This is a genomic window from Pseudomonas ovata, from assembly GCF_003131185.1.
Classification (GTDB): domain Bacteria; phylum Pseudomonadota; class Gammaproteobacteria; order Pseudomonadales; family Pseudomonadaceae; genus Aquipseudomonas; species Aquipseudomonas ovata.
The window spans coordinates 1-56,092 of sequence record NZ_QFFU01000019.1 but is presented as its reverse complement, the minus strand read 5'-3'; the positions used below and the strand labels follow the sequence as shown (position 1 = coordinate 56,092).

The following is a 56,092-nucleotide window of genomic DNA, read 5'->3' as shown; positions in this document are numbered from 1 at the left end:
GGTCACTGAGTTCCTGGTTGGTCAGCCGGCCATTGGCTTGCAACAGCGTCAGGATTTTCAGATCGAAGTCGTCGATTTCATTCATTTTCATTGAGACGTTCGCCCACGCTTGATAGGGATCCAGGCCGCGAAGCCTATCAGCTTAATTGATCTATCCGTGAGCCGGCGCAACGTGCAGAATCACGCCCCTGAAAACGGGCACCTGCCTTGCTATATCCACTTCATCAAAGAGCCCGGACCTTGATTACCGGGCCGATCCGTCTTTTACCTACGGGGACTCCAATGACCCAACTTGCAAAGCCTGAACCGCTCAAGCGCGGCTTGAAGAACAGGCACATCCAGTTGATCGCCCTGGGCGGCGCCATCGGCACCGGTCTGTTTCTGGGCGTCGCGCACACCGTCATGATGGCCGGTCCTTCGGTGATCCTGGGCTATGCGGTGGCCGGCCTGATCGCCTTTTTCATCATGCGCCAACTGGGCGAAATGGCGGTCGAGGAGCCGGTGGCCGGCACCTTCAGCCACTTCGCCAACCGCTACTGGGGCCCACAGGCCGGCTTCATGTCCGGCTGGAACTACTGGGTGCTGTACGTGCTGGTGGGCATGGCCGAACTGACCGCCGTGGGCCTGTACGTGCAGTACTGGTGGCCGGACGTACCGACCTGGGTGTCGGCGGCGGTGTTCTTCGTGATCATCAACCTGATCAACCTGACCAGCGTGAAGATCTTCGGCGAGATGGAGTTCTGGTTCTCGATCATCAAGGTGCTGGCGATCATCAGCATGATCGCCTTCGGTAGCTGGTTGCTGGCCAGCGGCACCGGCGGCCCGCAAGCCTCGGTGGCCAACCTCTGGCAGCATGGCGGCTTCTTCCCGAACGGCATCAAGGGCCTGCTGATGGCCATGGCCTTCATCATGTTCTCGTTCGGCGGCCTGGAGCTGATCGGCATCACCGCCGCCGAGGCCCAGGACCCCGAGCGCAGCATCCCCAAGGCCACCAACCAGGTGATCTACCGCATCCTGATCTTCTACGTGGGCGCCCTGGCCGTGCTGCTGAGCCTGTACCCGTGGCAGAACGTGGTCAGCGGCGGCAGCCCGTTCGTGCTGATCTTCCATGACCTGGACAGCAACATCGTCGCCACCCTGCTCAACGTCGTGGTGCTGACTGCCGCGCTGTCGGTCTACAACAGCTGCGTGTACAGCAACAGCCGCATGATGTTCGGCCTGGCCGCCCAGGGCAACGCGCCCAGGGCCATGCTCAAGGTCAACGCCCGCGGCGTGCCGATCAACGCCCTGCTGGTCTCGGCCACGGCCACCGGCCTGTGCGTGCTGGTCAACTACCTGATGCCAGGTGAAGCCTTCAAGCTGCTGATGGCGCTGGTGGTGGCCTCGCTGGTGATCAACTGGGTGCTGATCACCCTCACCCACCTGAAATTCCGCGCCATCAAGCGCCGGGACGGCCAGGTAACGCGTTTTCCGAGCTGGGGCTACCCGCTGACCAACTACCTCTGCCTGGCCTTTCTGCTGGGGATCCTGGTGATCATGTACCTGACGCCGGGCATCAGCAGCTCGGTGATCGCCATGCCGATCTGGCTGGTGGCACTGACCGTGGCTTACCGGATCAAGATCAATATCGACAGGATTCTCTGATTTTCTCCGCCCATGAAAAAAGCGCCTGCGAGGGCGCTTTTTTCATTGGGCTGTACCGCGATCCCATAGGGACCGCCATACGAACGTAGGGGCGACCAGCGGTCGCGAAGACTGTCGACAGGCCGGCATCAACGCTTCGTTCATGCCGGCCCTTTCGCGACCGATGGTCGCTCCTACGGTGATGCAGGGGCTGGCTCAGTTGAACAACACCGCCGTCTTCTGCAAGGTCACCCACACACCCCACGCCAGCGGGATACCCACTGCCAGCCAGGCGGCAATCACCAGCGGCGCGCTGCCCGGTGCGGCTTTCCACTCCAGCACGGCAGTGGTACCAGTGCTCTTGTCGTGGCTGATGGCGCGCTCGGCGGCCAGCTCCGCGTCGGTCATGAAGTACTTGTCGGCCACCGGGCGGATCAGCAGGTTGCAGATAAAGCCCAGCACCAGCAGGCCCGCCAGGATGTACAGGGTGATGTCATAGGCATCGGCCCGCGCCACGCCGTGGCTGAGCTGGTATTCGCGCAAATAGTTGACCAGCACCGGGCCCAGCACGCCAGCGGCAGCCCAGGCAGTCAGCAGGCGACCATGGATCGCACCGACCATCTGGGTGCCGAACAGGTCGGCCAGGTAGGCTGGCACGGTGGCAAAACCGCCGCCGTACATCGACAGCACCACGCAGAACGCCGCCACGAACAGGGCAATGCTGCCGATGTGGCTCAGGGTCGGCACCGAAGCGTAGAGCACAAAGCCCAGGGCAAAGAACACAAAGTACGTGGCCTTGCGCCCGATGTAGTCCGAGCACGACGCCCAGAAGAACCGCCCGCCGATGTTGAACAGGCTCAACAGGCCGGTAAAGCCGGCGGCAATGGCCGCGATGGCCTTGAGCTGGTCGGCGTTCAGCTCGCTGAACGTCAGGCCGTTGCCCAGCAGCTTGCCGGCGAACACTTCCTGCAGCAGTGGCGAGGCCATGCCGAGGATGCCGATACCGGCCGACACGTTCAGGCACAGCACCAGCCACACCAGGCGGAACTGCGGGGTTTTCCAGGCCACGCTGACGTGCACATGGCGGTCAGTGATCATCTGGTTGCCGGCTTTCTTGGCCGGCGCGGTCCAGCCTTCCGGCTTCCAGCCGGTCGGCGGCACGCGGTAGCCCAGGGCGCCGCCCATCATGAACACGAAGTAGATCGCCGCCATCACCGCGAAGCTCTGCCATACGCCGACGCTTTCGGCCGTGGCGAAGTGGTTCATCAGTGCCGTGGCCAGTGGCGCACCGACCATCGCACCGCCGCCAAAGCCCATGATCGCCATGCCGGTGGCCATGCCGCGCTTGTCCGGAAACCACTTGATCAGGGTCGACACCGGCGAGATATAACCCAGGCCCAGGCCGATACCGCCAATTACGCCGGAGCCCAGCCACATCAGCCAGATCTGGTGGGTATGGATGCCCAGCGCGGAGATCAGCAGGCCACCGCACCAGCACAGCGCCGAGACAACACCGGCCTTGCGCGGGCCGGCATGCTCCAGCCAGCCACCCCAGATGGCCGCCGAGCAGCCCAGGAAGATGAAGAACAGGGTGTAGATCCAGCCCAGCATCGAAATCTGCCAGTCGCAGGTCGAGGCAAACATCTGGGCGAAAAAGCCCATGTCGGGCGAACAGGCAACCGGTGAGGAGATGCCGATGGCCTTGGACAGCGGCAGCCAGAACACCGAAAAGCCATAGGCCATGCCGATGCACAGGTGAATGGCCAGGGCGGCCGGTGGAACCAGCCAGCGATTGAAGCCAGGCTTGGCAATGATGCGCTCTTTGGACAAGAACGCAGGTGGAGCGCTGTTGGCGCCCGACGCTGTGGGTGTACTCATTGTAATGACCCCAATGTAAGGAATGCTCGCAGGAGATAACGCCGAAAAACCCTTAGTTCTTCCCTGTGATGAAAACTTTTCTTGATATTCAGCGGGTTACAGCGATGTGGCAAAAAGCCGCACCTGATCGACGGGGCGCAAGATTAACACTTGCGAGCGCCATTAAATTGCCTTGTTACATATTTTTCAGACGCCAATCAATACAGATCATCTATCGCTTAATAGACAAGACCAATAACCATTAGTTGGCGAATGGCCATGCCGCTATTCAACTAACGGGCAACTAGCCAGCCGACCGTTATCGCGGCGCTCGTCGGCCTGGTTGCGCGCAGTGAGCCACCACGCCCGCCAGCACGGTGAGATCGGTATACTCACCCGTTACTTTCAACTGATCGACCACAAGGACCCCGCCCATGAAAGCGTTCGGCAAAATTCTGGGGCTGTTCGTCCTCGGGTTGTTGCTGATCATCGTGGCTCTCGGCTTTGCCTTGACCCATCTGTTTGATCCCAACGACTACAAAGACGAAATCCGCCAGTTGGCCCGCGACAAGGCCAATATCGAACTGACCCTCAACGGCGATATCGGCTGGAGTCTGTTTCCCTGGCTGGGCCTGGAACTGCATGACGCCCAGGTCGCGACCCTGGCCGCGCCGGACCAGCCATTCGCCGACCTGACCATGCTCGGCCTGTCGGTGCGCGTCTTGCCGCTGTTGCGCCGTGAAGTGCAGATGAGCGATGTCCGCGTCGAAGGCCTGAACCTGATCCTGCTGCGCGACAAGAGCGGCCACGGCAACTGGGAAGACATCGGCAAGCCGGCCAACGGCACCGCACAAGCCCCCGCCCGGCCCGCTGACGGCACGGCACCTGCGCCGACCGAGCCGGAAAAACCCTCGCGCCCGCTCAAGCTGGACATTGACAGCCTGACGGTGAACAACGCCCGGGTGCAGTACAGCGACGAAACCACCGGCAAGACCTACACCGCCGAGAGCATCCAGCTGAGCACCGGCCCGGTGCGCGAAGGCGCCGACATCGCCCTCAAGCTCACCGCCTTTCTCAACACCAACCAGCCTGTGGTGCGCGCCCGCACCGAACTGGTCGGCAACCTGCGCCTGGACCGGGTACTCAAGCGCTACCAGTTCGAAGACATGCGCCTGTCCGGCGAGCTGGCCGGCGAACCGCTGCAAGGCAAGAGCGTCACCTTCGTGGCCCAGGGCCAACTGCTGGCCGACCTGACCGCCAACATCGCCGAATGGAACAGCCTGAAGGTGTCGGTCAACCAGCTGCGTGCCCTGGGTGAACTGCGCGCCCGTGACCTGGACAAGACCGCGCAGATCAGCGGCGGCCTGTCGATCGCCCAGTTCGACCTGCGCACCTTCCTCGACGGTATCGGCCAGCCGCTGCCGGCCATGAGCGAAGGCGCCCTGAGCAAGATCGAGATGGCCACCCGCCTGAGCGGCACGCCCACCAGCCTGGTGCTCGATGAGCTCAACCTCAAGCTCGACGACAGCACCTTCACCGGGCGCATTGCCGTCGACGACTTCGCCCGCCAGGCCCTGCGCCTGCAACTGAAGGCCGACACCTTCAACGCCGATCGTTATCGCCCGGCCGAAAGCGAAACCACCAAGGGCACCAAGGCCGCGCGCCAGGCCGAAGTGCAAGGCAGCGAAGCCGCCGCCGTGGCCGGGGCCGGCACCACGCCACTGCCCGAGCAGCCGAGCAAAGCCGCCTGGAGCAGCGACAAACTGCTGCCGCTGGAGCGCCTGCGCAAGCTGGACGTGCAGGCCGACCTGAGCTTCGGCAAGCTGACCATCAACCAGTTGCCGATCAACAACGCCCTGCTCAAGACCCAGGCCGCCAATGGCGTGATCCGCCTCGACAGCCTGAGCGGCGACCTCTACAACGGCCACTTCGAAACCCAGGGCAACCTCGACGCCCGCCAGGACACCCCGGCACTGAGCGTGCAGACCCGCGTGATCAAGGTGCCGGTCGAGCGCGTGCTGGAAAGCCAGGGCCAGACCCCGCCGGTGCGTGGCCAATTGACCCTGACCGCCGACCTGGCCGGCCAGGGCAACAGCCAGAAAGCCCTGATCGACAGCCTCGACGGTACGGCCAGCTTCTCTCTGGCCAACGGCGTGCTGGTCAACGCCAACCTGGAACAGCAACTGTGCCAGGGCATCGCCTTTCTCAACCGCAAACCCCTGACCGGCGAGCCGCGCGGCAAGGACACCCCCTTCCAGCAACTGACCGGCAGCCTGGCGATCCGCAACGGCGTGGCCAGCAACCCGGACCTCAAGGCGCGCATTCCCGGCCTGACGGTCAACGGTCGCGGCGATGTCGACCTGCGCGTGCTGGGCATGGACTACCGCGTGGGCATCGTCATCGAAGGCGACAAGGGCGAGATGCCGGACCCGGCCTGCCAGGTCAACGAACGCTACGTGGGCCTGGAGTGGCCGATGCGCTGCCGTGGCCCGCTGGAACTGGGCGCCAAGGCCTGCCGCGTCGAAAAAGAAGGCCTGACGCAGATCGCCGCCAAGCTGCTGGGCGACGAAGCCCGCGACAAGATCGGTGAAAAGATCGACGAAAAACTGGGCGACAAGGTCAGCCCGGAACTCAAAGACGCACTCAAAGGGCTGTTCAATCGATGAATGCCGTACACGCACTGCCGCCTGAGCAGTTTTCCCAGGCGGTGCTGGACTGGTTCGACGTGCATGGCCGTCACGACCTGCCCTGGCAGCAAGGCATCAACCCGTACCGGGTCTGGGTCTCGGAAATCATGCTGCAGCAGACCCAGGTCAGCACAGTGCTCAACTATTTCGACCGCTTCATGGCCGCCCTGCCCGACGTGCAGGCGCTGGCCGAAGCCCCCGAAGATGAAGTGCTGCACCTGTGGACGGGCCTGGGCTACTACACCCGCGCCCGCAACCTGCAAAAGACCGCGAAGATCGTCATGGCCGAGCACGGCGGGGAATTTCCGCGCAGTGTCGAGCAACTGATCGAACTGCCCGGCATCGGCCTGTCCACCGCCGGCGCCATCGCCAGCATTAGCATGGGCATCCGGGCGCCGATCCTGGACGGCAACGTCAAGCGCGTGCTGGCCCGCTACGTGGCCCAGGAAGGCTACCCCGGCGAGCCGGCCGTGGCGCGCCAGCTGTGGGCTGTGGCCGAGCACTTCACCCCCCATGCACGGGCCAACCACTACACTCAGGCGATGATGGACCTGGGCGCCACCCTGTGCACCCGCAGCAAGCCCAGCTGCCTGCTGTGCCCGCTGGAGCGCAGCTGTGAAGCGCACCTGCTGGGCCTGGAGACGCGCTACCCGATCCCCAAGCCGCGCAAGACCATTCCGCAGAAACGCACGCTGATGCCACTGCTGGCCAACGCCCAGGGCGAAATTCTGCTGTACCGCCGCCCGTCCACCGGATTGTGGGGCGGCCTGTGGAGCCTGCCGGAGCTGGACGCCTTCGACGACCTGCAACACCTGGCCGACCAGCACGCGCTGGCGCTGGGCAGCCACCAGGCGCTGCCGGGCGTGCTGCACACCTTCAGCCACTTCCAGCTCAGCATCGAGCCCTGGCTGGTCCGGGTGCAGCCCCAGGCCGCCTGCGTGGCCGAGGCCGACTGGCTTTGGTATAACCTCGCCACCCCACCGCGCCTGGGCCTTGCCGCCCCGGTGAAGAAGCTGCTCAAACACGCAGCCGACGTATTGAACGCAGGAGAGTTGTCATGACCCGTACCGTTATGTGCCGCAAGTACAAAGAAGAACTCCCCGCCCTGGAGCGCCCGCCCTACCCCGGCGCCAAGGGCGAAGACATCTACCACCACGTTTCGCAGAAAGCCTGGGCCGACTGGCAGAAGCACCAGACCCTGCTGATCAACGAACGTCGCCTGAACATGATGAACGCCGAGGACCGCAAATTCCTCCAGGCCGAGATGGACAAGTACTTCTCCGGCGAGGAATACGCCCAAGCCGAAGGCTACGTCGCCCCCGAGAAATAAAGGGTTTTCGGGGTGCCGGACGTAAGCTGCGGTAAAGATTCAGATTTTTTTCAAAAAAAAGTTTGACGACCTGCCGAAAAAGACGTTTAATGCGCCCCGTTGCCCAGATAGCTCAGTCGGTAGAGCAGGGGATTGAAAATCCCCGTGTCGGCGGTTCGATTCCGTCTCTGGGCACCATCATTAAGATTCAGATGGTGCATGCAGCATCTGAACAAACAGAAAACCCGCCCAGTGCGGGTTTTTTGTTGCCTGGAATTTTTATCCAGCCGCTCCGGACCGCTGGAGCGCGCTTGCCGGGATGCCGGACCACCGCGACCGGCTGCGTTAGCAGTCGTAAATTTTCAGCGGCCACACAAATTTTGCGAGCGCTGCGCACTCGGTCGCGGGCAGAGCGCGCTCCTACCTGATATGCCCGCGCGTTTGCGGCTGCACACACCCGCTCGCCGCTATGGCTTGCCTGTCACTGCACATTCAGTGACCGGGCGGCGCGACCCGACCACTCCCCAGGCACACGTGTCCGCCTATGGTTATGCCTTATGGATCTTATGCAGACTTCAGGCGCTTCCTCTAAGCTGCCTGTTCTGGCCGTATAGACTCAGGCCGAACTTATAAGCCACCTCATAAACAATAAGCAGGAAATATGGCAAGGAATCTGGTCGAGGAAGCGGCTTTGCTGCCAGACGCATGGCGATCGCGCATTCTTGGCACGACCGGAGGCGCCAATCTTAAAGTTATCCGAATGGATGCGAATGGCATTCCCTATGAAACCCACAATGAATTTGATGAGGCGCTTCTACTCATCGACGGGCAAATGAGCCTTGAAGTCGAAGGAGAAGTGATAGTCATGCGCGCAGGGGATTTTCATGTCGTCCCCGCCGGAAAACAGCACAGAGTGCTCAAGGGAAGCTACGGGACGCTGTTTCTGGTCGACGCACAATGACAGCGTCATCCAGCCGCTCCGGACCGCTGCCGTAGGAGCGCGCTTGCCCGCGACCGGCTGCGTTAGCAGTCGTAAATTTTCAGCGGCCACACAAATTTTGCGAGCGCTACGCACTCGGTCGCGGGCAAGCGCGCTCCTACGGCGGTCCGATGCGTGCTGTACGAAAGCGCTGTATCAGCGCGCTTCCGGTTGCACACACGTCCTCTCGCAGCTATCGTTCGACTGTCGCTGTAAATCCAGTGACCGGGTTTGACGGCCCGACCAACGATAGGCGCACAGGCGCCCCCCATCACGATTGCAGGCGCTTTTTTTGTGCCCGCATATTCTGTTATGGCGGTTGTGCGCGGGAGACCTCACGGTCTGCCGGGTCCTATCGTCCTGGTCCGTCAACCCGCGCACAACTGCCACCCTTATTCGTTTGACGGCGAACCGTGGCAGTTCCTCAACGATAGGAGCCTTCCAATGACGTTCTTGCCTGCATCCAGACAAAGCCCCCTGAACCCACGCCTGGCCCATACCGCCCCGGCGTAGCCAGATCACCCCCTGACACAACGGGATCGCCTCACCCTCCTGGTGACCGCGATGATGTGCTGCATTCCAGGCCGCAGGGCCAGCGGAAAACCTCATGAACAATAAAAACGGCGCTTCAGCGCCAACGGGATCGGCTTGCCCGAAAAAAGCCACCGAGCTGTTCTTTGTCCATCATCCCAAGGTAACCGGGCCATTGCTCGGCCCCTTCCTGACGGCCGCCGAGGCCGAGCTTGCAAGCGCCTTGATCGCCAGCGCCGACGCCACGGTGCAGGCCCGCCCACTCGCCTCGGCCGACGACTTCGTGCATGGCCATACGATCAACAACGGCCAGATCGGTCGAGCGCTGATCGGCATTGCGCGCCAATGGAGGCGCGTATGAACCCTTCCAACGCGCACCCGGGTTTCGACACGCTGCCCAGCCTCTCACCGCGCCCGGCGCAGGCCACGGACTACACCGGCAGGCAACGCGGCAAGATGACGGCCATTGCCTGGTATCGCGCCAGCCGCTCGGGCAAAGGCACGCTGTGGCTGTGCCGCTGCGAGTGTGGCCGCTATGAATACCGGCGACCGGGCACTTGGGCCGCCAGGCCGCACCCGGGGGACAGGTGTGAGGCGTGTTTGCGGGCCAAGGGGCCCAACGCCCGGCAGACCGCGCCCAAGCGCTTTCAGCAATGGCTGGAGGGCTTGCGTGAGCTGGGGCTGACCGAGGAGGAAATTACCCGGTTGCAGGCACAAGGCTCGAAGGTAGAGACCCGAGGGCGGACGGCACAGGAGATACGTGAACAGATGCAGTGCTCTGCTGGCGAGGGCTGACTGACACGGCATAGGCGTCGCCCCTACCGGCCTCACCGTCGGATCGCCGCCCGCAGCCGAGCAGCCTCCCACAGGTGTGATGTCGCCCTGGATTTCGGGCCTGGCACGATACTGTGGGAGGCGGCTTGCCGGCGATCGAGTGCGAAGCGCTCGCAGAGATCTGCAATACGCCACACATTTACGACGGCCAACGCAGCCGGTCGCCGTGGTCCGGCATACCGGCAAGCGCGCTACCGGACCCATGTTTTGCTGCGCGACAGCGTGCCGCCTTGGCGTTTTGTCAGTGACACCGGGTGGGCGCGTCCGGCCATCTTCAGACTGCATTAAGAATTCCCTCGAATACTCCTCCCCACTTAACGCCCGGGAGGCGATGCCCCATGCCCGATTTCGACTGGAATATCCCGCTGCCCCTGCACTTCGGTGCGCTATCCGATACGCCTCTGACCCTGAGCCGTGTCCTGCCCGACGACATGCAGCGCAGTCTGTACGAAAGGTTTATCCAGACGCGCTTTGAAAAGGCCCATGGCGCCCGCATCCAGCACTTCATGCCCGAGCTGTTCGGCATAAGCGATACCGATGGCGCCCTCTGCGCAGTGGCCGGCGTGCGACTGGCCAGCCGCGGGCCGCTGTTTCTGGAGCACTACGTGGATGCGGCCCTGCAAACGCTGATCAGCCGTCCCGACCAGCAACCCGTCGAACGCCACACCCTGGTCGAGGTGGGCAACCTGGCTGCCGCCGACACCGGCAGCGCCCGGCTGAGCATCATTGCCATCACTTACCTGCTCGCCATGGGCGGCCTGGAGTGGGTCGCGTTCACGGGCAGCAGGGGACTGGTGAACAGCTTTCACCGCCTGGGGCTCAAGCCACAGAGTCTGGGCCCTGCCGACCCGCTTCGCCTCGGCGAGGAGCGACACGCCTGGGGCAGTTACTACCAGAGCCAGCCACAGGTGCATGTGGGCAATATTCGCGCAGGCTTCGATCATCTGCGCAACATCGGGCTGTTCAATCGCCTGGGCCTGCCGACCTGCAGGACGGAGTGCAGCCATGTCGCCTGAACTGGAACAGTTCCACCTGGCACTGCAAGCGCACGCTGAATGCACGCCCCATGCCCTCGCCCTCTGGGGCGATGACCTGAAACTGGACTATGCCGCCCTGTATGCCGAGGTGACGCACCGGCAGCAACGGCTGCGCGCCGAAGACGCCAGGGTGGTCGCCCTGGCGCTGGACAACGGCGTGGAGGCCATGCTGTGGGACCTGGCCCTGTTGCTGGAAGGCCTCACGTGTGTGCCATTGCCGGGCTTCTTCACCCCGGCCCAGCGCCAGCATTGCCTGGTCCGAAGCGCGGCCAGCCTGGTAATTGCCGAACCGGCCCTCGCCACCGAGCTGCAGGCGGCCGGCTACACACGGCGCGGCGACTTCTGGCACCGATCCTGTGCCACCGACAGCCTGATGCCCGCAGGCACCGCCAAACTGACTTTCACCTCGGGGACCACGGGCACGCCCAAAGGGGTGTGCCTGAGCGCCGCCAGTCTGCTGAGGGTGGCCAGCGCCCTGCACGAGGCCTGCGCCCTCACTGAGCCGCGCCATCACCTGGCGCTGTTGCCGCTGGCTGTGCTGCTGGAGAACCTGGGGTGCTACGCCGCCTTGCTGGCCGGGGCGACACTGAGCGTGCCCGGCCTGCAGACCCTCGGCATCCAGGGCGCCTCAAGCGTCGATGCGCCGCGCTTGTTGAAGGTGCTGGTCGAGCGCGCGCCAGAAAGTGTGATCCTGGTGCCGCAACTGCTGTTGCTGTTGGTCAGTGCCGCCGAACAACGGGCCTTCAACCCCACCACCTTGCGCTTTGCGGCGGTGGGCGGTGCACGGGTGTCCACGGCGTTGCTGATGCGCGCGCAGCGGCTCGGCATGCCGCTGTACGAAGGCTACGGGCTATCGGAATGCGCTTCGGTGGTGTGCCTGAACCAGCCGCAGGCCTGCCGCCCCGGCAGCGCAGGACGACCACTGCCGCACCTGCAGGTGCGCCTGGCCGACGATGGTGAAGTGCTGATCAAGGGTGCGCTCATGCTTGGCTACCTTGGCGAGCCGCCTCGCACGGACGAATGGTGGCCCAGCGGGGATCTGGGTGAGCTGGACAGCGACGGCTTCCTGTACCTGAAGGGGCGCAAGAAGTACCAGTTCATCACCAGTTTCGGTCGCAACGTGAACCCGGAATGGGTCGAGGCCGAATTGACCCAGCGCGGTGTAATCGCCCAGGCCTTTGTCCATGGTGAAGCCATGCCGCGCAACCATGCGCTGCTCTGGCCCTGCCTGCCGGACTGTTCGGACGAACAACTGGCTACCGCCGTGGCACACGCCAACCATGCACTGCCCGACTATGCCCGGATTCACCGCTGGAGCCGCCTGGACCAGCCCTTTACGCCCGGTAACGGCCTGCTGACCGCCAACGGTCGCCCACGCCGCGACGCCATCATCGAACGCTATCACCCGTTACTGACCGCTGAAGATCTGCCCGAGGAAATCGCACCATGAGCTTTTTCGATACGCTGCAACAAGCGACCCGGCATGAACGCCAGGCCCTGTTCGACCTGCCGGTCATCCGCGATGCCCTCGCGGGCAAGGTGAGCCTGATCAGTTACCGGGCCTTTCTGGTACAGGCCTATCACCATGTACGCCATACCGTGCCGCTGATGATGGCTTGCGGTGCACGCCTGCCGTCGCGCCTGGAATGGCTGCGCAAGGCGGTCTGCGACTATATCGAGGACGAGTACGGCCACGAGGCCTGGGTGCTCAACGATATCGCAGCCTGCGGGGGCGACAAGGTGGCCGTGCGCGAAGGCCAGCCAGACCTGCCTGTCGAGTTGATGGTCAGCTACCTCTACGACCTGATCGCCCGTGGCAATCCGGTGGGCCTGTTCGGCATGGTCAACGTGCTCGAAGGCACCAGCATTGCGCTGGCCACCCACGCCGCTGGCAGCATCCAGGCTCACCTTGACCTGCCGGACACGGCGTTCAGCTACCTCAACTCCCATGGCTCGCTGGATATCGAACACATGCAGACCTATCGCCAGTTGATGGACCGCCTGGAAGATCCACACGACCAGGCCGCCGTGATCCATGCCTCCAGAGTGGTCTATCGGTTGTATGCCGACATGTTCCGCAGTCTTCCACAGGATGGAGGGCCAACCCATGCGCCTGAGTGATACCCGCGTGGTACTGACCGGTGCCAGTGGCGGCATCGGCCTGGCCATTGCGACCGCCCTGTGCGCCAAGGGCGCCAGGGTGATGGCCGTGTCGCGCCGGCGCGAAAGCCTGGAGCCGCTGTTGCAGTGTTACCCACAGCACCTGGCCTGGATCGAAGCGGACCTGACCCAGGCAGCCGACCGGCAGCGGATCCTGCTGGCAGCGCAGGCCAGCGGTGGCATCAACCTGCTGATCAACGCAGCCGGGGTCAATCGCTTTGCGATGCTCGAACACCTGGACGACGACGAGATCCACGCCATGCTGGCGCTCAATATCAGCGCGCCCATCTGCCTGACGCGCACCTTGTTGCCGCTGCTACGCCAGGCCGAGCACGCCCGGGTGGTGAACGTTGGGTCGACCTACGGCTCCATCGCCTACCCCGGCTATGCCACCTACAGCGCCAGTAAATTCGCCCTGCGCGGCTTCTCCGAAGCCTTGCGCCGAGAGCTGGCCGACACCCACGTCAAGGTGCTGTACGTCGCCCCGCGCGCAACCCGCACCAGCATGAACAGTCCGGCCGCCGAGGCACTCAATGACGCCCTCAAGTCGGGTGTCGATGAGCCGCAGCATGTGGCCTCGGCCGTGCTCCACGCCATTGACAGCGACTACCGCGACCTTTACCTGGGCTGGCCCGAGCGGTTCTTCGTGCGCCTGAACGCCTTGCTTCCACACCTGGTGGATCGTGGTCTGCGCAAGCACTTGCCGCTGATTCGTCACCTGAGCCAGAAACCTGCCAAGGAGCGCCTTGAATCATGAAAAGACTCGCCATCTGCACCCTGATCGGCCTGCTGAGCCAGAGCGCCTGGGCCGCGCTGGACACCGGTGACCAGCAACGCCTGGCCGATATCCAGCAACGCTGGGCGGTCATCCAGTACAGCACTGGCGCCGGGCAGAAAGCCGACGCGTTCGAACAACTCGCCAGCCAGACCGCCGCCTTTACCCATGACCGTCCCACTGCAGCAGAAGCCTGGATCTGGTCCGGTATCGTCACCAGCAGCTGGGCAGGCGCACAGGGCGGCTTGGGTGCCTTGAGCAAGGTCAAGACCGCCAAGGCCGACCTGGAAAAAGCCCTGAGCCTGGACCCGACAGCCCTGCAAGGCTCGGCCTACACCAGCCTGGCGGCCCTTTATGACCGCGTGCCTGGCTGGCCGGTCGGCTTCGGCGATGCCGACAAGGCCGGGCAACTGCTGCAGCAAGCCCTGAAACTCAACCCCAATGGCATCGACAGCCTGTACTTCTGGGGTGATCACCTCTACCGTCAGAAACACTACGATCAGGCCCGTGCCGCCTTGCAGAAAGCTTTGCAGGCGCCGCCACGACCAGGGCGTGAAAATGCCGATGCCGGCCGGCGCCAGGACATCGAGGCGTTGCTGGCAGAGCTGAACAAGAACACATGACAGGAGCTGCAGTGCGGCTATTACTGATCGAAGACGACGTGGCACTGGGGCAAGGCATTCATCAGGCGCTGGGCCGTGAAGGCTATACGGTGGACTGGATTGAGGACGGCAGCCTGGCCCTGCATGCCCTGCTCAGCGAGACGTTCGACCTTGCCGTGCTGGACCTGGGCCTGCCACGCCTGGATGGCCTGGAAGTGCTACGCCGGCTGCGCCACAGCGGCTCGGCGTTGCCGGTGCTGATTCTGACCGCCCGGGACGCCACCGAAGACCGGATCGCAGGGCTGGATGCCGGCGCCGACGACTACCTGATCAAACCCTTCGACCTGGCCGAACTCAAGGCCAGGCTGCGCGCCTTGTTGCGCCGCAGTGCCGGGCGGGCCAGCGCGCTGATCCAGCACGCGGGCATCAGCCTGGACCCCGGCACCCAGCAGGTCACCTACCAGGGCAGCGCGGTGGCACTGACGCCCAAGGAATACCAACTGCTGCACGAACTGCTTTCACCGCCCGGCCGGGTCATGACCCGTGAACGCCTGACCCAGTTGCTGTATGGCTGGAACGATGAAGCCGAGAGCAACACCCTGGAAGTGCATATTCATCATCTGCGCAAGAAGTTCTCCAGCGGGCTGATCCGCACGATTCGCGGTGTCGGCTACCGCGTGGAACAGCATCCATGACCTCGATCCGGCGGCGCACCCTTACCTTGATCATCGGCCTGCTGCTCAGCGGCCTGCTGGTGATCAGCCTGCTCAACGTGCACGACAGCAACCATGAAATCGCCGAGGTGTACGACGCCCAGCTGGCGCAAAGTGCACGGCTGCTGCAGGGCATCATGCGCATGCCGCTGGCGGCGCAGGAACATGCCGACCTGTATCAGGCCTTCAACAAGGCCCTGGGTGAAGCCATGCCACGGGTCGATGGGCATCCCTATGAAGCCAAGATCGCGTTTCAGGTGTGGAGCCCCCAGGGCGAAGTGCTGGTGAGGACCGCCAGCGCCCCGGCCTTCGAGCCGGCACCGACCACGCCCGGCTTCAGCGACGTGGTCGACCTCAACCATCGCACCTGGCGGGCCTTTCTGTTGCAAGACAAGGAAAACCAGCTGCGCATCTGGGTGGGTGAGCGTGATGATGTGCGCTCGGACCTGGTGTCGCGCATCCTGCGCCATACGTTGTGGCCCAATGTCCTGGGCAGCCTGATCCTCGCCATGCTGGTCTGGCTGGCGATCGGCTGGGGACTCAAGCCTCTGGCAGACATGGCCGCTACCCTGCGGGCCCGTCACGCCGGCGCCCTGGAGCCGTTGCAACTGATGCCGCTGCCCACAGAGCTGGAACCGATGCAGTCGGCCCTGAACCGCATGCTGGCCCAGATCCAGGCCGCCCTGGGTCGCGAGCGGCGCTTCATCGCCGATGCCGCGCATGAAATGCGCACGCCGCTGGCGGTGCTGCGCGTGCATGCGCAGAACCTGCTGGAAGCAGGCACCGAGGAACAACGCCGCGAGTCGCTCTATCACCTGATCAGCGGCGTGGACCGCACCGACCGGCTGGTCAACCAGTTGCTGACCATGGCCCGTCTCGAACCACAGGCCGGGGGGCCCACAGGCCCGAAGGTCGACCTGGAAGACACGGTGCGCGACAGCCTGGTGCAATTGAGCGCCTGGCTGCTCGACAAGGGCCTGGAGCTTGAATTACATGTCGAGCCAGGCAACTATCAGGTGCGCCTCGACACATCGGCCATCACCATCGCCTTGCACAACCTGCTCACCAACGCCGCGAACTTTTCCCCGCCGCAAGGCTTGATCGCCGTACGGCTGGCAAGCCTGGACACCCATCTGGTTCTGAGCGTCGAAGACGAAGGCCCCGGCATCGACGAAGCAGAGCGGGACAGGCTGTTCGAACGCTTCTACAGCCGTGGCAACGCGCAGGGCGCAGGGCTGGGCCTGACCATCGTGCAGACCATCGCCAAACGCCTGGGCGGCCAGGTCAGGCTTGAAAACCGCCCCGGCGGCGGCCTGAAGGCAACCCTGGAGCTGCTCAGGCGCTAGCGCTGTCATGCAGCAAACCTGTAACCCGGTAAGCCCGCTTGCCGGTGACCGGCTGCGCAGCAGTCGTAGATTTGCAGCGTTTCGCAGATGTCTGTGAGCGCTTCGCGCTCAATCGCCGGCAAGCCGCCTCCCACAGGTGTTTTTTAAACTCAATAAAATCAGCAACTTAATCTTTGCCTGAGAGAGGCAGCCTTGCGGCAGCAGCGGACTTACAGACGCTGCGTGCCGGCCTGGCCTTTTTAAAACAAGGCAAAGGTAAAAGCCGCATTGAATATCAGTGCCGCCGCAAACCCCAGCGGTGCGGCGCGCAAGAGCAACTGCGGGAACAACGAGGCACGGCTCTGATCGGTCGGGCAGCAGCCCAGTATCAGGCTGCCACCCGATGAGAATGGCGAGATGGACGTCGCCTGCGCGCCGACCACGATGGCCACGAACAGCACCATGGGGTCCAGCCCGATGGCGGCGGCAATCGGCGGCACCATCGGGAACAGTGCCGGCGTGACCACGCCCAGAGTGCTGGAGAACAGCGACATGCACGCCGCCACGATGCCAAAGACAATCGGCACCATGACCGGCGAGATGCTGCTGCCCATCCACGAGGCCAGCAGAGTGATGGTCCCGGCCTTGATGGCCACCGAGATGAGCATGCCGACACCACAGATCATGATCAACGTCGCCCAGGGCACCGAGGCCATGACCTTGCGTTCGTCACCCAGCTTGAGCAGCAGCGCAATGACGGAAAACACGCTGGCGATCAGGCCGATGTCCATTTTGGAATTGAGAAAGCGCACCGTCGTGTTATCCGGGAAAGCGATCTGGGCGATAGGTGCCGCCAGGACAATGACCATCATCGTCAGCGTCAGCCACAGCGTGATTTTCTGTTCGCGGTTCAGCGGTGTCGCCTCGGTGGCTACGTAGGCAGACGCCTTCAGCGCCTTGCCCTGCCCGGTCAGAAACACCAGCACGGAAATCACCAGCAGTGGAATCACCAGGGTACTGAGGAAGATGGCGGTCGCATTGATGAAGGCGTCGTTCTCGGGGATGCCGGCGTTGACCATCAGGCCTCGAAAGATAATGCCGCTCTGGCTGGAGACGAAGTTGGCGCCGCTCAAGGCGCCATAGTTCACCGCCATGCTGCCGGTGATCAGGCTCATGCCCGTGCGCTGGCACAGCAACAGGGTGATCGGCGCCATGAAGGCCAGCACTGTGTAGTAGCCAGCGCCCATTGCCGCAATCAGCGTGGCGGTAAAGAACACCGCGAAGGGAAGCAACTGGGGCATGCTTCGGCAGCGGTAGATCAAATGCTCGGCCAGCTTTTCCAGGGTGCCATTGACCGTGGCGAAGCTATAGAAAAGGCACACCGCAAAGATGATGAAAAAGATCTTCAGCGGCCACATGCCGATGATTTCGGAAGGGCTCAGCCCCATTCCGAAACAGCCGATCAGGTAAGCGAAGGCGATGGCGAAAAGACCGATGTTGATCCTGGTCTTGTAGCCAAGGGCGACGGCAACCACGATTGCCGCCACGACGAGCAGGCTCATCATAAGGAATGTCCTATTGTTGTTATGGGTCGTTTAGCGCGAAACGTCGAAGCCGAACAGCTTCGCCGGGTTAGTCAGCAGTATCCGGGTGCGTTCGTTCGGGTCCGGTAGCAGCGCTTCGATGAAAGCGACCTGACGCTCGTAGTCGGTCTGGTCTTCGAACTGGGTGTTGGGCCAGTCGCTGCCCCAGAGCAATCGCGCGATGCCGCCGCTCGACTCGCGCACCTGCGCCAGAACCTGCCGGGCCTGCTCAAGGTTCGACTGGCTGCGGTAAGGCGCCGAGAGCTTGAGCCAGACGCGCTCGTGGGCCAGTAACCCGAGAAAGGCCTTGTGGTTGGGCTTTTCAGGCTCGATGCCACCGGTGGGCAGGCCAAAATGATCGATCACCACATCGACACCGCACGCGAGGATGTCCGGCACGATCAGTGCCACGTCGTCGATGCCGCGCTGAATCTCGACCTGCCAGCCGCGCCGGGCCAGGCGCTCGAACAGGCCGGTCCAGGCAGGGCCCGTGTAGTCGGCCAGGGCCTTGCCGATCAGGTTGAGCCGAATGCCCACCACGCCGGCCTCGGCCAACTCGTCCAGTTGCGCCTCGCTGACGTCGGCCTCGACCACGGCCACGGCTCGCAGCCGCTGTGGATAACGCCTTAGCGCCGCAAGCAGGTAGTGGTTATCGGTGCCGAGGAAACTCGGCTGGATCAGCACGCCGTACGCCAGGCCATGGCGATCAAGGTGCTTGAGGTAGTCCTCGACCAACGCATCGTAGTGAGGGCTGTAGCGGCGGCCAGGCACCATCGGCAAATCCTGGCGGAAGATGTGCGCGTGCGTGTCCACGCCTTGCAGGCAGGGCGACAGGGAAAGCGTCATAAGCAGAAACCGTGATTTGTTGTGGTCGTGACGAGGCTTGCCAACAGCGAGCAGGCCGGGAAACGAACTAAATTATAGGGTTGCGCAGATTCATATAGATGAATGTATGACCATATCTTTAGTGCTCGATATCTGTCAATCAATGCCGCAGTGATAAAGTGCATCGGCATCGGATAAGGACTGATCAAGAAATGAACACATCAACCTTGGGATACGACGAGCGGCTGCCGCTGTATCAGCGCCTCAGAGAAGAAATGCTGGCCAAGATCGCGGCCCGCGAATGGACCCCTGACGCCCCTATTCCCACGGAGGCGGAGCTGACCCGGCATTACGGCGTGGCCATCGGCACGGTGCGCAAGGCCGTGGATACGCTGGTCAACGAAGGGCTGCTGTTGCGCAGCCAGGGCCGTGGCACCTTTGTGCGCCGTCCGAACTTCGAGACTTCGCTGGCGCGTTTCTTTCGCCAGGTGAATGCCGGCGGCGGGCGTGAAATCCCCACCAGCCGTATCCTCAGCAAAGCCTTGCAGGCCCCGTCGAAGGCGGTGGCCGATGCGTTGGCGCTGAGCGAGGGTGAGCAGGTCGTGTACATGGAACGCCTGCGCATGGTCGAAGGCCGCGTGTTGTTTCACGAGCAAATCTGGCTCTGCGCCAGCCGCTTCGGGGCCTTGATGGAAATCGACTCGGCGAGCTTCGGTGAATTGCTCTATCCGCTCTATGAAAAGCAGTGCGGGCAATGCATCGCCTCAGCCAAAGAAACCCTTACCGTCGGCGCGGCCGACAAGGCCATGGCCGAGACCCTGTCGATCGAGGTCGGTGCACCGGTGGTCACCATCGAGCGCACGGCGCTGGGCTATGACCGATCCCCCCTGGAATACCGCCTGTCCCGCGCCGCGGCCGGCGGGTTCCGTTACCAGATCGAGATTTCCTGAGGTTCAAAAAGAGTCATGCCAGGCTGCAACCAGACCTGTAGGAGCCCGCTTGCCGGCGACCGAGTGCGCTAGCGCTCGAAAAATTTCGGAAACGCTGAAAATTTACGACTGCTGACGCAGCCGGTCGCCGGCAAGACAGATGGCCGCCCCCGCGCGCCTACAGGCTTGATGCCGTACCGGGTTTCAATCGAACACAGGCCGCATGAAGCTGCGTTCGTAACTCACAATGAACTTCAGCTCGTTGGCCTCGTCCATCAGCCGCATGCATTCAGGGTCTTGCGCCGCGTCCTGCCGATAGCGTTCGTAATCGGCCAGGCTGGCAAAGCTGAACGAGCAATAGGAAATGTTGTTGGCGCCTTCCGAGGGCATGAGGTAGCCGTGGTGCTGGCCGCCAAAGCGCCTCACCAGGCCGATCCATTGACGCGCGTAGCGTTCGAAGGCCGGCAACTGGTAGGGGTCGATGACGTATTTGAGGTGGCAGGTAATCACGGGGTCCGTCCTTTGGGTTGGGGCACAGTAAAAATGTGCCGCCTTGTATACGCCAGCCGGCTGTTGCGAGACAAGGGCCGGCCTGAAGCGCTGCAAAGTCAGTGAACCCTGTGGCACGGTTCAGTAACATGCCCACCCTCTCCATCGTTCAAGGAAACAGGGCGTGAAGAACCAAGCACCTGGCGGGCAATCCGCCGCCTGCACAGACGCCTACTCCTGGCGGCGTCGTCTTGCGATGCTCTTGCTGGCAATCGCTTCAGGCCTGGCGACTCAAGCGGTGCTGATGACGATCGTGGGCGCCAGTGGCTGGACCGGGCTGCAGCTCTTGATGATCGGCAGTGTCCAGGCCACCGTGCTCTTGGCCGTGGCAGTGTTCGAGCGCAGGCACTCCGGTGGCATACGGGCTGTCATGGGCCATGACGTGGGCGCAACGTTCAAGCGGTGTTTTCCCTGGCTGGTGGTCAGTCTGTTGCTGTGCACGGGCCTGGACTTTGCGCTTGGGTATAAGTCTGAGCCCTTGGTGGCGACGCATGGATTGAAGGCTTCGATGGCGCAAAGGGTGCTGATCCTTACCCTGTTGCTCACCGTTCTCCCTCTGATCGAGGAGTTGCTGTACCGGCACTTTCTGATCCGCCTGTTCCCCGTTGAGCAACGCGTCTGGCGGTATGTGGCGATCCTGGCGACCAGCGCCCTTTACCTTTTCGCGTACCAGCATCAGCCGCATTGGACAGGCTTACTGCTGTTCAGCCTGATCGCGGTCATCCTGGCGCACGCCCGGATACGCAGCGCAGGCCTGCTGGCGCCCTTGCTGCTGCACAGTTCGGTGCTCGCCCTGGGCATGGTGCGGGGGCTGCTGTTGTATTAGGGTCTGTTGCCGTTTCAGCACGGCCGCGCCGGCGCCCGTTTTGCCGCGAGGCAAGGCAGGCGCCGCGAAGTCTGGTCATTCCAGATGAGTGGCGAGTAACGCAGTCTCGCGGCAAAACAGGCCCGGCCCTTCGGGTTGCGTGCCCAACACCGCCTGGCGAGATTGGGCCCGGCAACGCGGCTCGTGCTGAAACGGCAACAGACCCTAGGAACCTGAAAAGAGAGTGATCCTTTTCTACGTCTTGCGAAACATTGAATGCGCTGAACAAACCGGCGCGCGCACCCATCGGTTGCGCTGGGTTAAGCTGGTTTTTTCTCCATCCCTGGAAACGCCTCATGCTTCACAAACAGCTTATCCGGCGCCTGGATCTGGTCACTCTGCAGTTGTTCGTGGCGGTCCATGAAGAAGGCACATTGACGCGTGCGGCGTTAAGGGAGGCCATCGCGGTTTCAGCTGCCAGTAAGCGGTTAGTGGAGCTTGAGGCTGTTTTGGGCATTCCCTTGTTTTCGCGCACGGCGAAGGGAATGACGCTGACAGCCGCGGGCGAAACCCTCCTGCATCATGCCCGTCGCATGCTGACAGAGGTCGAAAAGGTGGGCATCGAGGTTGGCGAGCATTTGCAGGGCCTGCGCGGCTACGTTCGCATGCTTGCCAACCTCTCGGCGATCATCCAGTTTTTACCGGAAGACCTGCACGATTTCGTCTTGAATCATTCACACGTGAAGGTTGATCTGGAAGAGCGACCCAGTGACGGCGTGGTCCAGGGCATCATCGACGGTGTGGCCGACGTCGGTATCTGTTCGATGGATAGCGATGCGCATGGCCTCTTGTCTGTGCCCTATCGCTGCGACCGGCTGATCGTTGCCATGCGCAATGATCATCCGCTGGCACACTGCGGTGAAGTCGCTTTCCTCGAGACATTGCCATACGACCAGATAGGCCTGCACGCTGCCAGCTCCATCAATAACCGTATCCATACAGCGGCCAAGGCCTTGGGCGAACCCCTGCGGCTGCGTATTCATGTCCCGGGGTTCGATGCCGTGTGCCGTATGGTTCAAGCCAACATGGGCATCGGTATTCTGCCGCTCAAGGCATTCGAGTTGTTTGGGCGAGGTCTGGGGCTGACGGCCGTACACCTCAGCGATGAATGGTCTGAGCGGACCCTGATGTTATTGGTGCGCGAGCGCGAGTCCTTGTCGCCGGTGAGCCGGTTATTATTTGACCATCTGCAGCAACCCCGGCCTTGAATCACTCGTTCGCGAAACGCGAACGCCCCTTTCCAAATCACCGTTGGATTGCACAAGCATCCGTCCTCTAGTCTTGGCTCAAATTCCAAGAAACAAGAGGACGTGCCATGACGGCTCTGAGCGGTATTCGCGTAATCGAAATCGGCACCCTTATCGCGGCCCCGTTTGCGGCTCGCATACTGGCGGAGTTTGGTGCCGAGGTGATCAAGATCGAAACGCTGGGGCAGGGAGATCCTCTTCGTAAATGGCGAAAGTTGCACGAAGGCACTTCTCTTTGGTGGTACCTGCAATCGCGCAACAAAAAATCCCTGGCCTTGAACCTCAAGTCGCCTGAAGGCATCGCCATCGTCAAGCAACTGGCGCAGAGCGCTGATGTGCTGATTGAAAACCTGCGGCCGGGTGCACTCGAGAAACTGGGTATTGGCTGGGATGTTCTTCACGCGCTGAACCCAAAGCTGACATTGGTGCGGATCTCGGGTTATGGCCAGTCGGGCCCTTATCGTGACCGCCCTGGTTTCGGCGCCATTGGCGAGGCGATGGGCGGTATCCGGTACACGACGGGGACGCCTGGCACGCCACCGGCACGCGTGGGAGTAAGCCTCGGAGACTCCCTGGCGTCCATGCATGCGGTCATCGGCGCACTGATGTCGCTCTTGCGGGTCAAGACGGGACAAGGTGAAGGACAGGTTGTAGATGTATCGCTGGCAGAAAGCGTCTTCAACGTGATGGAAAGCCTCGTGCCGGAGTACGACATGCTTGGCCATGTGCGTGAGCGTAGCGGCGGCGCGCTACCGGGCATCGCGCCCTCCAATACCTACCCCACCTCCGATGGCGGTTACGTTGTGATTGCTGGCAACAGCGATCCTATTTTCAAACGTCTCATGGCTGCAATTGGCCGGGAGGACTTGGGGGAGGATCCTGCTTTTGCGCACAATGATGGTCGGGCCCTGCAATGCAACGTACTCGATGAAGCGATCAGCCACTGGAGCGCAAGGCATCCGATCGATGTCGTCCTCGACACCCTGGAAAAGGCCGAAGTGCCTGCCGGGCGCATCTATTCCGTAGCCGATATCGTTGCCGACCCACACTATCTTGCCCGGGACATGATTCTGGATGCCGATCTGCCAGGCGGTGCCCGCGTCAAGATGCCAGGCATTGTTCCCAAAATGTCAGAAACACCAGGCAGCGTGAACTGGCAAGGGCCAGGCCTGGGGCAACATACCCAGGCGGTTCTGGCCGATCTGGGCCTGACTGAAGATGCCATTGCGCGCTTGAAAGACGAGGGCGTGGTGCAATGATTACCGACTATTCGCAGCGCCTCATCGTTCAAGAAGTCTCTCCTCGCGACGGTCTGCAAATTGAGCCTGTCTGGGTTGAAACAGCCGATAAGATCAACCTGATCAATCAGTTGTCGTCATGCGGTTTCAGCCGCATTGAAGCCGGGTCATTTGTGTCGCCCAAGGCCATTCCAGCCTTGCGCGACGGCGAAGAGGTCTTCCAGGGAATCCAGCGCCATGCCGGAGTGATTTACGTTGCGCTCATACCCAACCTGAAAGGTGCCCAGCGCGCGATACAGGCCAATGCGGACGAGCTGAATCTGGTGTTGTCGGCCAGCCAGAGTCACAACCAGGCCAATATGCGCATGACGCGAGAGCAATCGCTGACCGCCTTTGGTGAAGTGGTATCGCTGGTTCGCGGTAGCACCGTTCTTCTGAACGGCGCTGTAGCCACAACATTCGGCTGCCCATTCGAAGGCCGCATCGAAGAAGACGTCGTCATGCGATTGGTCGACGCTTACCTGGAACTCGGTGTGCAGGGCGTTACGTTGGCGGATACAACCGGCATGGCAAATCCACGTCAGGTCTATGACCTGGTGCAGCGCATTCTGGATCGGGTACCGACGACAGCGCTTACGCTGCACTTTCACAACACCCGTGGCTTGGGCCTGAGCAATGTATTGGCGGCCTATGAAGCCGGGGCTCGACGTTTCGACGCGTCGCTCGGCGGCCTGGGCGGGTGCCCTTTTGCGCCGGGCGCATCCGGAAACATATGCACGGAAGACCTGGTAAATCTGTGCACCGAGATGGGAATCCCTACAGGCATCGACCTCCCGCATTTATTGGCCCTGTCGCGCACCTTGCCGCTATTGCTGGGGCATGACATGCCCGGGCAAGTTGTAAAAGCAGGACGAAACTGCGACCTGCATCCACGACCGTCGCACTGAATCCAGTGTTCTATCCGGCGATTTCTGTCGCCAACCAGACAACAAAAACAAAAGCGGCTCCTGAAGGGGCTCAGTTGGAGAACGACCATGTCTGTTTCTGTTTCTACTGCGGATGACGGCATCGCTGCCACATCAATCGATGAGAAAAAACTGATCTCGAAAGTGGCATGGCGCCTCATGCCATTGATCATGATCTGTTATCTCTTCGCATTTTTTGACCGCATCAATATCAGCTTCGCCAAATTTCAACTTCAGGCTGACCTGGGGTTAAGCAATACCGCCTATGGATTGGGGGCGGGCTTGTTTGTGGTGGGCTATGTGCTGTTCGAAGTCCCAAGCAACATGATGCTTTACAAAGTGGGCGCACGTCGCTGGATTGCCCGCATCATGATGTCGTGGGGGGTCGCGACGGCGTTGATGGTGTTCGTTACGGCAGACTGGCAGTTCTATGTCCTGCGCTTTCTCATCGGTGCAATGGAAGCCGGCTTTGCGCCTGGGGTGCTGTACTACCTGACGTTATGGTTCCCGCAGAATTACCGTGGTCGAATTACCTCAACGTTGTTTCTGGCCTCAGCGTTCGCGGGGCTGATAGGGGCACCCGTCTCTGGTTTAGTGCTGGGGCATATGGATGGCCTGCTCGAGATGCGGGGTTGGCACTGGCTATTTCTGCTGGGCGGTATTCCTTGTGTTGGCTTGGGCCTGGTCGTCTTTTTCACCCTGAAAGATCAGATTAAAGATGCTCATTGGCTCAGCCCGGATGAGCGAACCTACCTGGCCTCTCGCATTGCCAGCCATGAGCCTAACCAGCCACACGGCTCGTTACTGTCGGCCTTGAAGTTACCCGGCTTCGCGATGTTGGCGCTTATCTATTTCCTTATCCAGGTGGCGTCCTATGGGCTCAATTTCTGGGCGCCACAACTGATCCGAAGCGCAGGTACTGAAAGCCCGACGCTCATTGGCCTGCTGACCGCCGTACCCTATGTCTGCGGGGCCATAAGCATGCTTGTCATTGGGCGTTTGTCGGATGCAACAGGCGAGCGGCGCAAGTTTGTATGTGGGCTGGTCATTGTAGGTGCCATCGGATTTGTCAGTGCCGGCATCTTCGCCAATCACACAGTCTTTCTGATCGTCTCGCTGGCGCTCATGGGCACAGGCATCATCGCCTCGATACCGGCATTCTGGGCGCTGCCCCCCAAGCTGCTGGCGGGCGCGGGGGCAGGGGCTGCCGGCGGCATCGCGTTAATCAATACGATTGGACAAATGGGCGGCATTGTCAGCCCCGTCATGGTGGGGTTTATAAAAGACATCACGGGCAGCACAACGCCGGCGCTTTACCTTATTGGCTTTACCAGCCTGCTTGCCGCGGCACTTTTGATGTGGGGCCTGCCTGAACGCCTGAGGACACGCGATAAAAAATGACCTTCACGGCTGTCACGACTTCTGCCACTCGCGCCCCCCACCCTGCTGGCGAGTAGGCGCAAGCGCTGAAGCCATGTGCTGACCTGCATCGCCACTCATGGAGCACACGCTGTATCAGACAACACTGGCGCGATGCAGGCTGCTCCTGTGCCCGATGCCCGCCGCCGTCAGACGGCTCACCAGGTCCTCACGCGCCGCTCGCCCACCTGAGCGCACGTATTCAAGCTCCGACGCGGTGATCAGTACCACTGGCACCAGCCTGACCGGGGATAAGGGCATGTCATCAAGGCGCGTGGGGAAATCCGGTTCAGGCGCGCCCAGCAAGACGCCGATGGCGTCGTCATCGGTCACGAAATGTGCAGGCAGTTGATCACTCAGGTGGTGCGACTGGCTGAAGCCTGGAATTTCCAGCGATAGCACACCGTGCTGGTCAAGCTGGGAGGTGATGCCGCCAGCACCGGCCACGGTCCCGGCCACGTTCTCCACCAGTTCAAAGACCCAACTGCGCTTCAAGGGATCGACTTCGCCCACGGCGCCACGGGCATGTTCGGGGATATCGGCGGTTTCCACGAACAACTCCATCTCGAAACCATTGCCCATGCCTTCGGTATCGTCGAAGGGGTCTGACAAGCCGTCGGTGGCCATGATGACGCTATTGCCACGGCGAATCACGCGGTAGGCCTGGCGGGTCGAAGGCCAGTAAGGGCCACCCGAAAGGCTCGGGCTGATGAGGTAGGAAAGAACATCCTGCTCGACGCTGCCGACCGCGTTCCAGTGGCGGTCCAGACACGCGGCGCTGGCGTGGCGGGCGGCCTGGTTGGCCGCTTCAGCCTCATCCGCCGGATTGCCAGGCGTCACCGGCTCGTGGTGTTCGGGGGGTGGCGCTGTGGGCTGGGCGTCCTGCTGGCTGGAAGGGCTTTTGAATGAACCGAAAAGCTTCTTGAGGAAATTCACAGGCGTTCCTTGCTGAATTGGCTATGGTATGCGGGTCTGGGTTATGAAACGCTAAAGCCTGTTTTGTTCCGAGCCACCCGTGGCTGACAGGCACGCCACGGCCGGCAGCCGCGGGCGATGACGGCCTCTGCACCTGTATCCGAATTTCCACAACCGGCAACGGTCTACCACTCGCCGCGCCCACCGCAGACAGGCAGCCTATCCAAAGCCCGGGCCCGGCCGATAAGGCGACAGCGAATTGCCGCTCACCCCCTCGCCGTGAAGTACGACCATGAACACTCGATCCGATGCTGTAGATCTGCAGTCCCTGTTGGACTCGATCCAGGAATTCATCGTCGTCAAGGACGGTGAGGGGCGCTGGCTCTTTTGCAACGAGACGGCGCTCAAAGCCTATGGGATCGATGGCTTCGACTACATTGGCGTCACCGATGAAGAGTTGATCGCCATCCGGCCGGTGTACGCCGACGGTTTTCGCTACAACATCGAAACCGATACGCTGGCCTGGCAGAACGGGTACGCGACAATGGTCGAGAAATCGTTCATGGGCCTGGACGGGCGCATCAACACCTGGGAAGTGATCAAGACGCCGAGTTTCGACAGCGAGGGCAAGCGCCACCGGCTGGTCATCGTCAGCCGCAATATCACCGAGCGCAAACTGGCCGAAGAGGCGCTCAAGGTCAGCGAAAACCGCCTGCGGCACCTCGCCTTCGTGGATGCGCTGACCGGCATCCCCAACCGGCGCGGCATCATGGACATGATTTCGCAACGCCTGGCGGCGCTCAACGCGTCCGCCCATCGCGATGCCGGCGCGGCGCTGCTGTATCTCGACCTGGACAATTTCAAGCGCATCAATGACCAGTTGGGCCACGCCGTGGGTGACGAGCTGCTGGTCGCGTTCGCCCGCCGGACACGGCATGCCTTGCGCGACGCGGACTTGTTCGGACGTATCGGCGGCGACGAATTCATCATCTTCCTGGCCTGTGCCAGACGCGATCAGGCCACGGATATTGCCCAGCGCCTTTGTGAAGCGTTGCAGCACCCCTGGGCCATCAAGGGCCTGCAGATCAAGACCTCGTCGTCCATCGGCGTGGCGTTTTATCCCGAAGCCGGACAGGACGTGCACACCCTCAAGCGCCGGGCGGATGAAGCGCTGTACCAGGCCAAGGCGGCGGGGCGTGCGCAGGTCAATGTCTACATGCCAGAGGGGCTGGCAGCGCTGCGTTAAAGCACATGAATCAGGACGGCGGCCGCTTGCCGAAGCGGTCCCGGTAGAGGGAAGGCGCGAGCCCGACGCCCTTGCGAAAGGCCACCCGAAAGCTCTCCACGGACGTAAAGCCGCAGCGCTGGGCCACTTGCTCGGTGTTCAGCCGGGTACTTTCCAGCAGTAAACGCGCCTGCGCCAGGCGCGCATGTTGTAGCCACCCTTTCGGGGTCATGCCGGTGGCCTCGCTGAAACGCCGCAGGAAGGTGCGCTCGCTCATCAGTGCCCTGGCCGCCAGTTGCGGGACCGTCAGTGGCTCGGCCAGGTGCTCGCGTGCCCAGTCCAGGATAGCCGCAAGGTCATGGCGCGGCGTCCGGGCCACCGGTGCCGGAATGAATTGTGCCTGGCCACCGGAACGCAGCGGTGCCATCACCAGGCGCCGGGCGACGTTGTTGGAGATATGTGCGCCAAAGTCGCGCTCGATCAGGTGCAGGCAGGCATCGATGCCGGCCGCACTCCCCGCCGACGTGATCAACTGGCCGCTGTCGACATACAGCACGGCCGCATCGACCTCGATCGCCGCAAAGCGCAGTGCCAGTTCATCGGCATGGCGCCAATGGGTCGTGGCGCGCTGGCCATCCAGCAGCCCGGTGGCCGCCAGCACAAAGGCCCCCGAGCAGATCGACAGCAACCGCGCTCCGCGGGCGTGTGCATGGCACAGCGCGTCCAGCAGCGCCTGGGGTGGCGCTTCATCGCGGTTTCGCCAGCCTGGAATGATGATCGTCTGCGCCTGGTCGAGCGCCTCGTAACCGGCGTCGGCGGTCACGGTAAAGCCACCGACCGCCCGCATCACGCCGGGATCAACGGCGACGATGCAGTGCCGGTACCAGGCAAAATCGAACTCCGGCCTTGGCAGCGCGAACATCTCGATGGCGATGCCGAACTCGAACGTACATAAACCATCGTAGGCCAGGATGGCCACCAGACCGGGGGCGTCGCTCATTGGCGGAAAACTACCAGTTGATGTCGAATCCGCCACTGTAGCGCAGTGCGCACCCTGCTTACAGTAGGGCCACCCCATCCCCAGCCAGGAATGCCCACATGCCCAGCCTGATCAGCCAGACCCCCGCCGCCCCCGCCGCACAAGCCCTGGCGCATTTCAGTGACCGTCTACGCTTTGAAACCGATTGTTCCGATGTGCATTACAGCCAGCAGGCCGGCCAGGTCGACTATGTGCTGGTGGATGTGCGCAGCCCCGAGGCCTTTGCCGCCGGGCACGTGCCTGGCGCCATCAACCTGCCGACCCGCACCCTCACGCCTGAACGCCTGGCGGTGTTTCCGGCCGACAGCCTGTTTGTCGTCTACTGCGCCGGCCCCCACTGCAATGGCGTGCACCGGGCGGCTGCACGCCTGGCGCACCTCGGCTATGCGGTCAAGGAGATGATCGGCGGCGTGACCGGCTGGCTCGATGAGGGCCTGGCCCTGACGAGCGAGACCGGTGCCCAGGCCGCTTCGCACACCGCGATCGCTTGCGCCTGTTGAACACTGCGCAGCGCCCGTTGCCGGGCGCTGGCTGACCGGCTACAAGGCTCAGAACTGGTAACTGAGGGTCGCACTCACGTTGCGCTCTTCGCCCACGTAGCAGTAGCTCAGGCTGGCGCACGAGGCCACGTAGGATTCGTTCGTGAGGTTGTTGGCGTTAACCCGTACGTCCACGCCCTTGAGCCCCACCTTGCCCAGGTCGTAACCGACCGAGGCGTCATACAGCGTGTAGGACGGCACTTTCAGGGTGTTCTCGGCATCGGCCCAGCTGGACCCTACGTAGCGCACCCCCGCACCCAGGCGCAGGCCGTCGAGCGCGCCGCTGTTGAAGGCGTAGTCACCCCAGAGCGAGGCCATGTGCCTGGGGGCCTGGGTCGGCGAATGGCCTTTGTTCTCGATGATATTGCCGGGGGTGCTGAGGGTGCTGGGCATGGACTTCGAATACTCGATGTCGGTCAGGGTGTAGCTGCCCAAAAGCTTGAAGTTGTCGTTCAACTGCAGGTGCGCTTCAAGTTCCAGCCCTTGCGAACGCACAGCACCAATGGGGCGGTAGAAGTTCTCCTGAGGCAGCTTGGACGCCAGGTTTTCCTGATCGATACGAAACACCGAGGCGGTGAACAGGTCGTCCGTGCCGGGCGGCTGGTATTTGAGGCCGGCTTCCCACTGCTTGCCGTCGGTAGGCGCCAGCGGATTGCCCGCGCTGTCGGAATACGAGTTCGGATTGAAGGACTCCGAATAGCTCAGGTAAGGCGCAAGGCCGTTATCGAACAGGTACAGCACACCGGCGCGGCCGGTGGTCTTGGTGCGTTTGTCCTGGCGTTCGGTGCCTTCGGGTCTGCCGGCCTCGGCCAGGCGGTTTTCATCCGAGGTCTCGACCCAGTCGTGGCGCACACCCAGCGAGAAGCGCCACTGGTTCCACTCGATCAGGTCCTGAGCATAGACGCCTGTCTGCTCCAGGCGGCGCAGGTAACGGGTGGGGTCGTAGTAACTGATCGCTGCACTGCCATACACCGGGTCGAAGCCGTTCAATGGCGTCACTGCACCGCTGGTCCAGTCCACGACGGTCTTGCGCCGCTGATAGTCCGCGCCGAACAGCAACGTATGCCTGGCAGTGCCGGTGAAGAAGTCGGCCTGCAGCATGTTGTCGATAATGAACGCATGCAGACGCTCATCGCCGTGGGAGTAATAACGGTTCAACTCATTACTGGTGGGCGTCGTCCAGCCATAGCCGTAGACCTGATCAAGCTCGACGCTCGATTCCTGATAACGGAAATTCTGCCGGGCCGTGAAGACATCGTTGAAGCGATGTTCAAACTGATAGCTGAAAGCCTGCTGGTCACGACTGAAACTGTCGACACCGGGCTCGCCATCGAAAAAGTGCTCGGAAATACGCCGGCCGTTGCGCTTGTGCAGGCTGCCATCCGCTGGCACGCCGCTGTGATAGCCGCCTTCGGGGTCGCGCTGCAGATAAGCCTGTAACGTCAGCGAGGTGTCTTCGGTGAAGTCGATGCTGACGGTCGGCGCCAGCGCGTAGCGTTTTTCTTCGACATGATCGAACTGCGTGTCGGACCGGTCGACCAGGCCGGTCAGGCGATAAGCCACGCGCTTGTCGTCATCGACCGGCCCGCTGAAATCAAAGCCCAGGCCGCGCTGGCCCTGGGTGCCGACGGTGGCCTGGATCTGGTGATAGGGCGTGAACAGCGGTTTCTTGCTGGTCAACGCCACCAGGCCGCCGGGCGAGCTGCGCCCGTAAAGGACTGACGAGGGGCCTTTGAGGATATCGACCCGCTCAAGAAAGTAGGGGTCCACCTGCATCGTACTGTAGGTGCCGCTGTCGCCCATGGACTTGAGGCCATCGAGGTAAATGTTATCCACAGAGCCGTCGTTGAAACCGCGCAGGGCCACATAGTCGTAACGGTGGGTGGCGCCATAGGGGTTGGTCAGCACGCCCGGGGTATAGCGCATGGCCTGGGCGACGGTCTGGGCGCCTTGATCGTCCATTTGCTGGCGCGTCACCACGGACACTGACTGGGAGGTTTCCAGCACGGCGGTGCTGGTCTTGGTCGCGATCTGGCTATGGGTGGCGTTGTAGCCTTCGACGCTGCCCAGTGCATTGCCCAGTGCAAAGCCGCGGATGTCCGTCGTCGGCAAGGCCAGGGCCTCGCTTTGCATACGGGTGAGCACGTAACTGTTGCCATCCGGCGAGACCGCCTGCAACGCGCTGCCGCCCAGCAGGATTGCCAGGGCCTGCTCGACTGAATAGCTGCCCTGCAACCCCGGCGACTGCAGGCCGGTCGTCTGCGCCGGGGTGGCGGACAAGGTGATGCCTGCTTGTCGTGCAAATTGATTCAACGCCTCGCCCAGCGGCGCCGGCGCGATCGAGTAACTGCGCGCGCTGGCAGTTACCGCCGATGGATCCTGGGCCTGGACCTGTACAGGCATGAAAGCCACGCCCAGGGCAGTCGTCAGCGTGGCGAGGCGAATCGGGGTAGACATCAATTGCCGGATCATTGGAGGTTCCGTGAGGCGGTTGATCAAGAAGGTGGTCTCTCCTAGCCGGCCGAACCTGAAAAACCCGCCAAAAAACAGGATCAGGCCTGGCACCTATTGCAGCAACGCACCGATCTGATGGCACCTCTGAATGCCAGACCTGACACCAATGACCCTACTGGCCTCATCGTCGGATCGCCGCCCGCAGCAAGCCGCCTCTCACCGGATTGATTCGCCCAGAATATCGGGCCTGGCACCGGGACTGTGGGAGGCAGCTCTGCTGGCGATGGCTATGTGTCAGGCGCAGCAGGTGTGTTGGGCTTGCTGGCCTCATCGCCGGCAAGCCGCCTCCCACAGGTTCGATGAAATCCCGGATCTTGTGCCAGGTACCGGACTGTGGGAGGCAGCTCTGCTGGCGATGACTGTGTGACAGGCGCAGCCGGTGTGTTGGGCTTGCTGGCCTCATCGCCGGCAAGCCCCCCCCCACAGGTTCGATGAAATCCCGGATCTTGTGCCAGGCACCGGACTGTGGGAGGCAGCTCTGCTGGCGATGGCTATGTGACAGGCGCAGCAGGTGTATAGGCCTTGCTGGCCTCATCGCCGGCAAGCCGCCTCCCACAGGTTCGATGAGCACCCCGGATCTTGTGCCAGGCACCGGATTGTGGGAGGCAGCTCTGCTGGCGATGACTGTGTGACAGGCGCAGCCGGTGTGTTGGGCTTGCTGGCCTCATCGCCTGCAGAGCAGCCTCCCACAGGATTGATGTTGCCCATGATCTCGGGCCTGGCACCAGACTGTGGGAGGCGGCTTGCCGGCGATGGCGATGGGACAGGCGCAGCAGGTGTATGGGCCTTGCTGGTCTCGTCGCCGGACCGCCCGGGGCAGCGCGTCCTCCAAATCACACCTGGCCTCTCAGCGTCACCCACCAGGGCGTGCGGTAGTTCACCTGCACCGGCAGCGTTTGCGCCAGTACCGCCAGCAGTCTGTCCGTGTCTTCGAGGCGAAAGACCCCGGACAACCGCAAATCGGCGATGTCGTCCGTGCAACCCAGGAAGCCTCGCCGGTAGCGCCCCACCTCCGCCAGAAACGTCCTGAGGCGCATGTCACGCGTCACGATCAATCTCTCCAGCCAGGCCTCGGCGTCCATTTCAGGCTGCGGCACCAGGGTCGCCCGGGTGGCGCTGACCACATACTGTTGGTCGGCGCGAACCTCGACCGGGCTGGCACCGGGCAACCGGATCAGCACCTGGCCTGTGCTGACACTGAGCCGGGTCATGTCGTCGTCCTGGCGCACGACAAAACCGCCGCCCAGGGTTTCAAACAGCGCGTGGCGGCTGCGCACCTGCAGCGGTCGCTGCCCGGCAGGCGGCGAAGGCGTGGTCACCAGCATCTCGCCGCGCACAAGGCGGATCAGCGCCTGCCCGGCGCTGAAATCCTGATCCACCGCGCTGTCGGTATTGAGCCGCAACTGCGTACCATCGGCCAGTTGAAAGCGGCCCAGTTGCCCGAACCCGGTGGCGTAATCGGCGCGCCACTGCTGCACCGGTCTCAGGTCGCGAGCGAGCCACGCCCCGGCCCCGAGCACCGCCGTACCGGACAACAGCGTCAAGGCGCGTCGGCGACTGAGCCGTTGTGTGCCCTGCTCCAGCGCCTCGAAGGCCGCCGTCGAAACAGGCAGCGCCTTGAACTGGGTGCTCAGTTCGCTGTTGAGCGCCTGGATGCGCTGCCATGCACACTCATGCTCGGGGTTCTGCGCGCGCCAGCGTGCGCACTGCTCATGCACAGAGGCATCGGACGAATGCGCTTGCAAACGCAATGACCACTCGATGGCCTGCCTGACGATCTGCCGGGAAGGCTGATCCGGGGAGCAAACCGGGTTCAAGCGCCGTATCGCAACTGGTAACAGTGATAAAGCCCATCGGCGACGTAACGCTCTACGGAGCGCAGCGAAATGCCCATCTGCGCGGCGATCTGCTGATGAGGCATGCCTTCGCACTGAGCCAATAGAAACGCGCGCCTGACCCTGGGTTTCAAGCCATCGAGCATGCGCGCAATGCTTTCGAGCAGTTCGAACACCAGTTCGCGTGACTCCGGAGACGGCGACTCAAGCTCCGGGCGCAGCGCCAGGGCTTCCAGATACGCGCGCTCGATTTCCTCACGGCGCCAATGGTCGATCACCAGGCCCTTGGCGACCGTTCGCAGAAAGGCCCGCGGGGCTTTCAATTCCAGCCGTTCGTGCCGGCTGAGCAGGCGCATGAAGGTGTCTTGCACCAGGTCCGCCGCGTCGGCGGCATTGCCCAACCGGCTGCGCAGCCAGGCATGCAGCCAGCGGTGATGATCGGTGTAGAGCGTTTGCAGGCCCTGATGATGAGAAGGCATGAGGCGCGCCCCGGCGGTACGCAAATGATAATAAGTCGCATTGTGTTCAAGCGATGGATCAATTGCAACCGGGGCGTGTGACTAATCCGGTGGTCATGGACGGTCAAGGACGTTTATCTTGGGAAGGTCATGAAGACTGCGACACGCCAGGTGCAGGGTTTACCTGAAAGAAAAGCCGCCCTGATTTTCACACCCGAAACACTGTCTGATCATGCCACTGACCGGCACCTCAAGGATTTGCCAATGGACCCCTACGATATAGCGCGCTACGACAAGGTCCATCTCTGGATCGGCACAAACCTGGCCCCTGAACCGGAGTACCAGCGTTACTTTGAACTGGACTACAACGCCGAACTGGATGAGCCGGCCTACCGGGTGTGTGGGTTCTGCAAGGACATCGGCATAAGGTGGTACGACGAAGATTTCATCGGCATCGTGCCCCGAGCTGAAACGTTGATGACGCTGGACGACCTGCTCCGGCAGGCGCCTGTCGACTCCCGCGAGCAGGATCGTGTCAAAGCGAAATGTACGGAGCTGGGCATCGACAAGGCCAACGCCCTGTTCTGGTATTGCGATGGCGCCACCGTTATCTCGCGCCCCCTCAAGACCCGCTATAACGGCCTGGCTTATATCGGTCTGTTTGAAGGTAACTAGATCTCGTCCCCCCATGAGCCCGACAGGAAAACATCATGTTGCCCTACTTGATCGAGTCTGCACCCAGCCTGTCAGCGGCGGATATCAACCGTTTTGAGCAGGCCCTCGATGTTGGTTTTCCACAGGCCTTCCGTGATTTCTATCTGGCCACCAATGGCGGCTATATCGACGACGCCCTGAACGGCAACGATCTGTTGCTGGCCGGTTTCGTCCCCATCAAGCATGGACGGGTGCCGATGGAGCAGGCCTACAGAGAACTTGTGGAAGACGTCCCGGCGCTGGCCGGAAAAATGCCTTTTGCCTTTGACGAAGGCGGCAATTATTTCCTGTTATCGCTGGACGGTCCTGATCACGGCAAGATCGGCTTATGGATCATGGACACCGAGCACTACCATGAGGTCGCCCATGACTTCTCAGCGTTTCTCGACCGGCTCGCGGGGTGATTCGACCTCCACAGCGCACAAATTCAGCCGTGCAGCGTCACAAAAACGAGGCGCTGGCAGCAAGCCGGCAAACGTTGATCCGAATGCCATCATTTTGCTCTAGCCACCCGGCCTTGCCTGTGTAAAATGCGGCCTTGGGTGTCACCGCATGATGCGGCAGGGCAGGTTAAATTCAGCACGGGTCGGGCCGCTTGTGCGGAGCCCTCGTGCCTATGAGTCTGGACCCTGTACGCCTCGACAAAACCTCAAGCACCACCCCCTCGCCTTCTGCCATGGCTTTTCTTTCACGGTTTTTCGCAGCCGAGTCGGCTGGCGGCCTGATTCTGATGGCGGCCGCCCTGGCGGCGCTGATCGTGGCCAACTCGCCGTTATCGGCTGCCTACTTCTCGACCCTGCATACCTACGTGGCGGGGCTGTCGATCTCGCACTGGATCAATGACGGCCTGATGGCAATCTTTTTCCTATTGGTGGGCCTGGAGATCAAGCGTGAAATGCTGGTCGGCCAACTGGCCAGCTGGGGCGACCGGGCCCTGCCGGGCCTGGCGGCGCTGGGCGGCATGATCATGCCGGCGCTGATCTACATCGCCGTCAACTGGGGCAATGCACAAACGCTGGGCGGCTGGGCCATTCCGGCAGCCACCGACATCGCCTTTGCGCTGGGCGTGCTGTCGCTGCTGGGCAAGCGCGTGCCTGTGTCGTTGAAGGTCTTTCTGTCGGCCCTGGCCATTCTCGATGACCTGGGCGCGGTCATCATCATTGCCCTGTTCTACACCAGCGACTTGTCGATCAACATGCTGCTGGCCTCGCTGGGCGTGATCGTGGCCCTGGTGGCGCTGAACCGCTTTGGCGTCAAAAGCCTGATTCCCTACCTGCTGGCCGGTGCGCTGTTGTGGTTCCTGATGCTGCAATCGGGCATCCATGCCACGCTGGCCGGTGTGATCCTGGCCCTGTGCATTCCGATGGGCAACCCGGAAAACGAGCGTCAGTCGCCGCTGCTCAAGATGGAAGGCAAGCTGCATCCCTGGGTCGCGTTTGCCATCGTGCCGATCTTCGGTTTTGCCAACGCCGGCGTCTCGCTGGCAGGCATCACGCCTGACAACCTGGTCGACCCGGTACCGCTGGGCGTCGCGCTGGGGCTGGTGCTGGGCAAACAGCTGGGCGTATTCGGCTTTTCGGCGCTGGCCATCCGCATCGGCATGGCCAGGCTGCCTGAAGGCGCCAACTGGAGCCAGTTGTATGGCGTGGCGCTGTTGTGCGGCATCGGCTTTACCATGAGCCTGTTCATCGGTGCCCTGGCCTTCGTGAACTCGGCGCACCTGGTCGATGAAGTGAAAGTCGGCGTGCTGCTGGGCTCTGTGATTTCGGCCATTCTCGGCGTGCTGATCCTGCTCAAGGCCGCTCGTCAGAAATAACCAGGCTGATCGGCCCGCCCGATCCGTTCAAGGTGCGACCCGCCCAGGGTCGCACTGTCTTTTGCCCAATACCGACCTCTATAACGCAGCGCCCCTACACCACCGCGCACTAAATCAAACGTTTCAATAAACCTTTATTGGTCAATCCAGAGGGGCAATGAGGCGTATATCATGACGCTTGCATAAAACTGATATGAATCAACAGTTTGTTTTTCACGTTTTCATAGTATTGCAACACGCTACGATCACGACACCAAACAGTCGCCCCTGCCCCCGCCCCACAACGCTCGGCGGCAAGCGCAGCAAGCCCTGACACGGCAACCGCCAACGATCGGAAAACCCTTTAAAAGTTCATCGCCGGGTTCCGAACGGTTTGATGGCATAGTACTATCGCATTAATACTTTTGTTCATTGCGGTTTTCGATATGTGTGCTACGCGCAGCAGCCAAACTCGTGGTTTTACCCTTGTCGAATTGCTGGTCACCATTGCGATTGTTGGCATCCTGGCCGGGATCGCCTTCCCCTCCTACGAAAGCTACGTGACCAAGAGCAAGCTCAAGGGCGCGCAGTCCGACCTGGTCGCGCTGAGCCTGGTCATGGAAAACTTCTACCAGAAGCAACTGAAGTACCCGACCACGACCACCACGACCACCGCCGAAACCCGCTGCGTGGCCGCCACCGGCACCACCACCTGCACCGCTGCCGGCTGGCAACCCAGCCAGGGCGATTCGTTCGTGTACAAGATCGTGACCGCGAGTGCCACCACCTACAAGGTCGAGGCACTGGGCACCAGCGGCAAGGTCAATGGCTGCAGCATCACGCTGACCCAGGACAACGTGCGGGCGCTGGGCAGTTGCACCGGCTACGGATCGAGCTGGCTGTGATGAAGCGCAACCGTGGTTTTACCCTGATCGAACTGATGATCACCCTTGCCATCTTCAGCTTCCTGGTGACGATGGGCGCGCAACTGACCACGTCGTGGGTCGACAGCGCCCAGCAACGTGACGCCGCCGGCCTGCTCAAGCAAGGCATCAGCCGCGCCAAGGCCACGGCCCTGCGCAATCCGGGCGGCGCGCTGAACAGCTGGCCGGCGGCGGCACTGTGCCGTTCAGGGCAGGTGCTCAAGCTGTACAGCGTGGCGGACCAGGCCAGTATCAACTGCGCCTCGACCAGCAATATCCTGTGGCAGACCACCCTGCCCGGCGCAGCCACGTTTCAGGCAGGCGGTACGGACATCTCTTGCGTTGCCTTCAATAGCCGGGGCCTGCCAGTGAACGGCAGCGCCTCCTGTACCACGAGCACTATCAGTGTGACGGTCGGCAGTGAGAGCGCAGTCGATGTCGAGATCATTTAAGCCAGGCCCACGGCGTCAACGTGGCGATATCCTCCTTGAGTCCCTGATCGGCATCGTGCTGATGTCGATCATCGGCCTGGGCATGACCTACGCCTCGTCGCGCGCAGCAGTCAGCCAGCGCGACATGAAGGTGCAGAACCTGGCGGTCAGCCAGATGCGTGATCTGATTGCGCGGTATGGCAAGGCGTTGTGCACCAACAGTTCGCTGGCCAGGATCACCCTGCCCACCCAGACCACCGCGATCAATCTGACCGCCACCTGCGCGGCAGCCACTCCCATTACCGTTGACGGAATCACCATTACGCCGTCAGACAACCTGGGGACCGTGGTACTGACTACCCGCAGCAGCGAGAGCACCTTGTTCGGAGGCATCATCCGGGTGGGTGACGAGACGTGAAAGACACCCAGCGCGGCTTCAACCTGATCAGCCTGATGGTCGGCATGGCGCTGTCACTGATCAGCATCCTGGCCATGCTGACGCTGTACAGGAACATGGTCAGCGTTTCGGTCGATTCGATGCAAAGCGCCCGGCAGGATGGCCAGATCGCCGCTGCACTCTTGACCGTTCAGGACGAGTTGAGCAATGCCGGGTTCCGGGTGCCTCCGGCAACCAGCGCGATCAAGTTGCTGAAAAGCGCAGCGCTCACCAACGGCACATTATCAGGCACCGGAGTCACGTCATTCAGCACAGAACAGACCGGCAATGCTCTAGTGTGGATGTACCGCACTGCGACGTCGGCCAGCTACCAATGTGCGGGTCTGCTGGCTGAGGAGGACCGCCGCTACGACCCTCCTCCCATACGCCTTGTACGTCTGCAAACCAGCACCTGCACTTCGCTCAACCAGAGCACCGGCTGGACAGCCACGCCATTGATAGAGCGTGGCCAGACCATGGATTTCTTCAAAGTCGTCAAGGCCGCATGCTGGCCCTATGGCAAAGTTGTCGCCCCCCAACGGCTGCAGGTATCCATCATGGCCCAGACCAGCACGGTGGACACCAGCAACACAGCGCCCTACGCCACTGTCTGCCTGCCCAACATAGCCTCTTAAGCAGAGATCCGGACCATGCCTGCCCCTCGCCCCTTGCCTTTACTTGCAGCCTCCCAAAGGCAGCGCGGCATGGCCACGATCATGGTCATGTTACTCACAGGCACAGCCCTGACTGCGACCACCATGGGCATGATGTATGGCATCCACAGCGCACAAGAACAACAAATGGCCAGCCATGCCAGCGTCCCAGCGGAGTCGCGCGCCTGGGAAGGTGTGGAATTGGTGCGGCAATATCTGGATGGAAAGAAAACGCTCACCCTTGCGACATGTGGAACTGCCGGAACGCCCTCCGCTGCACTGAGGTTCAGCGACAAAATTTCGGCAACGCTTGTTTGCCAGGAAACGGTGAGCACTGACACACAGGTTACCGTCAATATCACAGGCTCAAGCAATGCCGGTGATGCCCGGGCCAAAGCCACCTCCACCCTGCAAGCGGTGTATACCCTGAGCACCGCCACCAATTCGGGCTCGGGCTCCAACGAGGTGGCCACCACCCTGAGCACTGCCCTGAGCTTCAATGGCAGTCTCAATTATAGCGGCGGCTCGCTGTCGATCGTCAGCGGCTCGAACCTTGCGTATATCGCTGTGGCCGGTGTCCTGAAAATCACCAGCGGCGCCAGGGCGAGCGTATCCGGCTGCGCCAAGGAAGGCATTGACCTGTCGGGCGGCGGCATTGCGGATAACGCCATTCTGCGCACCGAGGGCACCTTCAAGATGGGCTCCAGCTCGCCACCCAATAACCTGACGGTCGGTGCCAAGACGGTGGAGATCTCCCAGGGGGGCGGCAGCTATGCCTCGATCAAGGCCGGTGCCTTTACCGCCAACGTGCTGTCGGGCGGCAGCAAGATCGGCACGGCGCTGATCGGTGGGGTGCTCAATACCGATACGGCCAAAACCATCACGCCGGTCGCCGAAGGCACCGCGCTGATCACCTTGACCGATGGCACGGTCTACACCCTGGACCTGACCAAGGTCACCGTCAGCAATAACGTGATCACCACCACGGCTACCGGTGCTGCCAAGCGCATCTCTGGCACCGGCACCCTGCCGGCCACGATCAGCACGACCTTCAGCGCGGTGTATGGCGGCGACGTTAAATTCAGCACGGCAACGGTCACCACCTTCTGGGCCAACAACATCACCTTCGACGGCTGGAGTGCGACCTACTCGCTGCTCAAGGCGCATGGCAACGTCTCGATCCTGACTGCCAACATTGGTCAGTTCCAGGGCGGCGGCAACCTCTCGGTGACGCAATGGAACACGCCGACCTTCAGCAGCGCCAGCCGCATCAGCGGCGTGCTGCTCAACAACAGCGGCGGCGTTTATACCGGCAATGCTATCAACAACCTGACCTTTGGCGTACCTAACGCGTCACCCGGCCTGCCTGGCGTGCCCTATTGCGACGTGACCATCAGCCCGGTGAATGTCACCAGCCTGCAAGACCAGGCTAACTATGTGTTCTATTTCAACGGCACGACGCCCATGCTGAGGATCCAGAACGTCAAGAAAGCCAACGGCACCGCCGTGCCGCCCGGGCCGTACAACCTGAAAACCACGGACATGAGAACCCTCGACGCGCTCCCGTTCATGGCTTGTAACTATGGCAACAACAGCTGTGGCGCCAGTGCCACGCCCACTACCGGCTGGGTGCTTACCGGGATCAATGCCTTTCCGCGCGGCATCCTCTGGTTTGAGGGCAATATGAGCTTCGACGGCTCGCCCCTCGCTCGACTCACCAATACGGTTCTGAGCACTGGCAATGTAACCCTGACCAGCTCCGGCCACCCGCCGCTGTACGCCCCCAACTTCTCCGGTGCAAGCGAGACCTGTGGCGGCGCGTTCTACCCCGGCAACCTGTGCAAGAGCACCACGGCACTGGCCACCTGGACCGACGCCAGCGGTGCCCTGCGCACCGGCCTGCCGATCGGCAATATTGCCATTACCGCCGACGGTGCGCTCTCCACCAGCGGCTGGGATATCTACGGCAACGTGATACTCGGCGGTCTGGTCAACACCTCGGGAGCGACCACCACGATCAGGGGCGGACTGTCGACGGGTAATAACGGGATCAGCGGCACAACCATCAGCGCGGGCGGTATCGTGGTCGATGTCTCGGCCATGACATCTGATCAAGGTATTGTCGGCACTACACCTGCAACCGGGACAGACTCCGGCTCCGGTTCGGGTTCTGGCTCCAGTTCATCCACCACTACGGTCAGCTGGGTCCGCGCCCTCTGATCTGCGCTTGGGTTTTTCCGCACTCTGCGTTTCAATACCCGCCCCAACCCACCGCCGCCCAAGGACAGCCCTCATGGCCTCGCAAGACAAGCAGCAAAAGCGTGCCCAGCGCGCAAAAATCAAGGCCAAGCAGAACCGCTCCGGTCGCAAGCCCCAGACACTGGTGCACTCGCTGTTCGCCTCGCCGCTGGTGGACAACCCGTTCGATGACGTGAAGATCGACCTCAGCACCTTCGACTTCAAGGACCTGGTCGAGAACGGCTTTGATCCAGCCGACTTCGAGGACCTGTTCGAAGCCATGCACGCCGCCGAAGCCATCAGCCAGCTGGCGCTGTGCGCGGTGTTCATCCAGTACCCGGTACTGGAAATGGTGCTGTCCGAGGAAGATGGCGAGCAGGCCACCGACTTCATGATGGGCCTGCTGATTACCTACCGCGCCCTGTTCCACAACGAAGACGAAGACACCGCGCTGGAATGGATCGAGACCGATGCCTTCCAGAACGACTATCAGAAAGCGACGGACCTGTTGGTGATGCGCAACGAAAGCCAGCGCCGCGGGCGCTGAGTTCGTCTTTTTAGGGGGCTTCGCGGCTGAAGCGGTTCGCCGCCCGGCCGCGAATGCAGCGACTCAATTGAGAACCGGTGCCCCGGCCTTGCCGGCCGCCTTGCGACGACGGGCAATCAGCAGGCCGGCGGCGACCACGCCCAGGCTCAGCAGCGCGGTGGCGACGATTTCCATGCGGTGTTTTTCCATGAACAGCATGGTGGTCAGCACACCGACGATGAAGATGATCACCGCCCAGGTCAGGTACGGGAACAGCCACATGCGGAAGGTCAGCGGGTTGCCGCTGGCCACCAGTTGGCGACGCATGCGCAGTTGCGATACAGCGATCACCAGGTACACCAGCAGGGCGATGGCGCCGGAGCTGGCCAGCAGGAACTCGAACACCGCCTCAGGGGCAATGTAGTTGGCGATCACGGTCAGAAAGGCAGCAGCGGTCGACAGCATCACCGCCCAGTACGGCGTACCAGCCTGGGTGGTGCGCTTGGCCACGCCCGGTGCGTCACCGCGCTTGCCCAGCGAATAAAGCATGCGCGAGGCGGTGTACAGCGCCGAGTTCAGGCAGCTGGTCACGGCGATCAGCACGATGACATCGACGATCATCTTGGCGTTGGGGATGCCCATGCGCTCCAGCACGGTCTGGTAGGAGCCCACGGCCGCCAGGGTCGGGTCGTTCCACGGCACCAGCGCCACGACGATGAAGATCGACACCAGGTAGAACAGGCAGATGCGCCAGATCACCGAGTTGGTGGCCTTGGTGATCTGCTTGGCCGGGTCTTTCGATTCGGCCGCCGCAATGGTGACGATCTCGGTGCCCATGAACGAGAACATGGTGGTCAGAATGGCCGCCAGCACCGCGCCCAGACCGTTGGGCATGAAGCCGCCATTGGCGAACAGGTGGTCGACGCCACTGACCTGGCTGGTCGGCAGCAGGCCGAAGATCGCTGCCAGGCCCAGGCCCACGAACGCCACGATGGACAAGACCTTGATCAGCGCAAACCAGAACTCGAACTCGCCGTAGTTCTTGACGCTGAACAGGTTGGTGGCCGTCAGCAGCAGCGTGATGACCAGCGAGTACACCCAGAACGACACGTTCGGCCACCAGGCATGCAGGATCGCGGCGGCGGCGTTGGCCTCCAGCGGAATCACCAGCACCCAGAACCACCAGTACAGCCAACCGATGGTGAACCCGGCCCAGTGCCCGATGGCACGGTCGGCGTAGGTCGAGAACGAACCGGTGTCAGGCGAGGCCACGGCCATCTCGGCCAGCATGCGCATCACCAGCACCACCAGGGTCCCGGCGGCGGCATAGGCCAGCAGCACGGCAGGGCCAGCAGCGGCAATGGCGTGGCCGGAGCCGACGAACAGACCGGCACCGATCACGCCGGCAATCGACAGCATGGTGATGTGCCGGGGTTTGAGCCCCTGATCGAGCGTTGAGAAATTTTCGGAATGGCTCATTTAAAGCACCTTTGCGAGACGAGCTGTACCCACTGCCGTGCATCGTAAAAAGTATGCAACGGCTATGTTCTTTATTATTTACGCAAGATCCGCGCCAAAAATGTTCTGAATACGACGTCGCTCAGAGAACATCAGGCATGAACGCAGGATTGGAACGATCAGGCGGTGAGAATCTTTTACGGGGTGTGCAGGATTTGTTACCGAACACCCCAGGATTTTTCTGCGCGAACGCACCATAAAGAAACACTTGCTAACAAACGCCCCGCCACAGTGCGTGCTGAAACGTTACCGCTGCCAAAAGGCGCTTCCCTGTACCGGTCAAAACTGGCAACATCGCGCCTTTTTCGTGCATGGTGCCGCCTGTTGCGCCGCTTCTTGTTTTGGCTGTCGCGACACCTTCCTGCATCGATGCGACACGCCGTCGCAACGGGCACATTTGGCGCTATGCTTGGCCTCGCCAGGAAGGCTGCCAACAACAAGCAGGAGCGCACAAAATCTATGAGGACCCCACATGGCTGAGGCCACGCCCGCCCTGGAAATCCGCAACCTGCACAAGCGCTACGGCAAGCTTGATGTACTCAAAGGCATTTCCCTGACCGCCCGCGACGGCGATGTGATTTCGATCCTCGGCTCGTCCGGCTCCGGCAAATCCACCCTGCTGCGCTGCATCAACCTGCTGGAGAACCCTCATCAGGGCCAGATCCTGGTGGGCGGTGAAGAGCTGCGCCTGAAGGCTGCCAAGAACGGTGAGCTGGTCGCAGCCGACAACAAGCAGATCAACCGCATGCGCAGCGAGATCGGCTTTGTGTTCCAGAACTTCAACCTCTGGCCACACATGAGCGTGCTCGACAACATCATCGAAGCCCCGCGCCGGGTGCTCGGCCAGAGCAAGGCCGAAGCCACCGAGGTGGCCGAAGCGCTGCTGGCCAAGGTCGGCATCGCCGACAAGCGCCACGTCTACCCGACCCAGCTGTCTGGCGGCCAGCAGCAGCGCGCGGCCATTGCCCGCACGCTGGCCATGCAGCCCAAGGTCATCCTGTTCGACGAACCGACCTCGGCCCTGGACCCGGAAATGGTCCAGGAAGTGCTCAGCGTCATCCGCGGCCTGGCCGAAGAAGGCCGCACCATGCTGCTGGTGACCCACGAAATGAATTTCGCCCGCCAGGTCTCCAGTGAAGTAGTCTTCCTGCACCAGGGGCAGGTCGAAGAACAGGGCACGCCACAGCAAGTCTTCGAGGCCCCTCGGTCGGTAAGGTGTCAACAATTCATGTCGAGCAACCGCTAACGGAGCAACACCCATGCAGACGTACAAGAAGTTACTGCTGGCCGCCGCTGCCACTTTGGCAATCACCGGCAACGCGTTCGCTGAAACCCTGAAATTCGGAATCGAGGCGGCCTACCCGCCGTTCAACAACAAGGACGCCAGCGGCCAGGTCGTGGGCTTCGACTACGAAATCGCAATGGCCTTGTGCGCCAGGCTCAAGGCCGAATGCCAGGCCGTAACGTCTGACTGGGACGGCATCATTCCGGCACTCAACTCCAAGAAGTTCGACTTCCTGGTGTCGTCGCTGTCGATCACCGACGAGCGCAAGCAGGCCGTCGACTTCACCGACCCGTACTACTCCAACAAGCTGCAGTTCATCGCGCCGAAAAAGACCGAGCTCAAGGCCGGCACCCTCGATGAACTGAAAGCCTCGATCAAGGGCAAGACCGTCGGCGCCCAGCGCGCGACCATCGCCAGCACCTGGATGGAAGACAAGCTGGGCGACGACGTCACCGTCAGCCTCTACGACACCCAGGAAAACGCCTACCTCGACCTGTCCTCCGGCCGGACTGACGCGATCCTGGCCGACAAGTACGTCAGCTACGAGTGGCTCAAGAGCGACGCGGGCAAGGACTTCGAGTTCAAGGGCAATCCGGTCGAAGAAAACGACAAGGTCGGCATCGCCGTGCGCAAGGGCGACCCGCTGCGCGAGAAGCTCAACGTAGCCCTGAAAGAAATCATCGCTGACGGCACCTACAAGAAGATCAACGACAAGTACTTCCCGTTCAGCATTCTCTGATCCGTTTCCGGGTGAGCACTGCGCCGCTGTCGGCGCAGTGCTCGTTTACGGGAACCTGAAAAAGCCTGCCCCATGAACTTCGAACTCCACGGATTCGGCCCGGCCCTTGCGGCGGGTGCGCTGATGACCGTCCAGTTGGCCGTGTGCGCCCTGAGCCTTGGCCTGGTGCTGGGCCTGCTCGGCGCACTGGCCAAGACCTCGTCCAACCGCGCCCTGCAATGGCTGGGCGGCACCTACTCGACCCTGGTGCGCGGCATCCCCGAGCTGCTCTGGGTGCTGCTGATCTACTTCGGCACTATCAACGCCATGCATGCCCTCGGCCAGTGGCTGGGCATGCCGGAGCTGGAACTGAGCGCCTTTGCCGCCGGCGTCATCGCCCTGGGGCTGTGCTTTGGCGCGTACGCCACCGAAGTGTTTCGCGGCGCCATCCTCGCCGTGCCCAAGGGCCACCGTGAAGCCGGCCTGGCGCTGGGCCTGTCGCGCCCGCGCATCTTCGTGCGCGTGGTCATGCCGCAGATGTGGCGCATCGCGCTGCCGGGGCTGGGCAACCTGTTCATGGTCATGATGAAAGACACCGCCCTGGTGTCGGTGATCGGCCTGGAAGAAATCATGCGCCATGCGCAGATCGCCGTGACTGTCACCAAAGAGCCGTTCACCTTCTACGTGGTGGCCGCCTTCATGTACCTGGGCCTGACCATCATCGCCATGACCGGTATTCACTTGCTGGAAAAGCGCGCCGCTCGCGGCTTCACGAGGAGCGCCCAATGAACTGGGAAGTGATCATCAAGTGGCTGCCCCGCCTGGCCCAGGGCGCGACCCTGACCCTGGAGCTGGTGGCCATCGCGGTCATCGCCGGGCTGATCCTGGCCATCCCGCTGGGCATTGCCCGTACCTCGAAACACCTGCCGGTGCGCGCCCTGCCCTACGCCTACATCTTCTTCTTTCGCGGCACGCCGCTGCTGGTGCAACTGTTCCTGGTCTACTACGGCATGGCGCAGTTCGAAGCCGTGCGCGAGAGCGTGTTGTGGCCCTACCTGCGCAACCCGTTCTGGTGCGCGGTCATCACCATGACCCTGCACACCGCCGCCTACATCGCCGAAATCCTGCGCGGCGCCATCCAGGCCGTGCCGCCGGGCGAAATCGAAGCCGCCCGCGCCCTGGGCATGTCCAGATACAAGGCGCTGTTCTACATCATCCTGCCGCGTGCCGCACGCATCGGCCTGCCGGCCTACAGCAACGAAGTGATCCTGATGCTCAAGGCCAGCGCCCTGGCCAGCACCATCACCCTGCTGGAGCTGACCGGCATGGCCCGCACCATCATTGCCCGCACTTACCTGCCGGTGGAGATCTTCTTCGCGGCCGGCATGTTCTACCTGGCGATGTCGTTTCTGCTGGTGCAGGGGTTCAAGCTGCTGGAGAAAGTGCTGCGGGTGGACATGACGCAGGGGCGCTAAGAGGTATATCGCCCGTGCCTGTATTGTCATAATCGGCTTCGATCCCAGTGCCCCCGCTACCAGGAACTGCAAGCTCATGAGTAACCTTGTGCCGTTGTCTGAGTCTCTTACCGTCGAATTCAAAAGCGACCGGGCCAAGCTGCCGGATCGCGAACTCGTCGAGGCCCTGACCTGCCTTGCCAACACCGAAGGCGGAGAGTTGTGGCTGGGGATCGAAGACAACGGTACACCGACCGGCCTGCACAACGAGCATCTGTTCCTTGAAGGTCTTGCTGCGATGGTGGCTGCGCGAACTTCACCGTCGCTGTATGTCCGAGTGGAGGCACTTGAAGTGTCTGGCGTGTCGGTAGCTCGCATACATGTCCCGAAATTTTCGGGAGAAGTGGCCACGCTCAATGGTGTCTATCTACGGCGTCGCCTCAAATACGACGGCACTCCCGAGTGCGTGGCCATGCTGCCCCACGAACGCACTACACGCCTATCCAGCTTTGGCTTGCTCGATGTCTCTGCCAAACCCGTTGCAGGTACAACACTGGCCGATCTGGACCCTCTGGAGCGCGAGCGACTGCGTCAGGCGGTCCAGCAATACGGCGGCGACCGGGTATTGCTTGAGCTGGATGATGAGGCACTTGACGGCGCCTTGCTGCTGACCGCTCGTCAAGCCGACGGCTCTCGCATCCCGACGCTTACAGGACTGCTGCTGGTAGGACGGGAAGCCTCGCTGCGCCAATGGGTGCCCACTCATGAGTTTGCCTTTCAGGTACTCGCCCAACAGGCTGTGCACTTCAATGAGTTCCGGCGCTTTCCACTACTCAAGGCACTGGACTGGCTGGAAACCAATTTCCGTCCCTATAACCCTGAAGAAGAATTGCAAGTCGGTCTGTTTCGCGTGCCGGTGCCCAAAGTCGATATGGGCGCCTTCCGCGAGGCCGTAGCCAACGCGGTGGTCCACCGTGACTACCATGGGCGCGGTGCCGTGCATGTTCGCCTTGAAGACGATGCTCTTGTGGTCAGTAATCCAGGTGGTCTAGTCGACGGTGTTACGCTGAACAATCTATTGGTCACCGAGCCTCGCCCGCGCAATCCGAGCCTCGCCGACGCAATGAAACGCATCGGCGTGGTAGAACGCTCAGGACGCGGGGTCGACAAAATCTATCGTGGCTTGCTCAAGTTTGGTCGTCCGGCACCGGACTATGGCTATACGACAGCTCAAAGCGTTGTATTGCGTTTACCAACCTCAGCAGCCGACTTGGCATTTTGTCAGAAAGTACTTGAAGAAGAACGTCGTACAGGGTCGCCGTTTCCGATCGACAGTCTGATCGCGCTAAGCGCACTTCGATCCGCCAAACGCGTTACGGCTGATGAACTGGCCAGGCATATTCAACGTGATTCGTCTTCTGCCAAACGGACACTGGAAGCACTGACAGAAGCAGGCCTGGTTGATGCGCATGGTGCAACTCGTAGTCGTAGCTATATGCTCTCGGCCAGCCTGTACCAGGCGTCCGGTGACAAGGCAGCCTACACCCGACAAGCGGGTTTCACGCTCTTTCAACACGAACAGATGGTATTGAGCTACGCGCGTCAGCACGGAAAGATCAAACGTGTAGAGGTGAAGGAACTTTGCCGCCTAAGCGACGAGCAGGCCAAAAAATTGCTCTCACGCCTTAAAGACAGTTGCCAACTGGTCCAGCATGGGCAAAAACGTGCGGCCTTTTACACCGTAAATCCTGATCTTCCTGCCTGAGTTATGGGGCGACCACAGTCAGTTATGGTCGCTAAACACGTGTTATGGGGCAGTTATGGGGCAGTTATGGGGTCGTTATGGAATTTTATGGGCCTACCGACACCGCTCTACGCCCCGTGCCCCTATAAAGATTCAGCACGATCATAAAACACAGTCTCCCAGTGCCAGATCCTTGACCACCATGCCCAACCCTTGCGACCTGCTCACCCGCTTCCACGCCCTCGACCGCTTCCTGATCGAGCACCAGGCGCTGTGGCGGCCCAAGCCCTTCACTGAACGGCACCTGGCCTGGGAAGCGCTGCACCCCGAGCTGGCCCGCTGGCTGCGCAGCCGCACCCTGGAAGAGGCCGAAGCCGCCCACAATCACCCCGAGCACCTGCAAGCCCCCGCGCCTTTCCCACAGCTGGCCGCCGAGGCCGTCGCGCTGGCCCACATCGACGTACTGCCCAGCCAGCCGCTGGCACCGGTCGAGCCGCGCCTGAGCGTCGACGTACCGGGGCGCAAATGGCAGCAGATCGAAGCCTTCGCCAGCCACTTGAACCTCACGCCGGCGCCCACCCACTGGCTCGACTGGTGCGCCGGCAAGGGCCATTTGGGCCGGCGCCTGACCCATGCTCACCAGCGTCTGACCTGCCTGGAACACGACCCGGCGCTGATCGAGGCCGGGCAGGCGCTGAGCGTGCGGCACAAGGTCCAGGCCGAGCACCTGCAACAAGACGTGATGGCCGGTGACACACGCCATCGCCTGCACGCCGGGCATACCCCGGTGGCCCTGCATGCCTGCGGCGACCTGCATGTGCAACTGATGCAACTGGCCAGCGACGCCGGCTGCCCGCAACTGGCAATCGCGCCGTGCTGCTACAACCGCACCCGCCACGCTCACTACCAGGCCTTGTCACCCGAGGGCCAGGCCTCGGCCCTGAGACTGTCCCGCGACGACCTGGGCCTGCCGCTGAGCGAGACCGTCACCGCCCCGGCGCGGGTGCGCCGCCAGCGCGACCAGTCCATGGCCCGGCGCCTGGGCTTCGACCTGCTGCAACGCCGGCTGCGCAGCCTCGACGATTATTTGTCGACCCCTTCGCTGCCGGTGGCCTGGCTGGCCAAACCCTACGCCGACTACTGCAAGGAACTGGCCGCCTTGAAAAATCTGCCTGCTCCCGGCCAGCAAGACTGGGCGGCGCTGGAGGCCGCCGGCTGGCAACGCCTGGCTGAAGTACGCAACCTGGAACTGGTGCGCAACCTGTTCCGCCGCCCACTGGAACTGTGGCTGGTACTCGACCGGGCGCTGTACTTGCAAGCACGCGGCTATCAGGTGCAGCTCGGCACCTTCTGCCCCGCCAGCCTGACACCCCGCAACCTGCTGCTGATTGCCCGACAATCGGCTACCACAACCTGTGGATAACTCTGTTGATTAAATTCCTGAACCTGGGGAAAACACCGTCGAAAATACCCTGCACGCGAAGCGGAATAATCCTGCACATAAAGTCAAGCCCCGCGTAATCCGCCGGCTGGCGAGCAGGCGTCCGTCCGGATTTCGGCCATCGGTCAGAAACCCATCGGGCGCGCATGAACTTGTGAATAAGACTTTGAGTGTGCTGGTTGGTCGGGGCTGTTGGGCAGCCACACCCTGCGGCATGCGCAGGGGCGTTTTAACGGGTGGCGGTCAGAACTGATCGGCCTTCAGGCGCGCAGGTGAACCGCCACGCTCATGCAGCTTGCTCAGGGTCAGCTTGTAGACGCTGGACTTGATCTGGCTGCCCATCGGCGTCTCTTCCAGCAGAATCCGGCTTGAGGCAAACACGCAGCCGGTGTCGAGCATCTGGTACTTGAGCAAGTAGTAACCGGCGTCCATCCGCGCAAAAGTGAACTGCCCGCCGGCCGGAATGTAGGCATACCGAAAGGCATTGCGCCCCACGGCATCGGTGACCTTGGCGTACACCGCCGACTTGCCGCCCACGTTGTCGATCACGATCTGCGACCACCCCGTGTCCTTGCGCATCGGCAAGCCCTTGAGATAACCGGCCTGCACCGGCCACGGCGCCCCCGTCGGGTCGAGCAGCGGCACTTCGCATTCAGGCGCGGCGATGGTCGGCGTCAGCACCGCATTGGTCAGGTCGGGATGGGGAACGTTCGGCGCGGCCACCGGCTCGATCACCGGCAGCGCCTCGGTCGGCACATACGAATGCATCGCACCGCGTTCATAACCCATCCAGGCACCGCCTGCACAAAACAGCACGAACACCACGCCCCAACGCCACAGGTGCCGCGGCCGGCCCGGCATCTGCATGGCGGCCGCAGCAGCGCCGGCCCCTGCGCCCCTGCCGGCCGTGTGCGGCCGAGCCGCCGAAGGTGCAGGCCGCGCCGGCTGGGCCGCCGCCGCATACATCGCCGCACCCTGACGGATACCGTTGTGCGACCCCAACCCGCGCGCACGCCGCTCATCCTCGGCCAATTGCGCGTCATACAGGATCCGCTTGGCCGGGTTGCGCAGCACCTCATGGCAGGCATTGAGCTCGCACATCAGATCCGACGCATTCGGCGCCGGATTACGATCAGGATGCAGCTGCTGCGCCAGCTTGCGATACGCCCGCTTGATCTGCTCGGGCGTCGCATCCCGCGCGACATTCAACTGCTCGTAGTGGGTCAGGGTCTTCTGCATCGCGCCTGTGGTCCATGGCAACTTGCCAGCTCGCAACTGTATCGGCCTGAAACGCCAGAGCTTCAATGAAACCGGCGGATTTATGCTGAATGGGATCCCAGGGTACGGCGCAAATGATTTTCAGGCCGATCGGCAAGGACCTGACACCGTGGGAGGCAGCTCTGCTGGCGAATGCGGCCAGTCAAATCGGCACATCGGCTTCGTCTGTGCCATCGTATTCGCGAGCAGATCGGGGCGCCAATCACCCCACCACCCATCGAAAATTTTTCTTCAACCGAATCAGCAAGCTAGGCTTTACAAGCGCGCCAGAGTCTATATAATCGCCCCCCATTGCCGGTATAGCTCAGTTGGTAGAGCAACTGACTTGTAATCAGTAGGTCCCGGGTTCGACTCCTGGTGCCGGCACCATACGAAACACCAGAAAAGGCTCACCGAAAGGTGGGCCTTTTTTGTTTTCCTGTTTGCGCCTCGTGGCGGCGATTGATTGGGCTAGGGTCTGTTGCCGTTTCACATGGGTAACCAGAGGAAGGCGCAGGCCATGGCGATTACGCTCTCGTAATTTCTCTTGAGCTTGTCGTAACGCGTTGCCACTGCCTGGTAGTGTTTCAGCCGGGCAAAGGCGTTCTCGACCAAATGCCTGTTTCGATAAAGTCCCCGATCCAGACTCCCATTACCCTCCACCGAGCCTCGCCTTCTGGGGATCACCACCTGAGCTCCCTGTTGCTCGATCTGCTCGCGTATTTTCAGGCTGTCGTAGCCTTTGTCCGCAATGATCGTCCCTGCCCCCTCAAGTTCGGCAATGAGGCCTGGGGCCTGCGTGCAATCATTGAACTGTCCACCGGTAATCCGGAACTCGATGGGCAGGCCATACGCATCCACAGCCAGATGGATCTTGCTGGTATTGCCCGCCCGGCTTTTGCCTATGGCCTGATCATGGGTGCCAGCAGCGCCTGCGCTGTGTTGATGGGCCTTGGCATAGCTGCCATCAATGAAGACCCATTCCATGTCGGGTTCATCCACCAGCCGCTTGAAAATCTCGAGCCATTTGCCTGAGGCCGACCAGGCATTGAAGCGTTTATAGACCTTGTTCCAGTTGCCAAACTTCTTCGGCAGGTCTCTCCAGGGACAGCCTGTTCGCATGCGGTAAAGCATGCTTTCCACCGTCATTCGCAAATCGCGCTTGAGATAGAGGCCGTAGTGCTTCAGAATTTTCAACAGCTTCGGCCAGTGCTCATCACTGAGCATTAATCGGGGCATTACAGGCTCGTATTGGTGTTGTGTGAGAACTCCAACAATACGGGCCTGTTCTTTTAAAAATCAAGGGGTTACGTCGAAACAGCAACAGACCCTAGGGGGATGGGTGGGGGTTGATTTCAAGCGCCAGGCTTGAGCCTGCATGAGTTGCACGTCGCCTATAGGGGCCAATGCCCTGACATGATTCAGAAACGAAACAGGCCGGCCTAAAGGCCAGCCCATCGTGTTGATTTGCCGCTTGGTGGATCAGGCCGCTTTTTCCTTAACGGTCAAATCGACTTCCAAATTTGCGTAGGCCAACAGGTTCACCAGAGCATCCAGGGAAAACTTATCAATTTTCCCGTTCAGCAGCTCACTCAAACGCGGCTGAGTAACGTGGAGCTGTCGTGCCGCATCTTTTTGCGGCAGGTCCCAGGACCGTACGGTCTTGCTCAGCACCCGCATCAGCTTGGAGCGCAGCCGAAGATTCTCGGCCTCTTCTGGCGAATCAACCAACGCATCCCACACGGAGGTAGAGCGTTCGTTTGCCATCATTTATTCCTCATTCCTACTACTATTTCATCTAGAAAAGTACTTTGAGTAGGGACTATATCTACGACTTTACCCCTTACCGTAAACGGAAGGGGTTGTCGACTCCCCCCTGATGCTAGGGGGCGTCGCGATCAGTCAGTCCAGCGATTTGTACCGGGTTGCCGCCAGGTCAATATCGCGCTTTTCCGTCTTTTCAGTGGTCTTGCGAAACGCGTGCAGGACGTAAATTGCTTCCGGCCGGTTCACCACATAAAACACGCGAAAAGCCCCATCTTTGCACTTGATGCGGATCTCTCGAACACCCTGCCCCACCTGCTCCCGCGAACGCCTCGATGCCAACACCGAACTCGATGACCGCACCTGGAACTGTTTGAGGTGCCATCAACCGGTTCACATCAAGATGGCCGACCCCGCCGGCACCCACTACCTGGTCGAGCGACGCCTGCCCCGGCAGTTGACCATCGGTGACCGGATCGTTTACCTGCACGACTACAACCGTCTGGGCATTGGCGTACTCAAGGCCTCCAGCCCGAGCACCTATAAAGAGAAAAGCTGGCTTCTGGTGGTGCAGGACTTTGGTCATCGACTGGTCAATCCCGATCACTACGTCAACTGCATACCCTGCACCATCGCCTCGGCATGATGTGCGCAGCCTGCACCGTCACCACGATCTGGGACGCTCGATCTACGCGCAGCGTCTTCGTGCACGCCCAGGCGACAGACCTGGGCGGTGGCTGCTCTGTTGAACCGACGCTGTGCGATCGGGACGTATCCGGCATCGCAGAGAACTGTACCCACGAGACAACCCGTGTAATCGATGAGATGTGCCCGAACACCACCAAGGATGACGATGAATGACCTGATCCATAAGCCTGACGGTGACTTGCAGGTCGCCGGCGAGCGACGGCTCACCGCCGCCCAGTTTCAGCACTTGGCTGAAGTGCCGGCAGCGGTCGAGTGGTTCGCCAATATCGATAACCCACGTACCCGCCGCGCCTACCAGGCCGATCTCGAGGACTTCTGTGGCTTCGTAGGACTCAGCGTGGCCGATGAGTTTCGGGCGGTGAACCGAGCGCATGTGCTGGCCTGGCGTGCCGAGCTGGAGCAGCGTGGCTTGGCCGGGGCCACGATCCGGCGCAAACTGGCGGCGCTGGCCAGCCTGTTCGATCACCTCCTGAAGTCCAATGCCGTGGCTGGGGGCAATCCGGTACATGGGGTCAAGCGGCCCAAGATTGAAACCAATGAGGGCAAGACGCCGGCGTTGGGCGACCAACAGGCCAAGGCTCTGCTCGAGGCGCCGGATGCCAAGACGCTGAAGGGACAGCGTGACCGGGCTATTCTCGCCGTGCTGCTGTACCACGGCCTGCGCCGTGAGGAAGCCGCCCAGCTGAGGGTCAGCGACATTCAGGAACGCCGGGGCATCAAGCACCTGCAGGTCCACGGCAAGGGCGGCAAGCTGCGTTTTATTCCGCTGCACCCCGTGGCGACCGAACGGATCTATGGGTACCTGGAAATGTCCGGCCACCACCAGCTCGACAGCAAAGCTCCGTTGTTCTTGCCCTTGCGGGGCCAGTCGACTGGTGCCGGCATCAGTGCCAATGGCATCTATGCCCTGGTCGGCAGCTACGCAAAAATCGCCGGCATCGAAGTCGCCGGCCTGGGCGTGCATGGCCTGCGTGCGACAGCCGCAACCAATGCCTTGGAGCATGAAGCGGACATTGCGAAGGTGCAGGCCTGGCTGGGTCACGCCAATATCAGCACGACCAAGATCTATGATCGACGGCAGAACCGGCCAGAGGACTCACCGACCTACAAGGTGAGGTATTAGCCATGAGTGAGATGACGGCTCGATCTGGCACCCTGCCCCACATCGCTATCGGCACAGGTAAGCAAGCCTTCAAATAGTGGACCAATCAGGAGCAGGGATGACAGCGAAATCTAAAGGGAAACGAGTGAGCGTGTTCAACGTCTTTTTTCACCTGACGAAGAGAGATAAATGCCATCGTGCATCCATCCCTATTCACGTTCATGGGCGATTAAGGGCCTTCGTCGGCGCTGCCTGTTTATTGCTTACTGGATGCAGTGATTCAACGCCGCCGCCATCGAAAGAAAGGATGGAACGGCTCGCTACTGAGGCTCATGTGCAGATCGGATGAACGAGCCCCATGAAAGACAGGACACCGTTCCCCCCTTAAGATAAGGGATAGGCAAACGGGTATGTTTATGACTAACAGCAATGATAAGGGTGGCGAGCTGCTCGGCCAGGAGCGCCGGCGCCGCTGGAGCACCGACCAGAAGCTGGCCATGGTTCGCGAGAGCCTTGAACCGGGACAAAGCGTGTCCGTGGTGGCCCGACGCAACGGCATCAATGCCAACCAATTGTTCCTGTGGCGCAAGCTGTACCAGGACGGAAGCCTGTCGGCGGTCAGCGCTGGCGAAGCCGTGGTGCCAGCCTCCGAGCTGAGCGATGCGCTCAAGCAGATCCGTGAACTGCAACGGATGCTGGGCAAGAAAACGATGGAAGCGGAAATCCTCAAAGAGGCCGTAGAGATCGCCCGGTCGCGAAAATGGATTGCGCACTCACCCTTGTTGCCGGGGGACGACCAGTGAAGCTG

Annotated in this window: 53 protein-coding genes, 2 tRNA genes and 2 pseudogenes (1 of these 57 cut by a window edge); 42 read left to right on the top strand and 15 right to left on the bottom strand. The window is 61.8% G+C overall.

What is annotated here, in order from left to right:
• A protein-coding gene (locus tag DGA31_RS21255) for an Lrp/AsnC family transcriptional regulator (RefSeq protein ID WP_236709490.1) crosses the window boundary here: on the bottom strand, positions 1-91 show its 5' portion. It extends 401 nt beyond the left edge of the window; only the first 91 of its 492 coding nucleotides appear in the window; it begins with the start codon at positions 89-91; its stop codon lies off the left edge, out of view.
• Between the two features lie 191 nt (positions 92-282).
• On the opposite strand from DGA31_RS21255, the gene DGA31_RS21250 reads away from it, so the two are divergent.
• A complete protein-coding gene (locus tag DGA31_RS21250) occupies positions 283-1,644 on the top strand; it encodes an amino acid permease (RefSeq protein WP_109513886.1) in 1,362 nt (453 codons plus the stop codon).
• Between the two features lie 195 nt (positions 1,645-1,839).
• Here DGA31_RS21250 and DGA31_RS21245 read toward each other — a convergent pair whose 3' ends face one another.
• The gene (locus tag DGA31_RS21245; RefSeq protein WP_109513885.1) at positions 1,840-3,501 is read right to left on the bottom strand and encodes an OFA family MFS transporter; all 1,662 of its coding nucleotides are present in this window, start codon (positions 3,499-3,501) and stop codon (positions 1,840-1,842) included.
• 413 nt (positions 3,502-3,914) lie between these two features.
• On the opposite strand from DGA31_RS21245, the gene DGA31_RS21240 reads away from it, so the two are divergent.
• From DGA31_RS21240 to DGA31_RS21175, 14 genes are all read left to right on the top strand, one after another.
• Entirely contained in the window at positions 3,915-6,146 is a 2,232-nt protein-coding gene (locus DGA31_RS21240) for an AsmA family protein (RefSeq protein WP_109513884.1), read from the top strand.
• A gap of 14 nt (positions 6,147-6,160) precedes the next feature.
• The gene (mutY, locus tag DGA31_RS21235; protein WP_109513916.1) at positions 6,161-7,228 is read left to right on the top strand and encodes an A/G-specific adenine glycosylase; all 1,068 of its coding nucleotides are present in this window, start codon (positions 6,161-6,163) and stop codon (positions 7,226-7,228) included.
• A complete protein-coding gene (locus DGA31_RS21230; RefSeq protein WP_056842148.1) occupies positions 7,225-7,497 on the top strand; it encodes an oxidative damage protection protein in 273 nt (90 codons plus the stop codon). Before mutY ends, DGA31_RS21230 begins: the two co-directional genes overlap by 4 nt.
• 101 nt (positions 7,498-7,598) lie before the next feature.
• Positions 7,599-7,674 (top strand) — tRNA-Phe (locus DGA31_RS21225).
• A gap of 463 nt (positions 7,675-8,137) precedes the next feature.
• Positions 8,138-8,437 (top strand): cupin domain-containing protein, encoded by a 300-nt coding sequence (locus tag DGA31_RS21220; protein ID WP_056842147.1) that lies wholly within the window; start codon positions 8,138-8,140, stop codon positions 8,435-8,437.
• 625 nt (positions 8,438-9,062) lie between these two features.
• Positions 9,063-9,347 (top strand): hypothetical protein, encoded by a 285-nt coding sequence (locus tag DGA31_RS21215; RefSeq protein WP_109513883.1) that lies wholly within the window; start codon positions 9,063-9,065, stop codon positions 9,345-9,347.
• Complete coding sequence (locus DGA31_RS21210) at positions 9,344-9,781, top strand: hypothetical protein (protein ID WP_109513882.1); 438 nt, start codon at positions 9,344-9,346, stop codon at positions 9,779-9,781. The genes DGA31_RS21215 and DGA31_RS21210 overlap by 4 nt, the downstream gene beginning before the upstream one ends.
• Positions 9,782-10,158: 377 nt before the next feature.
• Positions 10,159-10,836, top strand: a complete 678-nt coding sequence (locus tag DGA31_RS21205) for a thermostable hemolysin (protein ID WP_109513881.1) — start codon at positions 10,159-10,161, stop codon at positions 10,834-10,836.
• The gene (locus DGA31_RS21200; protein ID WP_109513880.1) at positions 10,826-12,307 is read left to right on the top strand and encodes an AMP-binding protein; all 1,482 of its coding nucleotides are present in this window, start codon (positions 10,826-10,828) and stop codon (positions 12,305-12,307) included. Before DGA31_RS21205 ends, DGA31_RS21200 begins: the two co-directional genes overlap by 11 nt.
• On the top strand, positions 12,304-12,978 hold the full coding sequence (locus tag DGA31_RS21195) for an iron-containing redox enzyme family protein (protein WP_109513879.1): 675 nt from the start codon (positions 12,304-12,306) through the stop codon (positions 12,976-12,978). Before DGA31_RS21200 ends, DGA31_RS21195 begins: the two co-directional genes overlap by 4 nt.
• Positions 12,965-13,774: an SDR family oxidoreductase gene (locus DGA31_RS21190; RefSeq protein ID WP_109513878.1), complete on the top strand. Its 810-nt coding sequence runs from the start codon at positions 12,965-12,967 to the stop codon at positions 13,772-13,774. Before DGA31_RS21195 ends, DGA31_RS21190 begins: the two co-directional genes overlap by 14 nt.
• Positions 13,771-14,415, top strand: a complete 645-nt coding sequence (locus tag DGA31_RS21185; protein ID WP_109513877.1) for a tetratricopeptide repeat protein — start codon at positions 13,771-13,773, stop codon at positions 14,413-14,415. The genes DGA31_RS21190 and DGA31_RS21185 overlap by 4 nt, the downstream gene beginning before the upstream one ends.
• A gap of 11 nt (positions 14,416-14,426) precedes the next feature.
• The gene (locus DGA31_RS21180) at positions 14,427-15,089 is read left to right on the top strand and encodes a response regulator (RefSeq protein WP_109513876.1); all 663 of its coding nucleotides are present in this window, start codon (positions 14,427-14,429) and stop codon (positions 15,087-15,089) included.
• A complete protein-coding gene (locus DGA31_RS21175; protein ID WP_109513875.1) occupies positions 15,086-16,453 on the top strand; it encodes a sensor histidine kinase in 1,368 nt (455 codons plus the stop codon). The genes DGA31_RS21180 and DGA31_RS21175 overlap by 4 nt, the downstream gene beginning before the upstream one ends.
• Positions 16,454-16,692: 239 nt before the next feature.
• Here the strand turns inward: DGA31_RS21175 and DGA31_RS21170 are convergent, their stop codons facing one another.
• Both DGA31_RS21170 and DGA31_RS21165 read right to left on the bottom strand, forming a co-directional pair.
• Positions 16,693-17,997 (bottom strand): SLC13 family permease, encoded by a 1,305-nt coding sequence (locus DGA31_RS21170; protein WP_109513874.1) that lies wholly within the window; start codon positions 17,995-17,997, stop codon positions 16,693-16,695.
• A gap of 30 nt (positions 17,998-18,027) precedes the next feature.
• Positions 18,028-18,861 (bottom strand): amidohydrolase family protein, encoded by an 834-nt coding sequence (locus DGA31_RS21165; RefSeq protein ID WP_109513873.1) that lies wholly within the window; start codon positions 18,859-18,861, stop codon positions 18,028-18,030.
• A gap of 191 nt (positions 18,862-19,052) precedes the next feature.
• On the opposite strand from DGA31_RS21165, the gene DGA31_RS21160 reads away from it, so the two are divergent.
• Positions 19,053-19,790, top strand: a complete 738-nt coding sequence (locus DGA31_RS21160) for a GntR family transcriptional regulator (protein ID WP_056842142.1) — start codon at positions 19,053-19,055, stop codon at positions 19,788-19,790.
• Between the two features lie 183 nt (positions 19,791-19,973).
• Here DGA31_RS21160 and DGA31_RS21155 read toward each other — a convergent pair whose 3' ends face one another.
• Positions 19,974-20,279, bottom strand: a complete 306-nt coding sequence (locus DGA31_RS21155) for an NIPSNAP family protein (protein WP_109513872.1) — start codon at positions 20,277-20,279, stop codon at positions 19,974-19,976.
• A gap of 163 nt (positions 20,280-20,442) precedes the next feature.
• Between DGA31_RS21155 and DGA31_RS21150 the strand changes: the two genes are divergently transcribed.
• The 5 genes from DGA31_RS21150 (at position 20,443) to DGA31_RS21130 (ending at position 26,034) form a co-directional block, all read left to right on the top strand.
• Positions 20,443-21,144 carry a CPBP family intramembrane glutamic endopeptidase gene (locus DGA31_RS21150; protein WP_109513871.1) on the top strand — a complete coding sequence of 234 codons (702 nt, stop codon included), beginning with the start codon at positions 20,443-20,445 and terminating at the stop codon, positions 21,142-21,144.
• A 335-nt stretch (positions 21,145-21,479) separates the two neighbouring features.
• Complete coding sequence (locus DGA31_RS21145; protein ID WP_056842139.1) at positions 21,480-22,391, top strand: LysR family transcriptional regulator; 912 nt, start codon at positions 21,480-21,482, stop codon at positions 22,389-22,391.
• A gap of 107 nt (positions 22,392-22,498) precedes the next feature.
• Entirely contained in the window at positions 22,499-23,689 is a 1,191-nt protein-coding gene (locus DGA31_RS21140; protein ID WP_109513870.1) for a CaiB/BaiF CoA transferase family protein, read from the top strand.
• Complete coding sequence (locus DGA31_RS21135; protein ID WP_109513869.1) at positions 23,686-24,615, top strand: hydroxymethylglutaryl-CoA lyase; 930 nt, start codon at positions 23,686-23,688, stop codon at positions 24,613-24,615. Before DGA31_RS21140 ends, DGA31_RS21135 begins: the two co-directional genes overlap by 4 nt.
• A gap of 87 nt (positions 24,616-24,702) precedes the next feature.
• Complete coding sequence (locus DGA31_RS21130; RefSeq protein WP_056842136.1) at positions 24,703-26,034, top strand: MFS transporter; 1,332 nt, start codon at positions 24,703-24,705, stop codon at positions 26,032-26,034.
• Between the two features lie 114 nt (positions 26,035-26,148).
• Here DGA31_RS21130 and DGA31_RS21125 read toward each other — a convergent pair whose 3' ends face one another.
• Positions 26,149-26,988 carry a suppressor of fused domain protein gene (locus tag DGA31_RS21125; protein WP_109513868.1) on the bottom strand — a complete coding sequence of 280 codons (840 nt, stop codon included), beginning with the start codon at positions 26,986-26,988 and terminating at the stop codon, positions 26,149-26,151.
• Positions 26,989-27,259: 271 nt separating this feature from the next.
• Here DGA31_RS21125 and DGA31_RS21120 point away from each other — a divergent pair, with 271 nt between their 5' ends.
• A complete protein-coding gene (locus DGA31_RS21120; RefSeq protein ID WP_109513867.1) occupies positions 27,260-28,213 on the top strand; it encodes a GGDEF domain-containing protein in 954 nt (317 codons plus the stop codon).
• A 10-nt stretch (positions 28,214-28,223) separates the two neighbouring features.
• Here the strand turns inward: DGA31_RS21120 and ftrA are convergent, their stop codons facing one another.
• Positions 28,224-29,192 carry a transcriptional regulator FtrA gene (gene ftrA, locus DGA31_RS21115; RefSeq protein WP_109513866.1) on the bottom strand — a complete coding sequence of 323 codons (969 nt, stop codon included), beginning with the start codon at positions 29,190-29,192 and terminating at the stop codon, positions 28,224-28,226.
• A 98-nt stretch (positions 29,193-29,290) separates the two neighbouring features.
• Between ftrA and DGA31_RS21110 the strand changes: the two genes are divergently transcribed.
• Positions 29,291-29,731 carry a rhodanese-like domain-containing protein gene (locus DGA31_RS21110; protein ID WP_056842132.1) on the top strand — a complete coding sequence of 147 codons (441 nt, stop codon included), beginning with the start codon at positions 29,291-29,293 and terminating at the stop codon, positions 29,729-29,731.
• A gap of 48 nt (positions 29,732-29,779) precedes the next feature.
• Here the strand turns inward: DGA31_RS21110 and DGA31_RS21105 are convergent, their stop codons facing one another.
• From DGA31_RS21105 to DGA31_RS21095, 3 genes are all read right to left on the bottom strand, one after another.
• Positions 29,780-32,227 carry a TonB-dependent siderophore receptor gene (locus tag DGA31_RS21105; RefSeq protein WP_241509627.1) on the bottom strand — a complete coding sequence of 816 codons (2,448 nt, stop codon included), beginning with the start codon at positions 32,225-32,227 and terminating at the stop codon, positions 29,780-29,782.
• 890 nt (positions 32,228-33,117) lie between these two features.
• Complete coding sequence (locus DGA31_RS21100; RefSeq protein WP_241509626.1) at positions 33,118-34,101, bottom strand: FecR domain-containing protein; 984 nt, start codon at positions 34,099-34,101, stop codon at positions 33,118-33,120.
• Positions 34,098-34,598, bottom strand: coding sequence for a sigma-70 family RNA polymerase sigma factor (locus DGA31_RS21095; protein ID WP_109513914.1), 501 nt, complete (start codon positions 34,596-34,598; stop codon positions 34,098-34,100). Before DGA31_RS21095 ends, DGA31_RS21100 begins: the two co-directional genes overlap by 4 nt.
• A 243-nt stretch (positions 34,599-34,841) precedes the next feature.
• On the opposite strand from DGA31_RS21095, the gene DGA31_RS21090 reads away from it, so the two are divergent.
• From DGA31_RS21090 to DGA31_RS21050, 9 genes are all read left to right on the top strand, one after another.
• Positions 34,842-35,252: an immunity 22 family protein gene (locus tag DGA31_RS21090; protein ID WP_109513864.1), complete on the top strand. Its 411-nt coding sequence runs from the start codon at positions 34,842-34,844 to the stop codon at positions 35,250-35,252.
• A gap of 35 nt (positions 35,253-35,287) precedes the next feature.
• On the top strand, positions 35,288-35,695 hold the full coding sequence (locus tag DGA31_RS21085) for an SMI1/KNR4 family protein (RefSeq protein ID WP_109513863.1): 408 nt from the start codon (positions 35,288-35,290) through the stop codon (positions 35,693-35,695).
• 212 nt (positions 35,696-35,907) lie between these two features.
• Positions 35,908-37,107 carry a Na+/H+ antiporter NhaA gene (nhaA, locus tag DGA31_RS21080; protein ID WP_109513862.1) on the top strand — a complete coding sequence of 400 codons (1,200 nt, stop codon included), beginning with the start codon at positions 35,908-35,910 and terminating at the stop codon, positions 37,105-37,107.
• 425 nt (positions 37,108-37,532) lie between these two features.
• Positions 37,533-37,991, top strand: a complete 459-nt coding sequence (locus tag DGA31_RS21075; protein WP_056842127.1) for a type IV pilin protein — start codon at positions 37,533-37,535, stop codon at positions 37,989-37,991.
• A complete protein-coding gene (locus DGA31_RS21070; RefSeq protein WP_109513861.1) occupies positions 37,991-38,461 on the top strand; it encodes a pilus assembly FimT family protein in 471 nt (156 codons plus the stop codon). The genes DGA31_RS21075 and DGA31_RS21070 overlap by 1 nt, the downstream gene beginning before the upstream one ends.
• Entirely contained in the window at positions 38,445-38,858 is a 414-nt protein-coding gene (locus DGA31_RS21065; protein WP_109513860.1) for a type IV pilus modification PilV family protein, read from the top strand. Before DGA31_RS21070 ends, DGA31_RS21065 begins: the two co-directional genes overlap by 17 nt.
• Positions 38,855-39,511, top strand: a complete 657-nt coding sequence (locus tag DGA31_RS21060; RefSeq protein ID WP_109513859.1) for a PilW family protein — start codon at positions 38,855-38,857, stop codon at positions 39,509-39,511. Before DGA31_RS21065 ends, DGA31_RS21060 begins: the two co-directional genes overlap by 4 nt.
• Positions 39,512-39,856: 345 nt before the next feature.
• A complete protein-coding gene (locus tag DGA31_RS21055) occupies positions 39,857-41,749 on the top strand; it encodes a hypothetical protein (protein WP_241509625.1) in 1,893 nt (630 codons plus the stop codon).
• Between the two features lie 73 nt (positions 41,750-41,822).
• On the top strand, positions 41,823-42,314 hold the full coding sequence (locus DGA31_RS21050; RefSeq protein WP_109513857.1) for a hypothetical protein: 492 nt from the start codon (positions 41,823-41,825) through the stop codon (positions 42,312-42,314).
• A 63-nt stretch (positions 42,315-42,377) separates the two neighbouring features.
• Here the strand turns inward: DGA31_RS21050 and gabP are convergent, their stop codons facing one another.
• Entirely contained in the window at positions 42,378-43,772 is a 1,395-nt protein-coding gene (gene gabP / locus DGA31_RS21045) for a GABA permease (protein ID WP_109513856.1), read from the bottom strand.
• 511 nt (positions 43,773-44,283) lie between these two features.
• Between gabP and DGA31_RS21040 the strand changes: the two genes are divergently transcribed.
• The 6 genes from DGA31_RS21040 to DGA31_RS21015 all read left to right on the top strand — a co-directional run bounded on the left by DGA31_RS21040 (position 44,284) and on the right by DGA31_RS21015 (position 50,435).
• Positions 44,284-45,057, top strand: coding sequence for an ABC transporter ATP-binding protein (locus DGA31_RS21040; protein WP_056842120.1), 774 nt, complete (start codon positions 44,284-44,286; stop codon positions 45,055-45,057).
• A 13-nt stretch (positions 45,058-45,070) separates the two neighbouring features.
• A complete protein-coding gene (locus DGA31_RS21035; RefSeq protein WP_109513855.1) occupies positions 45,071-45,835 on the top strand; it encodes a transporter substrate-binding domain-containing protein in 765 nt (254 codons plus the stop codon).
• Between the two features lie 72 nt (positions 45,836-45,907).
• Positions 45,908-46,603, top strand: coding sequence for an ABC transporter permease (locus tag DGA31_RS21030; RefSeq protein WP_056842118.1), 696 nt, complete (start codon positions 45,908-45,910; stop codon positions 46,601-46,603).
• Positions 46,600-47,289, top strand: a complete 690-nt coding sequence (locus DGA31_RS21025; RefSeq protein WP_056842117.1) for an ABC transporter permease — start codon at positions 46,600-46,602, stop codon at positions 47,287-47,289. Before DGA31_RS21030 ends, DGA31_RS21025 begins: the two co-directional genes overlap by 4 nt.
• A gap of 76 nt (positions 47,290-47,365) precedes the next feature.
• Positions 47,366-49,033 carry an ATP-binding protein gene (locus tag DGA31_RS21020; RefSeq protein ID WP_056842116.1) on the top strand — a complete coding sequence of 556 codons (1,668 nt, stop codon included), beginning with the start codon at positions 47,366-47,368 and terminating at the stop codon, positions 49,031-49,033.
• A 181-nt stretch (positions 49,034-49,214) separates the two neighbouring features.
• The gene (locus tag DGA31_RS21015; protein WP_109513854.1) at positions 49,215-50,435 is read left to right on the top strand and encodes a methyltransferase; all 1,221 of its coding nucleotides are present in this window, start codon (positions 49,215-49,217) and stop codon (positions 50,433-50,435) included.
• Between the two features lie 261 nt (positions 50,436-50,696).
• Here the strand turns inward: DGA31_RS21015 and DGA31_RS21010 are convergent, their stop codons facing one another.
• Positions 50,697-51,692, bottom strand: coding sequence for a J domain-containing protein (locus DGA31_RS21010; RefSeq protein ID WP_109513853.1), 996 nt, complete (start codon positions 51,690-51,692; stop codon positions 50,697-50,699).
• 332 nt (positions 51,693-52,024) lie between these two features.
• Here DGA31_RS21010 and DGA31_RS21005 point away from each other — a divergent pair.
• Positions 52,025-52,100, top strand: a tRNA-Thr gene (locus DGA31_RS21005).
• 99 nt (positions 52,101-52,199) lie between these two features.
• Here the strand turns inward: DGA31_RS21005 and DGA31_RS21000 are convergent.
• The 3 genes and pseudogenes from DGA31_RS21000 to DGA31_RS20990 all read right to left on the bottom strand — a co-directional run.
• Positions 52,200-52,949 (bottom strand): IS5 family transposase, encoded by a 750-nt coding sequence (locus DGA31_RS21000; protein ID WP_109513852.1) that lies wholly within the window; start codon positions 52,947-52,949, stop codon positions 52,200-52,202.
• 243 nt (positions 52,950-53,192) lie between these two features.
• Positions 53,193-53,477: a helix-turn-helix domain-containing protein gene (locus DGA31_RS20995; protein WP_109513913.1), complete on the bottom strand. Its 285-nt coding sequence runs from the start codon at positions 53,475-53,477 to the stop codon at positions 53,193-53,195.
• Between the two features lie 135 nt (positions 53,478-53,612).
• Positions 53,613-53,789 (bottom strand): annotated as a pseudogene (locus DGA31_RS20990) (type II toxin-antitoxin system RelE/ParE family toxin); the annotation flags it as partial.
• Between the two features lie 88 nt (positions 53,790-53,877).
• On the opposite strand from DGA31_RS20990, the gene DGA31_RS20985 reads away from it, so the two are divergent.
• The 3 genes and pseudogenes from DGA31_RS20985 to DGA31_RS20975 form a co-directional block, all read left to right on the top strand.
• Positions 53,878-54,120 carry a hypothetical protein gene (locus DGA31_RS20985; protein WP_109513850.1) on the top strand — a complete coding sequence of 81 codons (243 nt, stop codon included), beginning with the start codon at positions 53,878-53,880 and terminating at the stop codon, positions 54,118-54,120.
• A 207-nt stretch (positions 54,121-54,327) separates the two neighbouring features.
• Positions 54,328-55,305: a tyrosine-type recombinase/integrase gene (locus DGA31_RS20980; protein ID WP_109513849.1), complete on the top strand. Its 978-nt coding sequence runs from the start codon at positions 54,328-54,330 to the stop codon at positions 55,303-55,305.
• Positions 55,306-55,700: 395 nt separating this feature from the next.
• Positions 55,701-56,092 (top strand): annotated as a pseudogene (locus tag DGA31_RS20975) (transposase); the annotation flags it as partial.

Bases quoted from the DNA above. Each gene is read 5' to 3' on its own strand.
- DGA31_RS21070 (WP_109513861.1), top strand. From the start codon at position 37,991: ATGAAGCGCAACCGTGGTTTTACCCTGATCGAACTGATGATCACCCTT.
- DGA31_RS21010 (WP_109513853.1), bottom strand. From the start codon at position 51,692: ATGCAGAAGACCCTGACCCACTACGAGCAGTTGAATGTCGCGCGGGAT.
- DGA31_RS21105 (WP_241509627.1), bottom strand. From the start codon at position 32,227: ATGTCTACCCCGATTCGCCTCGCCACGCTGACGACTGCCCTGGGCGTG.
- DGA31_RS21170 (WP_109513874.1), bottom strand. From the start codon at position 17,997: ATGATGAGCCTGCTCGTCGTGGCGGCAATCGTGGTTGCCGTCGCCCTT.
- DGA31_RS21220 (WP_056842147.1), top strand. From the start codon at position 8,138: ATGGCAAGGAATCTGGTCGAGGAAGCGGCTTTGCTGCCAGACGCATGG.
- DGA31_RS21130 (WP_056842136.1), top strand. From the start codon at position 24,703: ATGTCTGTTTCTGTTTCTACTGCGGATGACGGCATCGCTGCCACATCA.
- DGA31_RS21145 (WP_056842139.1), top strand. From the start codon at position 21,480: ATGCTTCACAAACAGCTTATCCGGCGCCTGGATCTGGTCACTCTGCAG.
- DGA31_RS21085 (WP_109513863.1), top strand. From the start codon at position 35,288: ATGTTGCCCTACTTGATCGAGTCTGCACCCAGCCTGTCAGCGGCGGAT.
- DGA31_RS21240 (WP_109513884.1), top strand. From the start codon at position 3,915: ATGAAAGCGTTCGGCAAAATTCTGGGGCTGTTCGTCCTCGGGTTGTTG.
- DGA31_RS21090 (WP_109513864.1), top strand. From the start codon at position 34,842: ATGGACCCCTACGATATAGCGCGCTACGACAAGGTCCATCTCTGGATC.
- DGA31_RS21250 (WP_109513886.1), top strand. From the start codon at position 283: ATGACCCAACTTGCAAAGCCTGAACCGCTCAAGCGCGGCTTGAAGAAC.
- DGA31_RS21025 (WP_056842117.1), top strand. From the start codon at position 46,600: ATGAACTGGGAAGTGATCATCAAGTGGCTGCCCCGCCTGGCCCAGGGC.
- DGA31_RS20985 (WP_109513850.1), top strand. From the start codon at position 53,878: ATGGCCGACCCCGCCGGCACCCACTACCTGGTCGAGCGACGCCTGCCC.
- ftrA (WP_109513866.1), bottom strand. From the start codon at position 29,192: ATGAGCGACGCCCCCGGTCTGGTGGCCATCCTGGCCTACGATGGTTTA.
- DGA31_RS21140 (WP_109513870.1), top strand. From the start codon at position 22,499: ATGACGGCTCTGAGCGGTATTCGCGTAATCGAAATCGGCACCCTTATC.
- DGA31_RS21160 (WP_056842142.1), top strand. From the start codon at position 19,053: ATGAACACATCAACCTTGGGATACGACGAGCGGCTGCCGCTGTATCAG.
- DGA31_RS21065 (WP_109513860.1), top strand. From the start codon at position 38,445: ATGTCGAGATCATTTAAGCCAGGCCCACGGCGTCAACGTGGCGATATC.
- DGA31_RS20980 (WP_109513849.1), top strand. From the start codon at position 54,328: ATGAATGACCTGATCCATAAGCCTGACGGTGACTTGCAGGTCGCCGGC.
- nhaA (WP_109513862.1), top strand. From the start codon at position 35,908: ATGAGTCTGGACCCTGTACGCCTCGACAAAACCTCAAGCACCACCCCC.
- DGA31_RS21095 (WP_109513914.1), bottom strand. From the start codon at position 34,598: ATGCCTTCTCATCATCAGGGCCTGCAAACGCTCTACACCGATCATCAC.
- DGA31_RS21020 (WP_056842116.1), top strand. From the start codon at position 47,366: ATGAGTAACCTTGTGCCGTTGTCTGAGTCTCTTACCGTCGAATTCAAA.
- DGA31_RS21035 (WP_109513855.1), top strand. From the start codon at position 45,071: ATGCAGACGTACAAGAAGTTACTGCTGGCCGCCGCTGCCACTTTGGCA.
- DGA31_RS21075 (WP_056842127.1), top strand. From the start codon at position 37,533: ATGTGTGCTACGCGCAGCAGCCAAACTCGTGGTTTTACCCTTGTCGAA.
- DGA31_RS21210 (WP_109513882.1), top strand. From the start codon at position 9,344: ATGAACCCTTCCAACGCGCACCCGGGTTTCGACACGCTGCCCAGCCTC.
- gabP (WP_109513856.1), bottom strand. From the start codon at position 43,772: ATGAGCCATTCCGAAAATTTCTCAACGCTCGATCAGGGGCTCAAACCC.
- DGA31_RS21000 (WP_109513852.1), bottom strand. From the start codon at position 52,949: ATGCCCCGATTAATGCTCAGTGATGAGCACTGGCCGAAGCTGTTGAAA.
- DGA31_RS21110 (WP_056842132.1), top strand. From the start codon at position 29,291: ATGCCCAGCCTGATCAGCCAGACCCCCGCCGCCCCCGCCGCACAAGCC.
- DGA31_RS21015 (WP_109513854.1), top strand. From the start codon at position 49,215: ATGCCCAACCCTTGCGACCTGCTCACCCGCTTCCACGCCCTCGACCGC.
- DGA31_RS21205 (WP_109513881.1), top strand. From the start codon at position 10,159: ATGCCCGATTTCGACTGGAATATCCCGCTGCCCCTGCACTTCGGTGCG.
- DGA31_RS21200 (WP_109513880.1), top strand. From the start codon at position 10,826: ATGTCGCCTGAACTGGAACAGTTCCACCTGGCACTGCAAGCGCACGCT.
- DGA31_RS20995 (WP_109513913.1), bottom strand. From the start codon at position 53,477: ATGGCAAACGAACGCTCTACCTCCGTGTGGGATGCGTTGGTTGATTCG.
- DGA31_RS21040 (WP_056842120.1), top strand. From the start codon at position 44,284: ATGGCTGAGGCCACGCCCGCCCTGGAAATCCGCAACCTGCACAAGCGC.
- DGA31_RS21175 (WP_109513875.1), top strand. From the start codon at position 15,086: ATGACCTCGATCCGGCGGCGCACCCTTACCTTGATCATCGGCCTGCTG.
- DGA31_RS21190 (WP_109513878.1), top strand. From the start codon at position 12,965: ATGCGCCTGAGTGATACCCGCGTGGTACTGACCGGTGCCAGTGGCGGC.
- DGA31_RS21165 (WP_109513873.1), bottom strand. From the start codon at position 18,861: ATGACGCTTTCCCTGTCGCCCTGCCTGCAAGGCGTGGACACGCACGCG.
- DGA31_RS21230 (WP_056842148.1), top strand. From the start codon at position 7,225: ATGACCCGTACCGTTATGTGCCGCAAGTACAAAGAAGAACTCCCCGCC.
- DGA31_RS21120 (WP_109513867.1), top strand. From the start codon at position 27,260: ATGAACACTCGATCCGATGCTGTAGATCTGCAGTCCCTGTTGGACTCG.
- DGA31_RS21135 (WP_109513869.1), top strand. From the start codon at position 23,686: ATGATTACCGACTATTCGCAGCGCCTCATCGTTCAAGAAGTCTCTCCT.
- DGA31_RS21050 (WP_109513857.1), top strand. From the start codon at position 41,823: ATGGCCTCGCAAGACAAGCAGCAAAAGCGTGCCCAGCGCGCAAAAATC.
- DGA31_RS21215 (WP_109513883.1), top strand. From the start codon at position 9,063: ATGAACAATAAAAACGGCGCTTCAGCGCCAACGGGATCGGCTTGCCCG.
- DGA31_RS21245 (WP_109513885.1), bottom strand. From the start codon at position 3,501: ATGAGTACACCCACAGCGTCGGGCGCCAACAGCGCTCCACCTGCGTTC.
- DGA31_RS21185 (WP_109513877.1), top strand. From the start codon at position 13,771: ATGAAAAGACTCGCCATCTGCACCCTGATCGGCCTGCTGAGCCAGAGC.
- DGA31_RS21030 (WP_056842118.1), top strand. From the start codon at position 45,908: ATGAACTTCGAACTCCACGGATTCGGCCCGGCCCTTGCGGCGGGTGCG.
- DGA31_RS21195 (WP_109513879.1), top strand. From the start codon at position 12,304: ATGAGCTTTTTCGATACGCTGCAACAAGCGACCCGGCATGAACGCCAG.